Raw genomic sequence first — 57,671 nt, 5'->3', positions numbered from 1 at the left:
GCTCATCGAGTTGGAGAAGCAGGTACCAGGATTGCAATCGCTGGCCAGCGCCACTGTCAGCCCGGCATCCAGCACCCTGCGCGCATCGGGGAAGGGATGTCTGGTGGCGTATTCGACAATTGGCAGAAAGGTGACGACAGGAGACTTCTCGCCCGCAGCCTGCAGCACATCAATGTCATCATCGGTGAGATAGGTGGCATGATCAATGCTGGCGGCCCCACACTCCACGGCCACTCGAGCGCCCGGGCCCGGACCCAGCTGCGCAGCATGGACACGGCCGATGAGGCCGTGCTTCGAGCCCGCCGCAAGAACACAGCGGGTCTGATCGGCATCAAACGCACCGTCGGCCCGCGGCTCACAGAAGACGTCGACCCATTTCGCCAGCGGCGCGCAATGATCCATCATCTCGCCACACACCAGATCAACATAGTCATCCGCGCGTCCGGCATATTCCGATGGCACGACATGTGCGCCCAGGAACGTCACCTCCGGGGTGAATTCGTGCGCAATCTGCAGCATCCTGAGTTCATTCTCGATATCGAGCCCATAACCGCTCTTGATCTCGACCGTCGTCGTTCCCTGACACCTGGCCTCCTCGACCAGAAGAGCCGTATGACGCCTCAACTCTTCAGTGCTGGCCGAACGGGTGGCGGCAACGGTCTTCTGGATACCACCACCGGTGTACGGCTGGCCACACATTCGCGCCGCAAATTCAGAACTGCGTTCCCCGGCGAATACAACATGTGTATGGGAATCCACGAACCCCGGAATCAGGCACCGCCCCCGCAAGTCAATCCGATAATCCGCTGCGGGTAATCGGGCGCCACGACCGATCTCCTGGATGACTCCGTCGCTCACCACCACATGGGCATCCGGGATCACACCGAGGCGTCCCGTGCCCATTGTGAGATCATTGGTGACCAGTTGGCTGATTCCACAGATCAAGGTTGCGCTCATGGTTTCTCCGCCCGGACCTTCGAGCAGAGCTGGCACAACCGAACTGCCAGCTCGCGCCCCGAATCAGTATCGGGTCGGGCCACCGTGCGAGCCGCCACAATCACTTCGACAATGTCAGCCGCCGTTGCCGCACGAGGAATCTCCGAGAGCGCACATCCGGCGAGCCGGGGCGAATCCAGGGCGATGACAACCCAGTCGGCAAGCCTGCCGACTGCGATCTGCCCAGCATCCGGCCAGCCCAGGCTCTCCTGGCCCACCTGGGACAGGTCTGAGATGAGACCCGCAGCGCCCAGACCCTCGCGCCGCTGGCTGAGCAGGCGCACCAAGGCGTCCACCGCCTGTATCTCACCGAGCGCATCGGAACTGACGTTCTGGTCGGAACCAACCGCGAGTGGCACACCAGCTCGGACAAATGAGCGCAGCGGGGGTAATCCATCGGCCAGATCAGCCTCCGTGCTGGGGCACAACGCAACCCTTGCCCCCGCTTCGGCAAGGATCGCAATGTCGGACTCAGTGAGATGGGTGGCGTGCACGGCCGTGCTCAGCGGCGACCACACGCCACTCCTCGCAAGCAGCTGGGTCGGGGTGACACCCCAGACATCGGCACACTTCTCGTTTTCAGCCACCTGCTCCGAGAGGTGGACGTGCAATGGTGCACGATTCTCCACGGCCCAGCTCGTCACGATCTCCGCCTGCTCCGGGGAGACCGCACGCACCGAGTGGATCGCCGAACCGACACGCATCATCGAGGTGTCCGTCAACAAGGAGACGCGTTCGGCCCAGCCCTGGGCCGAGGAATCGCAGAATCTGCGCTGCCCGGAAATCGGCGGGGCGCCGAAACCGGATGAAAAATATGCAGTGTCGAGCAGGGTCAAGCGTATTCCCGCCGCTTCGGCGGCAGCCACGACTGCTTTTCCCATGGCATTCGGATCGGCGTATGGTGAACCGTCCGGCTGGTGATGCAGGTAGTGGAATTCCCCAACCGAGGTGTAGCCGCCACGCAGCATTTCCTGATAGCCGGCGAGCGCGAATTCATAATAGAGTTCCGGGGTCAAGCGATTGGCCACCCGGTACATCATCTCCCGCCAGGCCCAGAAGGACGAACCTGTGCCGCCCACGCCACGCAGCGCACGATGGAAGATGTGGCTGTGGGTATTGGCGAAGCCGGGCATCACCAGGCCCCGAATGACCTTGTCAGCTGCCTGGGGCTGGGCTCCCACGGACAAACTGGAAATCCTCTCGCCCTCGGTGACGACCCGGACCCTCGATGCCGGGCCCGAACTCAACCAGGCATTCTCCAACCAGTACGACATGGTCATCGCGCGCAATCCTCGAGATAACCGGAAAGCGCCAGCACCCCGAGGATGCAATCGCCGATTTCCGCCTGCTCGTGCGGGGTATGGGATGCGCCGTTGACGCTTCGGACGAAGAGCATCCCGGTAGGAACACCCGCATTCGCGAGGATTCCGGCGTCATGCCCGGCCGCGGTGGGCAGCCGAACCGGGGCCACGCCCACTTTCCGGCAGGCAGCAACGAGGCGATCAGCCGTCCCACCGTCGAATACTGTCGCTGGGGTCCTGGACTCCGGCTGCGGTTCATAGCTGCCCAATTGGGTCAGCACCGCATCGACGCCGTCATCGTGAGCGGCGCGCACGTCGAGCCACGCATCGGCGTGGGATGGGATCACGTTGACGCCATTCGGAGTGAGGAGGATCCGGCCAACCGTGGCAACCGCGCGGTGTTCTTCGGCTGCCCGTCGTGCATCCAGGACGAAATGGGCAAGGCCAATTGATGCATCGCGACGCATCGCAAGGGGCGTCGTGCCCGCATGATTCGCCTCCCCCGCGAACGTCACGTGCCACCTGCCGTGCGGCCAGATGCCGGTCGCGACACCCAGCGGAGCCCGGGCAGGCGCCAGCGCATAGCCCTGTTCGACGTGCAGCTCAACGTGTGCGGCAAGGCGTTCGAGGAGCTCGCGGTCCGGCCCATAGCCTTCGGGCACAACTCCTTGGGCGCCCAGCGCCTCGGCCACAGTCACCCCTGCGGAGTCGCGCAGACCCAGAACCTGATCTGCGGAATGCGCCCCGGTCAGCGTGCGCGAACCAAGACACGCCTTGCCGAAACGGGCCCCCTCCTCGTCGGAGAAGCAGACGACACCGATACTCCGGGTGGGACGAAAGCCTCTGCGGCGCAGCTCGGCGATGGCGAGCAGTGCACTGATCACACCCAGCGGGCCGTCGTAGGCACCCCCGTGCGGTACCGAGTCGAGATGCGAACCCGAGGTCACCGCACTGCGCGGTGGAATCCTCGAGGGTGAAGCAACGTCCTTCGGCAGCCACCAACCCCAGAGATTCCCCGCACTGTCCTGCTCCATCACGAGGCCGAGCGCCTCACAGCGCACGCGGAACCAGGAGCGGAGAGCAGCATCCTCATCGGTCCAGGCGAAGCGGTTGTATCCGGAATCCGGGTCAGAGGGGTCATGCCCGATGTCATCGATTTCCGCGAAACACCTCGTGATCTTGTCCCCGAGCTGTTCGTCCCCGCGCTGTTCGTCCCCGAGCTGTTCGTCCCCGAGCTGTTCGTCCCCGCGCACCGAAGCGTTCATCGCGCGAACACCCCGCTGGCAGATCGAACAGATTCACCAGGCCTTCGGAGGACAACTGAACTCATGCTTCAAGTTGACCGCCTCGTACGGCACCAACAGACCCCCTGCCAGGCGAAATTGTCCGAGATGTCAGACACGTTGCGTAGCCGTCACCTTGCCCGCTGGTCGTGGCATCCCGGCGAGATCTGGGCACCCGAGGGCCTGTAGCCGTCACCTCGCCCGCTGGTCATGGGCCCTGAACGCCGGGGACGCCACAGCCGCCGGTCCCGTCCACCCATTGCGAATGACACCGTCATGGAGCAGACCTTCGCCTCGCCACTACCGTTGACAGTCGTTGAACCATTGACGAACGGAGACGACTGGTGAGCACGCTTGAACCGCTGGACGCCATGACCGACCCCACACCACTCATGCGCTTCATGGGCATCGAGATAGGCGAGGTGAGCCCCCAGCGCGCCGAGGCGAGCATGTCGGTGGCGCCCAATACCCAGCCATTCGGGCGGCTGGCCGGCGGCGCCACCATCCTGTTGTGCGAGGAGACCGCCTCGCGCGCTGCTTCCCTGCATGCCCGCAGCCTGGGAAAGATCGCGCTCGGCCTGGAAGTGAACACCACCCACCACTGCGGGGCCACTGCCGGGCGTGTCACGGCACTCGCCGAGGCCATCCATCTGGGACGCACGATCGCCACCTACAATGTGACGGTCAGTGGCGAGGACGCTCACCTGGTGAGCACATCCCGGGTCACCTGCATCCTGGTGGATGCCCCCCGCGGGCTCCACCCCGAGCGCGGCTGAGCCGCACGGGCCACGCCGGAAGGCGGGGAGAGCTCCCGTTCCGGTTATCCTTCGACGCCATCCAGCAACTCGCGCACCGCGCGCACACCCTCGCTCGTCGAGCGCACCGCATCGAGCCTGTCGGCATTGCGGGCACCTCCGACCACCCGGAATGGCACACCGGCACGGGCCAGCGCATCCAGGTCGACCCCGACCAGCGGGGTCGAGCCGGCGGCCACCACGACCGTGTCGACCTCGATCCTGCGTGCCTGCCCGGCCACCTCGAGGTAGGCGAGGTGATCGCGCACCCTGATGAGCGTCGCCTCCTGGAGAAGCTGCGCGTTGGCCGCATGGAGATCCCCCAAGGGGATCCAGCGTGTCGTCGGACTGGTGCCTGCGGCGAAGTGCTTCGTGCCGCGGCGGATCAGCGTCATCGAGCTCGACCTGGCCAGCAGCGTCGCACCGACGTCGACGGCGACTCCGCCACCGCCGATGATGAGCACCCGGCCGAGGTCGGCGCCCTGGCCTCGTGGGTCGGCCGGTGCCAGCTCCAGGGCGGAGGCATAGTCGAGCACTCGCACGGATCCATCGACGTCGAGTTCGGGTTCACGAGCCTGCACGCCGGTCGCGACGAGCACTGCGTCGAAGTCCGCCAGCTGCTCGGTACCAGGCTCGATGCCGGTGAGCAAGGTAGCGCCCATGTGGCGTAGCCGGGCCACCCAGCTGCTGATCCCGTCGCCGTAGTCCTGTTTGGCATGCACCAAGGAGGCCAGCCTCAGTTGGCCCCCGAACTCATCGGACCTCTCGAAGAGGGTCACCTGGTGCCCTCGACTCGCCGCGTCGAAAGCGGCGCACAGCCCGGCCGGACCCGAGCCCACGACGGCAAGGCGTTTGGGTACCGCGACCCGACCGGCAGGCAGCTGCGTCTCGAAACCGGCTCGCGGATTGACCAGGCAGGAGATCGGCTTGCCGAACAGCGAACGGTCGATGCATGCCTCGTCACAGCCGATACAGGCGATCGCGGTGAACTGCGGTCCGCGCGCCACGTGCGGGTCGGCGAGGAAGGGGCGCGCGATGGCGATGGCAGTGAGCGAGGAGCTGTCGAGCGCCAGCTGGGCCTCTCGATAGTTGAGCACCCGGTTGCTGCCGATCACCGCAGTGCCGGGCACTGCCGTGGCCACCCGGTCGTCCACCCCGAGCCAGGCACCGTGCGGCACCGAGTACTGCACGGTAGGGGTGGTCGACTCGTGCCAGCCCACCCCGACACTGATCGCGTCGGCGCCCTCCTCCACCAGCAGCCGAGCCAGCTCATCGACCTGCTCGGGGGTGGTGGAGCCGGGCATCAGATCGTCCCCGGAAATGCGTACTGACAAGGGAAGACGCGTTGCAGCGCGGACGGCTGCGAGGACCTCGCAGGCAAATCGAAGACGGCGAGCGGGATCGCCACCCCACTCGTCATCGCGCCTGTTGGTGAGCGGCGAGCAGAATTCATTGATGAGATAGCCCTCGGACGCGGAGATCTCGACCGCGTCGTAGCCGAGGCGTTCGGCATGCCGGGCAGCAGCTGCGAATGCCTCGATGACCGCCGCGATGTCCTCCGCGTTCATCTCGCGGGGCATCACCCCGCGGGCCGAGCGCCAGGGCAGCGCCGTGGGAGCGATCGGCGGATCCGTGGGGCCCCCCGGGCCGCGCGAGTAGCGCCCGGCATGGAACAGCTGGACCGCGATGAGACCACCGGCCTCGTGAACGCAGCGCACCGACTCGGCCAGCGGCTCGTCGACCTCGGGGGAGCTGAAATCGATGTCGTCCGCGACGGAACGGCCCCGCGATTCCACGGCATAGCCACCGGTGATGATGAGACCTGCGCCGCCCTCGACCCGCTCACGGTAGAAGGCCCCCAACCGAGCCCCTTCGCGTTCGAAGCCGGTGTGCATGCTGCCCATGAGCAGCCTGCTGGGCACCCGCAACGAGCCGAACTGCCAGGGCACCGCCACCGGATCCGGGTCGATGGGCTCCGCGCCCTCGCGCGCCGAACGCAGCCCGAGAGCGGGCGCGACGCCCCTCATCTCTGCGTGTCGTAGGACGGCCGCTCCACCGCGTCACGCAGCGGCGAGCTCGTGTCCGACCAGTAGGGCGGTGCGACGACGGTCAGTCCGCCGTCCACATGGATCACCTGACCAGAGATATAGCCGGCATCCTGCGAGAGCAGGAAGTCGACTGCCGCCGCCATGTCCTCGGCCTTGCCAGGACGCCTCAGCGGGATCTTCTCGATCACGCTCTCCATCGGTGCCATGCCCGGTACGCGGTGGTAGAAGAAGTCGAGCGAGTCGGTGTCGATGAGGCCGCCGTTCACGGCATTCACCGTGACGCCCCTCGGCCCGTATTCGGTGGCCATGTAGCGCACCAGGGCCTCGTCGGCTGCCTTCGCGGCACCGAGCAGCGCATAGGTGGGGAAGGCGCGGCTGGAGCCGTAGCTGGTCACAACGACGATCCGGCCCCCGTCGGGCATGAGGCGCACGGCTCGCTGCGTCCCCAGGATGAAGGGACGCACGTTCATGTCGAAGCTGCGCTCGATGTGGTGCGGCTTGATGGCGTCAATCGCCTTGAAGGCACTCGCCGCCGCATTCGAGACGAAGGCATCGATCCGCGGGTAGTGCTCGGTGACGCTGTCGAACAGCGCCTCGACACCCTCGACGGTCTCGATATCGGCCTGCACGGTGAGGCCATCGGAACCAGCCGCCCTGACCTCCTCGAGGGTCTGCTCCGCGAGTTCGGCGTTGGCCTTGTAGTTCACGACCACCTCGACACCGCGCCGTGCCAGCCGCAGGGCAAGCACCTTGCCGATTCCGCGCGAGCTGCCCGTGATGACGGCCACCCTGGGTGCATTCATTGGCTTTGCTCTCCTGTCCGATCTGGATTGCTCATGTCTGTCCATGCCTACCAGTTCACCTGTGGCGGTCTCGAGGGCACCTGGGCCCGGCGTCATTCGTACTGCGCGGTGCCATCCAGCACGGCACGGGCGACGATGAGCGACTGCACCTCGTTGCTGCCCTCCTCGAAGCGCTGGGCGCGGGCGTCGCGGTAGACCCGCTCGATGGTGGAGCGCTTGAGATATCCGCGCCCGCCGAAGACCTGCAGCGCGTTGTCGGTGACCTGCGAGAGCATGTCGACAGCAACGATCTTGGATGCGCTGGACAGCGCCCCGGCATCCGGGCGGCCCTCCTCGAAGCCCTTCCCGGCCACCAGGACGAGCTCGCGGGCGGCCTTGATGGAGGCGTAGTTGCGGGCCAGCATGAACTGGATCGCCTGGCGCTTGGCGAGCGGCTTGCCGAAGGTGACCCTTTCCTTGGCGAAATCGACGGCCAGCTGCTGGGCACGCTCGGCCAGGCCCACGCAGCTCATTGCCACCGAGATCCGGCTCGGCAGCAGGAAACCGCCGAGCGCGACCTCCAGACCCTGTCCCTCCTCGCCGACCAGGGCGCTGACCGGGACCGGAGTGTCGTGGAAGTGCAAGATGGCGTGGTCGGTTCCGGCGATGCCCATGGTGCGGGAATCGTCGATCACCTCGGCACCGGGCAGCCCCGTGTTCGGCACGAGCAGCGCGACGGTGCCGTCATGGCCCGTGGTGCCCTCCAGACGGGCGGCGAGCAGCCAGTAGTCGCAGCTCACCCCGAAGGTGATGAGATGCTTCTCGCCGTTGAGCAGATAGTGGTCGCCTTCGCGACGCACAGTGGTGCGGATGTCCGCCCCGGTGCCCGAGTCGGCCTCGGTGAGAGTGAAGGCGATCCGCTTGCGTCCCTGCACGGTGGGGATGACGATCTCCTCGCGCTGCTGGGCGGTGGCGTACTTGTCGATGGCACGCCAGATGCCGTTGTTCACGTGCACCAGCATCCGGATGGAGGCGTGCAGGCGGCTGAACAGCTCCATGAGAAGCAGGAAGCGGGAGAAACCCACCCCCCGCCCGCCGAGTCTCTCCGGTGCTGCCAGCGAGAGATAGCCGCGCTGGCGCAGTTCGTCCACGAGCGCAGGCGCGACAGCGCCCTCCTTCTCGATCTGCTCGGACCATTCCTCGCCCGGCCCGGCGACCCAGGCGGCCACCTCGTCCTTCAGCTTCGCGAATGTCGCGTCGTCCATCCCGTTCACTTCTTCCCTTGGACGCTCAGGTGCTTGGCACGCTCCCTGAGCACGTTCTTCTGGATCTTTCCCACGATGTTGCGCGGCAGCGCGTCGGTGTATTCCAGCCGCTCGGGCCAGTAGTACTTCGACAGGCCGCGCTCCCCCAGATAGTGCTGCATCTGCTCGAAGCCGAGCCTCTCGTCACCGGCCGGCACGACGAACGCGCAGGCCCGCTCTCCCAGGCGCGGGTCGGGCATGGCGACAACAGCCGCGTCGGCGATCAACGGATGCTGGAAGAGCAGGTTCTCGATCTCGACGACGGGGATCTTCTCGCCCCCGCGGTTGATGACGTCCTTGACGCGGCCCGTGATGTGCAAGAAGCCGTGCTCATCGAGGGTGGCCAGGTCTCCGGTGCGGAACCAGCCGTCCTCGGTGAAGACTTCAGCGGTGAGCTCGGGACGCTCGAGATAGCCGATGAACAGGGTCGGCGAGTGGATCTCGAAGTTGCCCTCCTGCCCGGGGGGCAGCACGGTGCCATGGTCGTCGCGGATCCGCAGCTCGATACCGGGAAGTGCGCGCCCGTCGGAGCCCCAGGCCTCCTGGGGAGCATCCTGCGGAGTGGACAGCGCACCGAGACACGATTCTGTGGTCCCGAAGGCGCCGAGCACCGCGGCGTGCAGCACATCGGTGGCCTCATGGGCGAGCGCGCGAGGCACCGCGGCGCCGGTGGCGACGAAGATCCGCAGCGATTCGGGTGCCGGCGCGCCTGCCTTCACCTGGGCCACTGTGTCGGCCAGGAAGGGGGTGGCTGCCTGGACGAAGGAGGCACCGGCCTGGCCGAATGCCTGGTCGAGGGCGATCCGCGCGTCCCAGATGGGCTGGACGACCGCCGCGACGCGCAGCTGCCAGGCAAGCAGCAGTCCGTAGAGGAAGCCGGTCTGGTGGGCCATCGGGGTGGGCACGTAGATGCGATCGCCGGCATTCATCCCCAGGTGCTCGATCTCCATCGACACCGCGGTGGACAAGGCGCGGTGGGCGTGCAGCACGCCCTTGGGCTCCCCTGTGGTGCCCGAGGTGAACAGCAGCTGACAGGGGTCGTCGGGGGAGGGGGTGCGCGCGAGGATGTCCTCCACATGCGGATGCTGGCTGCCGATCGCCTCCCGGTAGTAGCGCCAGGTCCAGTGCCGGGTACGGGTGTCCGTCATCGCCTCTGCCGGCACGGGCGGGGTGGTGATGGTCACCGGACGCTCGTCGCGGGCCGTGGCGCGGACCACGATGACCTGCTCGATCTTCAGCTTTGCGCCTGGTTCCTTGGCGGCATCGATGAGGTCTTGGGGATTGTCCTGATGGCGGAAGGCATCGGGGATGAAGATCACCCGGGCGGCGGAACGGGTGAGGATTTTCGCGATCTCGTGGGGCCCGAAGACCGGCATGATCGGCGTGACCAGCGCACCGATCTGCATGATGCCGAGTGTCACCGCAACGAACTCCACCCAGTTGGGCAACTGCAGGGCGACTGCCTCGCCGCGCTGCACGCCCAGCTCGAGCAGCAGAGCGGACACCTTGTCGGCCTGGGATTGCAGCTGCGACCAGCTCGTGACGACCGGCTGCTCGCCACCCACCTCGATGACGCCCGCATCATGGGGACGCGAGCCTGCCAGCTCGCGAACGGCCCTGCTGAGCACCAGGTGGGGTTGGGGGGCGGCGCTGGTGAGGTGCTCGGACTGCCCGGCGGGCAGCTCACGGGGCGTGGCTGCCTTCGCACGATCCTCCGAGCCGACCGCACTGTCCATGTCAGCGGCATCGGTCGCCGAGTTGGGGATCACCGACATCGACAGACCTATCCCGTTCATCTGCTCCAGGAACTCCGGATAGGAGATCCGGTAGGCGCGCGGATAGGTGAGGGTCGACGAGCCCTCCGCACGGGTGGCTGCGACGGCCAGCGACATGAGCACCCGGTGGTCATTGAAGGAGGACAGCTCCGCACCGTGCAGGCTCGCCGGGCCGTTGATGAGCAGCTCGTCCTCGTGCTGCACCAGCTGACCTCCCAGGCGGTTGATCTGGAGCATCGCGGCCACCCGGTCGCATTCCTTGAGCCGGATGTGGCCCACCTCGCTCAGCCGGCTCTCGCCGTCCGCGAAGGTGGCCATCGTGGACAACACGGGCAGCAGGTCGGGGACATTGCGGCAGTTGACGTCGATGGGCTTGAGGGCTGCGCCGTCGCTGCGCACTCTCAGGAAGCCGGTCTGCTCGTCGCGGTTCATGGCCACGCCCATCTGAGCGGCGATATCGAGGAACTCGGCCTCGGGGTGATCGGCCTGTGCGGCGACGACGGCGCGCTGTCCGCGGAAGAGCACGTCGCTGGGGTGCAGCGCCGCGACGGCCACCCCGAAGGCCGCGGCGCCGATATCGGCGGGCACCGTGTACTCGGCGGCATGGCCGGTCTGACCAGCGGGGATGAAGAAGTTCTGGTACTCCTCGTCGGGTTCCACGACGAATCCCCAGTGCCGCATCATGCGCACTGTGAGGTCGACATAGGTGCGCTCGTTGAGCGGGCCGTCGACGATGTGCACCGTGGTGTCCCTCGTCGCGAAGGGAGCAAGAATGAGCAGGCCGCTGACCCACTGGGAGAGGGTGCCCTTGATGGAGACCTCGCCACCGGTCGGTGCGCCAGGCTGGACGGTCACCGGGATGCACCAGTCATCGCGTACCGATCTCAGGTCGACGCCCATGTCCAGCAGCGCCTGGAGCAGCGCACGGATCGGACGGCGCTGAACGTACTTCATGCCGGTGACGGTCACCGGGGTGGCGGCCAAGCTGACCAGGCCTGCGAGGAAGTACAAGGTGGTGCCCGACGAGCCGATGTCGATGACACCCGCGTCTGGCCCGCCGGCGACGGAGCCGCTGGCCACGAAGTGCCCGCCCACACCGTGCACGATGTACTCGTCTCCACCGACGTCGACCTGCACGCCCAGATGGCGCAATGCGTCGATGGTCCAGCCCACCTGCCGGGTTCGTGAACGTCCCGTGATCCGGCTCACCCCCGGGGCGAGCGCTGCCAACATGAGTGCCCTGTGCACGTGATACTTCGAGACTGGCACATCAAGTGCCCCGGTCAACTTTCCTGTACTCCGGTCCACCTTCAAGCGCATGCCTACGTCACCAGCTTCTCACCATCGACCCTTGGGCCAGCGACCGGCCAGGGACGAACTCCTGCGCAGCCGCCCGACAGCACCCACGTTGACTCTCCCGTAGGTTACGCTTCCGTAGCCCTTGCTCGTCAACCTGAGTCCTGTTGTCCTGACAGCATCGAGCCGGTGCTTCCCCCGATATTCCCCGCAATGACATGTGGAATTCATCTCACCGACAGGAGAATGGCGTGGGGGCCAGCCTCACACCGATAGGCTTCCCACGCCGCCGGTCGCCCGCTATTCGTGTCTTTGCCGCCACATAGGCGACCGGCGACCCCTGCTGGTGACGATGCGACTGCTGGTGCAGGCGAAGAGACTTCGAGTCGGCGGACTTTCCCGCGACTTCCTTTCTTCGCCTCGTCCACCGCTGACCGCACCCTGGTGGCCTGACAGCTGGCTCACCAGGTCCGCCCTGAATCCCTGGCTACAGTGGCGACAGTTTCCGGTGCGTCGGCTGGAGCACGACCGGCACCGGGTGGCCAACGGGGAGCGTGAGCGAATTGCCGCACAGACGATGCTGGATCGTGGCGCTCGTCCTTGTCACAGCCCTGTGTGTGGGTGCTGTCTCGATCCTCGTCACGAGGCACACACTGGACGGCACCGGCGGCACACAGCACGCCAGCGCGAGCCCAGCCGACACGAGCCCAGCGCCCTGGCAGGCCTCGGGCACCCTGCTCGCAGTACCCGGCACCACCGGGCCCACCGGTCTCACACTGGCGTGGACCGCTCCACAGGTGTCCTGGCCAATCGCCGGTTACCGCCTCCAGCGCGACGGTCACGACATCGGGGAAAGCGGGCAGGACCACACAGCAGCGCAATCGGCTCTGGCTGCTTTCCGGGCAGATCCGGACAACAGCGCGGCCTACACCACAGCGACGCGCTATGTCACCGTTACCGGGCTGGCTCCCCTCACCACCCACAGCTTCTCGGTTGAGGCACTGGACGAGCACGGGCAGAGCCACCCCTTTGGCAAGGAACTGACCATCACGACAGCTGCTGCGTCCTCCATCACCGATGTGCTGTCAATGGGGGCCACAGGTGACGGCACGCACGATGACACCGCAGCGATCCAACGGGCCATCGACGCGAGCCCAGCCGGTGGCACCGTCCTGCTGCCTGCTGGCAAGACTTTTCTCAGCGGTCCTCTTCAACTGAAGAGCCAGCTCACCCTCGACGTGGAAGGCACCCTGCTCGGCAGCACCGTGGCCACGGACTATCGCAGCCCTGACTCCGCCCAGCCGAAACCCCTGATCAGCGCGGGATCCGATGCAGAGGAGGTCAGGGACATCCGGATCATCGGCGGCGGCACCATCAACGGCCAGGGCTGGAAGACCGTGGCACAACAGCAGTTCGCCAAGGGCAATGACTCCACCGTGGTCTCCACCGGGCTGCTCGCCGCAGCCCAGGATGCCTATGCGCGCAGTGCGCTGAATGCCAGTGCAAGCAAGGCCTATCAATGGCGCTCGAGCCTGATCTCGGTTCGCCACACCACGGGCCTGTATGTGGGCGGCGGGCTGAGCCTGGTCAATCCGTCCATGCACGTTCTCACCGTCAACGATTCTCACACTGTCACCCTTGACGGGCTCACCGTTGACTCCTACGACACCAACAATGGCGACGGTATCGACTTCGCGAACAGCCAGGGTCTGGACGTGCTGGACAGCATCTTCGACACCGGCGACGACTCCGTCGACCTCAATGCCGGGTATGGCACCGAGGGCGAGAAGGAACAACCTGTGTCGGATGTGTGGGTCTTCGACAACTATTTCCGCCACGGGCACGCCGCGTTGGCGCTCGGGAGCGGCACTGCCGCCGGCATTTCGCAGGTGCTGGCCGAAGACAATGTCGTCAATGGCTCCGCGAGCGGATTACGCGTGAAGTCATCGGCGGGAAATGGCGGGGGTGTCCATGACATCATCTTCCGCAACAGCGCTCTGTCGGACATCACCGAGGAACAGGGGGAGCCATTCGTCGTCACCGGCCGCTATCCACAATCGCAGGCCGCCAGCACAGCAAATGCCACTGATGGACCGCTCTTCCACGACATTTCCGTGTCCGGATGCACGATCGACACGACGAGCGGCCCCGGAATAGCGATCACCGGGCTCGCGTCGGCTCCGCCGACCCGGATCAACTTCAGCAGCCTGCGGTTCACCCATGCCAAGCCGGCCCAGATCTCCGGACTGCAGAACAGCAGCTTCACCGATGTGACATCCGATCTGGGAGCCGGTTTCTTCGCCCAGCTCACCGATGACTCGGGACTGGTGTTCACCCGTACGCCGCGATGAAGCCCTGACCCAGCGTCACCATGTCTAGTGTCACCACGTCTTAGGACACCATGTCACCGGGCTTTGGGTCACCGGGCTTTGGGTCACCGGGCGAGTTGGCCGAAGCGCTCGCAGCTGCGCTGTGAACGCAGAAAAATGCTGACCGCTGACCAGCTCAGCGCGATTCCCTGAACTCCACATGGCGGCGGACTACGGGATCGTACTTTCGCAATACGAGGCGCTCAGGGTTGTTGCGGCGGTTCTTGCGCGTCACATAGGTATAGCCGGTTCCGGCGCTGGACCGCAGTTTGACCAGGGGACGAAGGTCCTTGCCCGACGAGGCCATCAGATCTTCGCTCCGGCCCGCACCATCTCCTGGATGACGGCGTCGATTCCCCGATGGTCAATGGTGCGCATCGCGCGGGGTGTCAGCCGCAGACTCACCCGACGGCCGAGACTCGGCACCCAATAGCTCTTGTCCTGCACATTCACGTCGAAGCGCCGGCGGGTCCGCCGGTGTGAGTGCGAGACGTTGTTCCCGAACCCGGGGCGTGCCCCGGTGACCTGACAGGTGCGTGCCATCATTCCTCCTATGTATAATGAGACTCATTCTCACATAAGATAGCAGGTGTCATGCAAGCACTCATCCATCCCGACTACCACCAGGTTGTCTTCCGCGACCGCGCGGCCGGCCTGATCTTCCGCACCGGATCCACACTCACCTCGGAGAAGACGATCGACTTCGACGGCGGCGTCTACCCACTGATCGACGTGCAGATCTCATCGGCCAGCCACCCCTTCTGGACGGGCCGGGACAAGATCGTCGACACCGAGGGGCGCATCGAGCGTTTCAACCGCCGGTACGGCACCGGCCGCTTCCAGAAGACGGACACAGCGGCCAAGAGCACGCCGGCCACGCAGGCAGACATGCAACTCACAGATGTACGTGCCAGCAATCAAGAAAACGAAGGAGACCACCGATGAAGGTCCGCAACTCACTGCGCTCGCTGAAGAACCAGCCGGGCTCCCAGATCGTCCACCGGCGCGGCCGGGTGTATGTGATCAACAAGAAGAACCCCCGGCTCAAGGCGCGCCAGGGATGAGGGATGACGAATCGGGTGGCCGGGCAACGAAAGTCGTCCTGGTCAGCGGGCTGACCGAGACATCAATGGCCACCACCACCACTGTCATGCAGTGGTATGTGCCTGGCCTGGCGGTCGTGCGCCATCATTTCGATCCCCGGCGAGAAACGCTCACCAGAACAGTCTGCGACGAACACGAGGTGCTCGAGCGAGTCGAGCTGGACATGACCGATGCCTGTCTGGACTGCACGGTGCGAGCCGATCTCATCGCGACGCTCGAGCGGTTGAGCACTCAACACACGTACGAGGCGGTGATCGCCCAGTTGCCGGCGACGGTCGAGGCCATGCAGGTCTGCCGGGCGCTCCATGCGAATCCGGGCAGGGCACCCCATGTGCGGCTGGCCGCATCGGTCGTGGCGCTGGAGGGCAGCACTGCCTGCGACGATCTGGTGGGGCCTGACTACCTTGACGAGCGCGAGCTGCCGGTGCGCGAGGACGACCTGCGCGGTGTCGCAGAGACCGCCTCGGCGATGGTGGAGTGCGCCGATGCCGTGGTCTGCCCCGATGCCGGGAGTCGCGAGCGGGCGCTGATCCGGACTCTCGGACGCCCGGGTATTGCGTTGGCAGGATCGGTCGGCGAACTCGATCTGGCGGGCCTGCTGGCTGGGGTCCACGACCACCGGAGCTGTGAGCAGTGGAATGCGGTGGTGCGCCGCGGCCCGTTGCCCCGCCACCACCACGCTCAGCCCTGGGTCCTCGACCTGGCCTCTGCGCGACCCTTCCACCCTGATCGCCTCCACGCGGCGATCAGGGTTCTCGGCGCCGGGGCACGGCGCGCACGCGGCTGCTTCTGGCTGCCCAGCCGACCCACCCAGACCTGCCAGTGGGACGGCGCCGGGGGCCAGCTGTCGATCGGGCAGGCCGGCTCGTGGGGCAACACCCGCCCGTTGACCAGAATCGTCGTCGTCGGCATCGACGAGGGGCGCGACGAACTCGAGGAGGCCTTTCGGGCCTGCCTGCTCACCGATGACGAGATCGCCGAGCGCGGCCAGTACTGGGAGCGGTGCGACGATGGCTTCACGCCCTGGCTCGGCCCCCTCGGGGCCGGAAGAGCCGGCTGAATGTCCAAGCTGTGCGCACTGTGGCGATAGAATCTTGCGGCGGTGCGCACAGGGGGCCGGGTATGACGGAACAGGGCAGGCGGCGGGCAGCAACCCGTGAGCGGCTCATCGCTGCTGCCTTCACGCTGATCAGCGAGCACTCGCTGACCTCGGTCTCGGTGGAGTCGGTGTGTGAGCTCGCGGGCTTCACCCGTGGCGCGTTCTACTCGAACTTCGGCTCCATGGACGATCTCCTCGTGGCCCTTTTCGAGAAGCGCGCCGACGACTTGCTCACGGCCGGCGGGCCAATGGTCAAGCGCGACCCCGAGGCGTCCACCCAGAAGCAGCTCATGAGTGGAGTCGCCGATCACCTTCTCATCATTCCGACCGATCGCGAGTGGTTTCTGCTGGTGCGCGAGATCGCTGCCCGCTCCCTGAGACTCCCCGAGGCCAGGCGCCCCTACATCGCGTTTCACGCCCGGCTGCACGAGCAGACCGTCAGCATCCTGGATGAGGAAATCCACGAGCTGGGATTGCGGGCAACTGTCGATCTCGGCTCCCTGGCGACCAGCATCGTCGCGATCATCAACGGGTGGCTGGAACAGATCTATCTCAACGACGTCGACCGCGACATCGCCATGCGAACCTGTGCGGCGACGGTCGCGGCGCTGCTCATCGGGGCAACGGGCCCCGCGGAGCCCACCACCCCGGGTCGTCCAGCGTCCACGACCGACTGACGTCTTCGCCGGGGCACGCTGCCTGTTGTGCCCGCGGATGGCAAGTGCATACACTGCGTATCGAATACACTATGTATCCAATACGATGTGTATCGAATACAGTGTGCATCTCACTGCCATGTCGTCGGAATGCCGTGTATCGCTTCCGGTACGGCTCCTCGCGAGGAGAAACCCATGCCTGTCTCCACATCCTTGAATACTCTGCGCCCAAACCCTGACAAGCCAGCCGCCCAGGCGCGAACAAGCCCGGGCGAAGCCCCGAAGAAGCGGGCTGGCAAGGAGCTCGTCATCGACGATCTCGCGATGCTCCAGAAGAAGAAGACGGTCTACGGGCCAATCTCCTTCACGGCGAACCCAGGCAGTCTGCTGGTCATCGACGGCCCGGTCGGGAGCGGACGCACCTGCGTGCTCCTCACGATCGGCGGGCGGATGAAGCCGAGCACCGGAACGGGGAGAGTCGCCGGCTTTGACCTGCGCACCCAGATGAAACAGATCCGCCGGCAGGTGGCCCTTGGGCCGTTCCCGCAGCTCAACGAGCTGGACCAGGCCCTGAGTGTCCAACAACACGTCGCTGAACAGTTGTTGCTGCACCGGTTCGGCTTCTCGATTGGGAGCGCGCGCGTCGCTGCGGCGATCGACGCCATGAACTCGCAGCTCGATGCAGCTGAGCCCCTCGCCCGCCGCGCCCACGCGATCGTCATCGGAACACCGATTCCGGGCGACGCCGACCTGCTGCCACGGCTGCAAGGCAGTGAGCGCATCGCTGATCTGACGCCCCTGGAGCGCTTCACATTGAGCACACTGCTCGCCCTGATGGACGGTCCCGAGTTGTTGCTCGTCGACGATGTCGACCAGCTGCGCGCCGTGGACGACCGGGCGCGAGCCTGGGGTCTGCTGACGGCACTTCGCGCCACACACCCGGGGCAGCCACTGACCATCGTCGCGAGCTGCGAACACGATGGGCTCGACCCCGACGTGATCGAGGACCTCGCTGACATCGCCGGACGCGAACTGCTCATCTACGACCTGCCCGGACGCCGGCTCGCGGCACGAACCAGCTCCTCCACCTCGTCCACCACTCGCTGATCGGACACCACCATGCGCTACTTCCTCACCTCGTTCGAACTCGCCCGCTTCCGGCACTCCAGGCTCACACGGCTGGCCATCCTCATCGTTCTCGTGCTGCCGACGATCTACGCGCTCGCCTATCTCTCGGCGAACTGGGACCCGGTGGGCAATCTGCACCGGGTGCCGGCAGCGATCGTCAACGAGGACGTGTCCGCCACCAGCATCCAGAACGGCCAGAGTTCCACCATCGATGCCGGGGCCGATCTCACCCGGGAGCTCACCACGGCCGCTGCCAAGAGCTTCAACTGGACCTCGACCAGCCGCAGTGCCGCCGACGCCGGACTGACAAGCGGGAAGTACGCGGCAGAGTTGGTGATCCCCAGCGATTTCTCGTCGACCCTGGCAACAGTGGGAACCAGCGATCCCCACCAGGCCCAGCTCACCGTGCGCACCAATGACGCGACGAATTTCATCACCGGAAGTGTGGCGACCCAGCTGGCCGCCAGCATCCAGTCAAGTCTGTCTCGCTCGCTGAGCACGCGCTTTCTCAACCAGGTCTTCCTGAACTTCGGCGATCTGCACACCCAGTTGGGGCAGGCGGCATCGGGCGCGAACAGCCTTGGCGCGGGTGCCGGTCAGGCCCTGTCCGGGGCGGACCAGCTCACCTCGGGTGCCGCAGCGCTCTCCTCGGGCGCTACCACCGCCCGCTCGGGCGCTGCAGACCTGTCACAGGGCGCGAGCACGCTGTCCAGTGGTGCCGCCAGCCTCAACTCGGGAGTCGACAGCTATACGAAGGGGGCCGACCAGGCGGCGGTGGGCGCGGGACAACTCACCGCGGGGATCACCAGTTACACCCGCGGTGTCGACCAGCTGGCAGCGAAGGGCGCGCAGTTGCAGGGAGCCGCTGGTTCGCTGAGCCAGGGCAGCCAGTCGCTGTCGGCAGGCGTCACTGAGCTCTCGCAGGGTCTGGGCTCGGCGCAGGCGGCTGCCGACGCCCACTCCGAACAACTGGTCCCCGGCGCAGCGGCCCTGTCGCAGGGACTGTCGGCCCTCGACGTCTCGCTCAACTCCCAGCATGCGCGTGATCAGCTGAACCAGCTCGTCACGGGTTCGGGTGACCTGGCCGGCGCAGTGACGAAGTACACCCAGGGCGTCGATGAGCTCGCCGCCGAATGTGCCGCCGAGCACACCGCAGCCGATGCCCTGTGCCAGCAGTTGAGCAGGCTCAGTACCCAGGAGAACGGCCCGCTCGCCTCCTCGGCGACAGCGCTGGCAGCGGGCACCTCCGCCCTGTCGAGCTCGACGGCACAGCTGTCCGGCAGCGTTGCCCAGCTCGATGCCGGTGGCAAGAAGCTGCTTGCCGGCAGCCAGCAGGCAGCAGCCGGTGCGCAGAAACTTGCCGACCCCACCACCGGGGCTCCAGCCCTGGCCAAGGGGGCGTCCCAGCTGGCCGCCAGCATCGGTGGCACCACGGATTCCGCATCGAAGCAGGGCAGCTCCCCCACCGTGCTCGGCGTGCTGAACGATCTGTCGGCGTCCTCGCAGAGCCTGCGCGACGGTTCGGGCACGCTGACAAGGGGGCTGTCCACACTGTCGGCCTCCTCCGACTCGCTGCGCTCGGGGGCTGGCCGGGTGGCATCCGGTTCGGGCCAGCTCGCCAGCGCCGCGTCCGCGCTGAGCACCGGTGTCGATTCGCTGGCAGAGGGGGCCGAGAAGCTCTCCACCGGCGCCGGAAGCCTGGCGAGCGGGCTGGGCACGGTGGACAACGGCATCAAGGAATTGGCCTCGAAACTCACCGGCGGTGCGAATTCCGTGCCGGCCGCCGATGCCTCCCAGAGCATGACCCGAGCCACCGCCACTGCCGACCAGGTGAACGCCACCGCGACACGGGACAACGCGGTGGCTGGTTACGGGGCCGGACTCGCGCCGTACTTCCTGTGCATCGGGCTGTGGGTCGGCGGCATGGTCTGCTACATGCTGATCCGCCCGATTTCCCCGCGAGGCATGGTGTCCACCGCCCCGTCGTGGCGGTCGGCAGTGGCGGGATGGTTCCCCGGCGTGTTTGCCGGAACGATCGGCGCGCTGGTCCTGTGGACGTTCATGCACTTCGTCCTGGGGCTCCATGCGGCACATCCATGGGGAGCCGTACTGTTCACTGCATTGGTCGGAGTTGTCTTTGCCTCGATCCACCAGGCACTCGTCGCCATGTTCCACGCCCCCGGAAGGCTGTTCGCCCTCATCCTGCTCGTCCTGCAGCTGAGCGCGGCCGGGGCCACCTACCCGATCCAGACCGCCGGACCGTTCTTCGAGGGGCTGCACACCATCTTACCCATGACCTATGCGGTGGCCGGCCTCCGAAGGCTCATCGCTGGCGGACCGAGCGGCATGGTCTGGGTGGATGTGCTGGTCCTGGCCGGTTTCGGTGCACTGTGCCTGTGGCTCACGTTGCGGGCCTGCCACAGCCAGCGGGTCTGGACGCTTTCGAGGCTGCACACTGCGCTGGAGATGTGACGCTCGTGGCGTGGGCCGATGCCGGACCTGATCCCGGTCCCGCCGTCGCGGCACCGGACCGGCGCGAGCCCGGTTGCGGGAAGGCGGGCGTGCTTTTTGTGACCCACGGTGGCCCATTCCCGGCGCCAAGTACTCGTGGGGGCAGACTTCGGTCAGAATGAGTTCGCCGCCGGCGCCAGCCATGCGGCAAGACTCAACCCTGGGGGATGCTGAACCCCTCCAGCAGGCCGGTGTAGCGCTTGGGAAGCGGATGCGCATACTCCCCCCGCGCGCACCCGCCCACCCCGATGCGCACCATCGTCTCCACCAGGCCCACAGCCGCGCCGACCCCGTCGATCACCGGGGCGTGCACCTCGGCGGTGACCCGAGCCGCCATCTCGGCCATCCCCGCGCAGCCGAGCACGATCGCCTCCACGCCCTCATGGGTCAGCGCCTCCTTGGCCAGATCGGCCACCATGGCCGCGGCGGAATCGACCGCGAGAACCGGCACCTCGCAGGCCAGCACCTCCACACAACGATCGCCGAAACCATAGCCGCGCGCCAGATCCCAGGCCCGCCCCGCGGTGCGCGAGAGCGTCGTGACCACGGCAAAGCCCCGAGCCGCAAGCGCCGCAACGTGCATCCCCGCTTGGGCGATACCGATCACCGGCCGTCCCTGCGCCAGCTCACGTGCGGCGTCCATCCCCGGATCGCCGAAGCAGGCCAGCACGAAACCGTCCGCGCCCTCCTCGACGCCGCGTGCCACCTCGGTGAGCACACCCGGCACCGCCAGCGCCTCGTCGTAGTGGCCCTCGATGCTGGCCGGCCCCATCGTGGGGGTGACGGCCTCGATGACGACATCGGGGGCAGCGGCAGCCTGCGCCGAGGTCTTGATCGTCTGTGTCATCGATTCGGAAGTATTGGGGTTGATGACCCTGATGCGCATGCAGATGTCCTTTAGATCGAGTGCTCGTGAAATCGAGTGTCCTTGAGATCGAGGAATGACTGGGCTCCGCACAATCGCCAGTCGCTCACTGGTGACGGCCCGGGAACCCGCTCATCCGACACCACCTCATCCGGTAACGCCATATCCGAGGCCCAGCTGCCCGTACTGGGGGCAGCGCCTGGGTGCCCGCAGGGCTCAGCGATCGGGGACGGCGACACACCGAGATGGCAGCACAACTTTGGCGGCACAGCGCAGGTGCCCGGCACCCCGAGCTCGGGTGCCGGACGCCTGCGCGCTCAGACCAGGGCAGGCAGATCCGCGCGATACTTCTCGCGGTCACCCTTCGAGACCGCGAAGTACACCAGTGCACCGAGCCCGGCGCCGATGAACCACGAGAAGTTGGCGATCTCCTTGAAGGGGGCGGCCGGGATCATGACGATCGCCAGCGCCACCAGGCCCCCGGCCACCGTCGCGGCGACGGCCTTGGGGTTGACGCCCTTGCGATAGAAGTAGCGCCCGCTCGGCTTGACCGTGTAGAGATCGTCGACCACCACGTGCTGGTGACGGATGAGGTAGTAGTCGCAGACCAGGATGCCGAACAGCGGGCCGGTGAAGCTGGCCAGCACGTCGAGCGTGTAGTGGATCACCTCGGGGCTGGAGTACAGATTCCACGGCGTGATGAGCACCGAGCCCACGGCAGCCACCATGCCGCCTGCCCGCCAGGAGATCTTCTGCGGTGCGACGTGCGAGAAGTCGAAGGCCGGGCTGATGAAGTTGGCCACGATGTTGATGCCGACGGTCGCGATCGCGAAGGTGAGGGCGCCCAGCACCACGGCAAAGGTGTTGTCGATACGTCCCACCGTCTCCACCGGATCGGTGATGAGCTGGCCGTACACCGGCAGGGTTGCCGCAGCGCAGATCACGGTGAGGACCGAGAAGAAGGTGAAGTTCACCGGCAGGCCCCAGAAGTTGCCCCTCTTGACGTCCTTCATCGTCCGTCCGTAGCGCGAGATGTCCCCGAAGTTGAGCAGCGGGCCCGAGAAATAGCTCACGACGATCGAAGTGGCAATCACCATCTCCCACAGCGCCTTGCCGCCGGAATACTTGACCGAGCCGAGCGTGAGGTTGATGTTGCTGGCACCGGCCTTGCTCACCAGGTAGATCGTCAACGCGATCATCACGACGTAGACCGCCGGACCCGCCCAGCCGATGAATTTGCGAATGCTGTTCATGCCGTGCCAGAAGACGAATGCCTGCGCCACCCACAGCACCAGATAGGCGACCCATCCCACCGTGGACAGCCCGACGAATCCGTGCTGGCTCTTGTCGGCATAGGGGGCCAGGCCCGGCCACAGCTTCACGGCGACGATGACGAGAGCATTGGACGCCAGGTAGGTCTGCACCCCGTACCAGGCCACTGCGATGAGCCCTCGGAGCACTGCGGGGATGTTGGCGCCCCGCACGCCGAAGGGTGCCCGGGAGATGACCGGGAACGGGGTGCCGGCCTGCTGGCTGGGCTTGGCCACCAGATTGGCGAGCGCCATGACGATGACGATGCCGACGATCAGGCAGACGAAGACCTGCCAGCTGGCCAGGCCGAAGGCGAACAGGCTGCCAGCAGTGACGTATCCGCCGACCGAGTGAACATCCGACATCCAGAAGGCGAAGACGTTGTACCAGGTCCAGCGCTTCTTGACCAAGGGGGCCAGGTCGTCGTTGTACAGGCTGAGGTGATAGTCGGGCCCGACATGCACGTCCGACTGGGCCGTCGTGGCCGACGAGACGGAGCGGTCTTCGGGCTGGAGTGTGGTCTGCATCGCCACGGGGGACCTCCAAGTTGAGCTGAATGAAACGTTCGTTCCACGAAAACTAGAATGCCAAACAGATGTTTCAATCTCGTGTCACACGGTGGGCAGCATTGTTTCATCCTTGTTTCGATCTGCTGTGAGTCTCACGGCTGAATACGAGTACGTAGTCGTCCCTCGGAGCTGAAACGCAGATTCCACAAAACCGTGCTACTTTCCACTCCGGCGTCAACCCTGACGTCACCGATTCGTCGGAGGCACGCATGCCAGAACCATCCTCTTTCACCATCTCCGCCGCTCATGCCGTCAGCCCCACAGGCGTTGGCCCGCTCACCGTCACCGTGACGAACGGCACCATCGCCACTGTCACCAGCGCCGAGACACCGGACGCAGACATCCGGGTCGATCCGGGAGATGTGCTGCTGCCCGGCGGCGTCGACACGCACGTTCATCTCAATGAGCCCGGACGCACCGAATGGGAGGGCTTTGCCTCGGGAACCGCCGCTGCGGCAGCAGGTGGGGTGACGACCGTCCTGGACATGCCGCTCAACTCGATCCCCTCCACCACCTCGCCCGAGGCCCTGGCCACGAAGCGCTCGGCCGCAGCCGGCAAGCTGTCGGTCGACCTCGGCTACTGGGGCGGGGCCGTCCCGCAGAACCTCGGGCATCTCGAACAGCTGTGGGACGAGGGCGTCTTCGGCTTCAAGTGCTTCACACTGCCCAGCGGCGTCGATGAGTTCGAGCCCCTCGATGCCGGCCAGCTGCATCGCGCAATGACCGAGATCGCCTCCTTCCACGGCCTGCTCATCGTCCATGCCGAGGACGAGAAGACCATCGAGGCGGCTCCCGCCCGCCATTCCCGGGCCTACGCCGATTTCCTGAACAGCCGGCCAGCCGAGGCGGAGTTGCGGGCGATCGAACTGGTCATTGCCACGATGCGTGAGACCGGCTGCCGTACCCACCTGCTGCACCTGTCCAGCGCAAGAGGCCTGGAGCTGGTGGCTGCGGCCCGCGCGGAGGGCCTTCCGCTCAGCGTGGAGACCTGCCCGCACTATCTGTGCTTGTCGGCCGAGACGATTCCTGACGGCGCACCGGAGTTCAAGTGCTGTCCGCCGATCCGTGACGCCGGGAACCAGGAGGCGCTGTGGCAGGGTCTGCTCGACGGGCTCATCGACATCGTCGTGACGGACCACTCTCCCTCGACTCGGGCCCGCAAGTTCGCCGGCGACGGCGATCTGCAACTGGCCTGGGGCGGGATCGCCGGCGTCCAGGTGGGCTACACCGCCATGCTGGACGCCGCCACCCGCCGCGGAATCGGGCTGGAACGGGTGGCCCGGTGGATGTCGCAGGGTCCTGCCGAACTCATGTCCGTCCCGAACAAGGGTGGTCTGGTGGTCGGGCACGACGCCGATCTGGCGATCTGGTCACCACGCACACCGCTCACCGTCGATGCTGCCGCGCTGCGTCACCGCAATCCGATCTCGGCCTGGCACGGCTACCAGTCCATCGGCTCGATCACCGACGTATGGCTGCGCGGAAACCACCTGGACGGCACGAAGCCGATCGGGCACGAGCTCTTCCGCTCCTGAATCCTCAGCCGGCTCACCCACCCGCTCGCAGCTCTCGTCCCTCATCCAATCCGAAGCGGCTCGCAGGCCCCACCCCCGGAACGAACGTTTCAGGTATGTGACACGTTTCAGGTGTGTGACACTGTGCCCGCCCAGTTGCGTGGTGTCTGAGCAGGTCGCAGACTGGTGTGAGTGGAACGATCGTTTCATACATGGCGTTCTGTGTTCAGGGGCACGGTTCCCGGGACGTGAATCGGCGTGCGCCGGCCGCTCCACCACGGCGCGAGGGTGATAGCCCTGCCAGCCGCGCACGGCAGGTTCTCCGCACACCAGGACTCGCCCCGACACAACTAGGAGTTCGAAACCACGATGGACCAACTCAATCCACCCACCCGGCTGCTCATGGGACCCGGCCCGATCAACGCCGACCCGCGCGTCACCCGCGCAATGTCCTCGGCCCTGGTCGGCCAGTTCGATCCCTGGATGACCGCCACCATGAACGAGACGATGGATCTCTACCGGACCGTCTTCGGGACGAAGAACTGGGCCACCTTCGTCGTCGACGGCACCTCCCGGGCCGCCATCGAGGCGGCCCTCGTCTCGATCGTCGAACCCGGCCAGAAGGTTCTCATCGCAGTGATGGGCCGCTTCGGCCTCCTGCTCAAGGAGATCGCCGAGCGGGTAGGCGCCGAAGTCGTCACCATCGAACGGCCGTGGGGAACGGTCTTCACCGACGCCGAGATCGAGGAGGCGATCCGCGCCCACCAGCCAGCGGTCTTCGCGACCGTTCAGGGGGACACCGCCACCACGATGAATCAGCCCCTGGCAGGTATCGGCGCGATCTGCCGCAAGCATGGCGTCCTGAGCTATGTGGATGCCACCGCGTCCATCGTCGGCAACACCCTGCTCACCGACGAGTGGGATCTGGACGTGGTGAGCTGCGGCCTGCAAAAATGCCTCGGCGGACCCTCCGGTTCAGCACCGATCACGATCTCCGAGCGGGCCCGCGAGGTGATCGAGGCCCGCGCGCACGTCGAGGCAGGCCTCTCGGACGGCACCGCCGGCCAGGGCGTGCGCATTGCCTCCAACTACTTCGATCTCGGCATGCTCATGGACTACTGGGGGCCCACGCGTCTCAACCATCACACCGAATCCGCCACCATGCTCTATGGCGCCCGGGAGTGCGCCCGGCTCGTCGCCGAGGAGGGCGTGGCGCAGGCTGTCGCCCGCCACGCGCTGCACGGGGCAGCGATGGCCGCCGGGCTGAAGGGCCTGGGCCTGGAACTGTTCGGCGACCAGGCGCACCGGATGAACAATGTCATCGGCGTGAAGATCCCCGAGGGGCTGCCCGGCGACGAGCTGCGCGCTGCGCTGCTCGAGGACTTCGGGATCGAGATCGGCACCTCCTTCGGCCCGCTGGCGGGGGTCGTATGGCGAGTGGGCGTGATGGGCTACAACGCCCGGCGCGACGCGGTGCTGGCCACTCTGGCAGGCCTCGAGGCCGAGCTGCGGCGCTTCGGCGTCCGGGTACCCGCCGGCGGTGGCGTCGATGCTGCCCTCGATCACTACCGGGACAATGCCCGATGAGCGCGCACAGCACGACCGGCACGATGAGCGAGATGTCCGCTGTGCGGCGCGACGACCAGGCACGCCTCATCATGGCGCGCTGCGACGAGCTGGCGAGCCATTCCTCGATGGACGGAGGTATCGAGCGGGTCTATCTCAGTCCCGAGCACGCCCAGGTCGACGCGCTGGCTGCCCAGTGGATGGCCGAGGCTGGGCTGGCGACCTGGCGCGACGCCTCGGGTTCGCGTGTGGGGCGCCTTGAGGGCGACAGGCCTGGCCTGCCGGCGCTCATCCTCGGCTCGCACCTGGACACCGTCCCCGACGCCGGCCGGTACGACGGCATTCTCGGTGTCCTGCTGGAGATCGAGGTGGCCCGGCGTATCGGGGCGAGCGGCGCCCGGCTGCCGTTTGCGCTGGAGACCTATGCCTTCCACGAGGAGGAGGGTGTGCGCTTCGGCGCCACCCTGCTGTGCTCGCGGGCCCTGGCCGGCACGTGGAATGACGACCTGTGGCAGTTGCACGACGCCCAGGGCGTGAGCCTGCGGCAGGCTTTCAGCGATTTCGGGCTGTGCCCCGAGCGGATCGGCGAGGCCGCGAAGAAGCCCGCCGAGGTCATCGGCTATCTGGAAGCCCATATCGAGCAGGGCCCGGCCCTGGAGGCGGCCGGCCTGCCGCTCGGCGTGGTCACCTCCATCGCGGGAGCCCGGCGCTTCGAGATCACCATCACCGGCGAAGCCCGCCATGCCGGTGGCACCCCCTATCCGCGGCGCAGGGATGCCCTGGTCGGCGCGGCCGAAGCCGTCGCGGCCGTCGAGCGGATCGGTCAGCAGCAGGACGTCATCGCCACCGTCGGGCAGTTACGCGTCGAACCTGGCGCGGTCAATATCGTGCCTGGCGAAGCGGTGTTCAGCCTCGACCTGCGGGCCGAGACAGATGAGGCCCGCGACAGGGCCTGGGATCTCATCCACGAGGAGTTCGAGGCGATCTGCCGGCGCCGTGGACTGACCCTGGACATCAATCAGATCCACCAGGCCCACGGAGTGGGCTGCGCACCGGCACTCATGGACGCCATCGGCGCCGGCATCACCCAGGCCACCGCAGCCACCGAACCGCCGATGCGCATGTGGTCGCGCGCTGGACACGACGCCATGGCAGTCGCTGATCTGTGCGAGGTCGCCATGCTCTTCGTGCGCTGCCATGACGGCATCAGCCATGCCCCCGACGAATCGGTGCTCACCGAGGATGTCGCTGTGGCCCTCGACGCCTATGAAGCAGCCATCTGGCAGGTGGCCGAGCATTACCGCAGGCGGCAGGGCGCCTGAACCGTCCTGGGCGCCGTCCGGCAAGACTGGTCACCGCCCATTCGCACAGGACAGCCGCACGCACCGAAAAGGGGGAGCCGGATGGGGCGCAGGGAGCTGGAGACCGACATCGCAAGCGGGTCCGCACCGCCACCGGATCGCGCGCTGAGCACGGTCGATCCGATCGAAGCCCGGATCGCCGGGGTGTACGCGGAGCTGACGAGTCAGGAGCGCCGGGCCGCCGAGACGATCCTGGAGCACCTGGACGATCTGGCGTCCTACTCCTCCGCCGAGCTGTCGGAGCTCAGCGGCGTCTCGCGGCCCACGCTGAGCAGGCTGTACCGGCGCCTGGGATATGAGTCGTTCGCCCAGATGCGCAGCGAGGCCCGCCGGGACCGGGGCATCCCGCTGGGCGTCAACAACGGGATCGACGCCTCGCTCGCCCAGGAGACCCGCAATCTCACCCAGCTCGCCCGGCTGGCGGACGGGCGGCTGCAGGCGAGCGTCCGCAGCATGATGGGGGCTGCCTCGCTGGTCATCATCGGGGAGCGGAACTCCTATCCGGTGGCACTGCACCTTCGCCAGCAGCTCGTCCAGCTGCGGCGCGGCAGCTATCTGCTGCCGCTGCCCGGGCAGACCTTCGGCGAGGACCTGGTGGGAGTGGGGCCCGGGGACACGGTGGTGCTGGTCGGCCTGCGGCGGCGCACCTCGGGGTTCGGGCGGCTGTTGCGCTACTGCGTGGCGCTGCGCGCCGATGTGGTGCTCATCGCCGACAACTCCGCGCGCCACTACGAGCAGGACGTCACGCACTTCCTGCCCTGTTCGCTCGACTCCTCGGGCCCGTTCAGCTCCTATGCCTCGGCCATGGCCCTGGTGGCGATGATCGCCAACGAGGCGAGCGCCATCGTCGGCGCCCAGGGACAGCGCCGCGTGGGACTCATCGCCGCGAGCTATCAGGACCTGGACGAGATCGAGAACAGCTGAACGACGCCGGTCCCCGAGGCCGATCGGGATCAGGCCAGGTCTGCGAACAACTCGACGGCCGGACGACGCGGACCGGTGAAGAAGGGGATCTCGTTGCGCACATGGCGGCGGGCGCCGGTGGCGCGAAGATGGCGGATGAGGTCGACGATGCGGACCAGCTCGTCGGATTCCAGGGCCAGCAGCCATTCGTTGTCGCCCAGGCCGAAGGCCGCAAGGGTGTTCGCCTGCACGTCCTTGAAAGCTTGAGCTGCGCGTCCGTGTTCGCCCAGCAGGGTGCGCCGTTCTCCCTCGCCTAGCAGGTACCAGTCGTAGCTTCGGTCGAAGGGGTAGACGCACAGATAGCGCAGCGGTGGCAGGCCCGCCGCGAAGGAGGGCATGTGGGAGGCGTTGAACTCGGCCTGGCGGTGCACGCCCAGCGCCGACCAGACCGCCCCCAGGTGCCTGCCGATCGTGCTCCTGCGGACCGCCCGGTAGGCCTCCTGGAGAGTCTCGGAGCTGTGCGCCGTCCACCAGACCAGGACGTCCGCGTCGGCGCGAAGTCCGGACAGGTCATACCAGCCGCGCGTCGTGAGGTCGTCGATCCCGGCCAGGCGCGTCTCGAGTCCACCGACGGCGTCGGCCCGCTCGGCCCGGTCGGCAGGCAGCGCAGACGTCGCCTTGAAGACGCTGTACATCGCGTAGTGGATGGTTCCTGCGTCCGGTGCGGCCTGGCTGTTCTGGGCTGTCGCGTGGGTGCTGGGCTGACTGCTCATCAGTGGATCCTCGATTCGCGTCACGGTGACTGGTGCTTCGTCCCCGAGGCTATCGGACAAGCTGAGGAGACCCTAAGTCGCGAAGTCCCGGGATCCGGCGACGCGAACCATTCACGCCGCCGGACGCACCGCTTCCAGCGCCGGGATCACCGTGGCGCCCTTCTCCGGCTCGAGCCACACCCGCACCCCCTCGCCAAGCCCGAGAGCGTGGGCGAGGGTGCGGGTGAGCCGCACGGCGATCTCGGGCGCATCCTGGCTGTCGGACTGTGGGCGCACACCGATTCGGACCTCGAAGCCGATCCGCTGCCAGTGCACGATCACTCCGGCAACTCCCCCCGGCACCGGTTCGGTGTGCACGGCGATGTCGTGGGGACGGATGAGATGGTGGTCCAGGGTGGTGACCTCACCGAGGAAGCTCATGACGAAACGACTTGCCGGCTCGTCGTAGAGCTCCACCGGCGGACCCGACTGCTCGATCCTGCCGGCGTTCATGACCACCACATTGTCGGCGACCTCGAGGGCCTCCTCCTGGTCGTGGGTCACGAAGACCGTCGTCACCTTCACCTCCTCGTGCAGCCGGCGCAGCCAGTCGCGCAGTTCCTTGCGCACCTTGGCGTCCAGCGCCCCGAAGGGCTCGTCGAGCAAGAGCAGCTTCGGCTCGATCGCCAGCGCCCTGGCCAGAGCCATCCGCTGGCGCTGTCCTCCTGACAGCTGGGAGGGCAGCCGGTCGGCGAATTGCTCGAGATGGACCAGCCGCAACAGTTCGTCGACCTTCTTGTCCACATCGCGCTTGCGCCAGTGCCTGATCGACAATCCGAAGCCCACATTCTTCGCGACCGTCAGGTGCTTGAAAGCGGCGTAGTGCTGAAAGACGAACCCGATGTTGCGCTTCTGCGCCGGGATGCCGGTGGCGTCCACCCCCTCGATGGCGACCGTCCCGCTGTCGGCGGCCTCGAGCCCGGCGATGATGCGCAGCAAGGTGGTCTTCCCTCCGCCGGAGGGACCGAGCAGGGCGGTGATGTTGTCGCTGGGAATGTCGAGATGGACATCGGTGAGCGCTGCGAAGTCGCCGAATGACTTGTTGACTCCCACGATCTCGATACTCATGACAGTTTCTCCTTGGGACGAAGAAGCGCGACGACGGTGATGCAGAGCACCGCCGCGAGCGTGAGCAGCAGTGAGACGGTGTAGGCGGTCTGCTGCTGGAAATCCTGGTAGGTGTCCTGCACGACGAGGGTGGCCGTCTGGGTCTGCAGGGAGATATTGCCGGAGACCACCTTGACCGCTCCGAACTCGCCCAGCGAACGAGCCAGGGTGAGCACGACCCCGTAGACGACCGCCCATTTGATCCCGGGCAGCGTGACGCGCCAGAAGGTCTGCCAGCCGCTGGCGCCCAGGCTGCGGGCGGCAACCTCCTGGTCGTCGCCGATCTCGGTGAGCACCGGGACGACCTCGCGGATCACCAGCGGCAGCGCCACGAAGGTGGTGGCCAGCACGATGCCAGGCGTGGCGAAGATGATCTGGTAGCCGATGCCATAGAGGAAACGCCCGACCGGTGTGCCCTTGGCGTAGACCAGCATGAGCGCCAGCCCGACGACAACCGGTGACACCGACAGCGGCAGATCGAGCAGGACCGACAGCAGCCGCTTGCCGCGGAACTCGTATCGGACGAGCAACAGCGAGATGCCGACTCCGAAGACCAGGTTGAACAGTACGGACCAGAAGGTGGCGATCCCGGTGAGGCGCAGACCGAGCAGCACTTCGGGGCTGGACAGCGAGCTCACAACCGCCTGCCAACCGGGCGACAGCGTCCGCTGCGCGACGAGGAAGACCGGCCACAGCACCAGCAGACCGACATAGCAGATGACGAACAGCCGGAGGACCCACCGGACGGGCTTGGGCTCACGAATCACGGCGGGCCACCGTTCTGCGCAGGACGTCCAGCGCCACGATCACGGCGGCTGCGATCACCAGCATGCCGGTCGCCAGCGCCGCGGCCGAGGCCAGATCGCCATTCTCGATATGGGTCAGCACCCGCACGCTGACCACCTCGGTCCGGTTAGGCAGATTGCCGCTGAGCAGCACCATGGAGCCGTATTCGCTGATCCCCCGGGCAAACGACAGCGCCGCCCCCGAGGTGATCGCGGGTGCCAGGGATGGCAGGACGATCCGGCCGAAGGTCGCGAACGGACCGGCACCCAGACAGGCAGCGGCCTCTTCCACATCGACGTCCAGCTCTTCGAGCACCGGCTGGACGGCCCGGACAACGAAGGGCAGCGTGACGAAGGCGATGGCGAGCGCCACCGCCCAACGGGTGTTCGCGATGTTGATGCCGAGCGGGGAATTGTTGCCGTACAGCGACAGCAGCACCAGCCCGGCGACGATGGTCGGCAGCGCGAAGGGGATGTCGATGACCACATTGAGCAGGGAGCGTCCCCAGAACCGGTCCCGGACGAGGACCCAGGCGATGATCGTGCCGCTGACGACGTTGATGGCTGTCACAGCCAGCGAGACGACGACGGTGAGCCCGATGGCGTTGAGGGTCTGCGCATTCGTCAGCGCCGCGAGGAACTGCCCGGCGCCCCCGGCGGCTGCCGTCCCCACCACGACCGCCAGCGGAATGAGCACCAGCAGGCTGAACCACAGCACCGCCACGCCGAGCCCCACTCTCGAACCCGTCCCGAGACGGCGCCGGGATTCCACATAGGGCTTGCCCGTTTTGCGCTTCGCCGCTTCGACGGGAGGATCCAGCTCGGCGACGGCCGTCATGACTTGCCCGCCTGCGAGAGAAGCTGCGTGACAATCCCGTTGTCCCCGAAGAACTTCGTGTTCACCGCCGACCATCCGCCAAAATCCTTGCCGATGGTGAACAGATGATCAGGCGCCGGGAAGGGATCGGAGGCGTCGTTCACGCCCTTGATGCCGCTTGGGGGTGTACCGATGAGCGGGCGGAAGCCGTACTGCGCATAGATCTGCTGGGCCGGCGCGGACAGCACATAGTCCAGCCACGGCTTGGCCTTGGCCGTGGCATTCACCGTGACCGCACCGGGATTCTCGATGAGCAGGGTGTCCTTGGGGACGAGATAGTCGAAGACCCCATTCTGCTGCTGGCGCGCGTAGATCGCCTCCGTCTCGTAGGACAACAGCACATTGCCAGTCCCACCGGTGAAAGCCGTCGTGGCATCGCGCCCGCTGCCCGGCAGGGCGACAGTGTTCTTGAGCACCTGAAAGAGGAAGGCCTTCGCATCGGCATCACTTCCGCCCAGGGACGCGATGTGCGCCCAGACGGCGAGGATGTTCCAGCGCGCCGAGCCCGAGGAACTCGGATTGGGGGTGACGACCTTGACTCCCGGCTTGGTGAGATCCGCCCACCCGGTGATGCCCAGCGGGTTGCCCGGGCGCACGGCGATCGCCACCACCGTGGTCGTGACGATCCCCTTGTAGGTGCCGCCGTCCCAGTCCTTGGCGACAAGGCCTTTGTCGACCAGGCGGCTGACATCGGAGCCGACGGACAGGTGCACATAGTCCGCCGCCTGGCCGTTGGCGACATTGCGGCTCTGGTCGCCGGAGGCGCCGTAGGAGGTCTGGAAGCTCACCCCGTTCCCGTCCGAGGTCTTTGTCCACGCGGCAGAGACCGCCGCATTGGCCGCGGATGGCGTCGAGTAGCCGACAAGCTTGATGGTGCTCGCCGACGCGGCGGCGCCCGAGGCGTCCTTGGGAACATTGGAGCAGGCAGCCAGGCCCACCGCGGGCAGCAGGGCGGCAGTGGTGGTCAGCAGTGAACGCCGGGTGATCATGGATCGATGTCCTTCGTGCGAAGTGGGATAAGGGCGAGATGGATGTGCGCTGCCGTGTCAACGGCCGCACGGAGGACTCCCGAAAAGAATCGCAACTCATGGGAAACACATCAGAGTTGTCTGGTCGTTCCGGGGCCCGCACGGGCAGCAACCGGAGGTGAGGAGCAGAGGGTGACCGAAAGGTCAGCAACCCACCGGGCACAGACAACAACAACACACACGGAGCAAGGCGCTGGCCTGGTCTCGCGTCGTCGTCATGACGCACACCATAAACCAGATCACGACACCGTGCGGCAGCGCCCTCCAGATAGCGGATGTCCCGTGCACCGGCGAGCGATGCCCTGCGCCCAACGGGCAACGGATGTCCTGCGCTCCGGATGTACCGGGGGTGACATGGACGGATCGGGTGATCTGGCTCTGCTAGCCTGACGCCGTGTTCACCCGATCGACCGTGCCCGCCCCGTGGTGGTGCCTCGCGTCCATCGGTGTGTGTTGTCCGCTGGCTTGATCCTGCGATCAGCAGCTTTTCTCCATCTGATGCGCGGGGCCCCAGTGCCTGGCGGCGGTGTTGTCCGGCTCTGGCTTGTGGCCCCAAGACCCGGAAGTCTGACAATGACACCCGTCACTCCAGTCGGCACGGTGGCCCACAGCGGCCACCCACCGTCCTCCGAATCCTCCCGCTCGGGCTTGCCCGGCCACCACCTCGGTCGTGCCCGGCGCCAGGAGATGGTCGAAGGGCTGGCGCTGGTGGCGCCGAGTCTGCTGGGAATCGCCGTCTTCCTCGTCGTACCCATAGCGGTCGTCATCTGGCTGAGCGTCAACAGCTGGGATCTCATCGGTCCCATGCGCTTCGTCGGGCTGCGCAACTGGTTTGCGGTGCTGTCCGACCCCACCTTCGGGCACTCCTTGTGGATCACCCTCGTCTTCGTCGTGCTGGTCGTCCCCGTGCAGGTCGCGCTCGGTCTGGCGATGGCCCTGCTGCTGACCCGCGGCCTGCCAGGCTCCGGGGTCTTCCGGGTCCTGTACGTGATCCCGTGGATGTGCGCACCGCTTGCGCTCGGCGTGGTCTGGCAGTGGATCTTCGCGCCCAGCGGCGGTGCACTCAACGCCCTCACCGGAGCGCAGACCGATTGGCTGAATTCGCCGGTGCTGGCTCTGCCCATCGTAGCGCTCGTCACCATCTGGTCCCAGGTCGGATACACCACCTTGTTCTTCATGGCCGGGCTGGCAGGCATCCCGGTGAGCGTTCTGGAAGCCGCGCAGATCGATGGCGCCTCGTCCTGGCAGTCGTTGTGGCGGATCAGGATTCCGCTGCTCGGCCCGACGCTCTATTTCGTCGCCCTGACGGGAGCGATCTCCGCCTTTCAGGCCTTCGACCAGATCTATGCGCTGACCCCCAGCGGCGGCCCCGGCTCGCGCACGAACGTCATGGCGCTGCGGATCTACCAGGAGGCCTTCCAGGGTGGCTTCAACCTGGGGCACGCCTCGGTGATGGCACTCGTCCTGTTCGTCATCATCGTCGCGGTCACCCTGGTGCAGCACCGGTTCATCGCAGGAAGGATCACCTATGACCTCTCCTGAGAAATCCGCTCCCAGGTGGACGCCGGGGACGGCGGTCGTCGACCCGGCCCCCAGGCACGGGCATCGACGCACACCGAGCCGGGTGCTCGCCGATACGGCGGTCTATGTCATCCTGCTCGGCGCAGCGGCGCTGACACTCGCGCCCTTCGTCCTGAGCTTCCTCACCGCCTTCAAAACACCGGCCCAGTTCGCCTCCGAGCCGGCACTGTCGCTGCCCCACCCCGTCACGCTCGACAATTTCCGCACCCTGCTGGGTGCACAGGGTTTCATCGCGCCCCTGGTCGTGACGATCCAGATGGTCGCGGTGATCCTGGTCGGTCAGCTGAGTTTCTCGATCATGGCGGCCTTTGCCTTTGCCCGGTTGCGATTTCCCGGCCGCGAACTGCTGTTCTGGGTCTATCTCTCCACGATGATGGTGCCCCAGGTGGTTACCGTCATTCCGCTGTACACGATGTTCGTGCAGGCCGGAATGCGCAACACCTTCTGGTCACTGGTGCTGCCCTTCGTGTTCGGCTCGCCCTATGCCGTTTTCCTGCTCCGTGAGTATTTCCGCGGAATTCCCCAGGAGCTTGTCGATGCCGCGCGGATCGACGGCGTGTCGACCTGGCAGATTCTGTGGCGAATCGTCGTACCGCTGGCCCGCCCAATCATCGCCACCTTGACAATCATCACCGTGGTCTCCAACTGGAATGCCTTCCTGTGGCCACTGATCATCACGACCGGCCCCACCTGGCAGACCCTCACCGTCGCCACTGCCGGATTGCAAAGTCAGTACAACGGGAATTGGACGCTCGTCATGGCTGCCACGACGTTGTCGATGGCTCCGCTGCTCGTGCTGTTCGCGGTGTTCCAGCGCCACATCGTCAATTCAATCTCGCTGACCAGCTTCCGCTGACCTTCGAAGTACTCATATCCACCACAATTCAGGAGAAGACATGCCATCGATTTCACCCTCGCCGCTCGGCTCCGTCCGCGTCGGCCGCCGCACCCTGCTCGGTGCCGCGGCAGGCATCGGAGCACTGGCGCTGGCCGGCTGCTCGCCGGCAGCCCAGTCGAATTCCGGCTCGACGGGGGGTGCCGCGACGGTCACCGTGCGGCTGTGGGACCAGCAGGTCCAGGCGGCCTATGAAACCGGTTTTGCGGCGTTCACCGCGAAGAATCCCGGTATCAAGGTCACCACGACCCTGGTACCCTGGGCCAATTACTTCACCAAATTGCAGGCCGATGTGGGAGGCGGAAACGCCGACGACATCTGGCTGATGAACGGCGCTTATATTCAGACTTACATCACGAACAAGTCGATCATCCCCATCGGCGATGATTTCAGCTCCCAGAAATCGGGCTGGATCCAGCCCGCGATCGACCAGTACACGAGCAACGGCAACCTGTGGGGCGTCCCCCAGCTCACCGACGGCGGAATCGCGATCTATTACAACAAATCACTGCTCGATGCGGCTGGGGTGAGCGTCGCCCAGATCCGGGATCTCAGCTGGGTTCCCGGTGGCGGAAGCGGTGACACCTTCCTTCCCATCGTGCAGAAACTCACCCTCGACGCCAATGGCAAGCGCGGTAACGAGCCCGGATTCGACGGCACGAAGCCGCAGATCTGGGGATATTCGGCAGCCCAGGACCTGCAGGGTATCTACTACAACTTCCTCGGCTCGAACGGAGGATCGTTCCAGGCCGCCGATGATACTTTCAACTTTAATTCGCCCCAGGGCGTCGAAGCCTTCCAGTACATCGTTGACCTGATCAACAAATATCAGGTATCCCCTGCCGCCGGGAACACCAATGCCAATGGCGACTTCACCCGCGACCAGTTCCTGCAAGGAAAGATCGCCCTTTTCCAGTCAGGCGTGTACAACCTCAAGGACGTCTTCGATGGGGCGAAGTTCGAGTGGGGTCTGGTGCCGATTCCGGCCGGCCCGGCCGGACGGATCTCGGTGGTCAACAACACCGTCGTCGTCGGCAACGCGAAATCGAAGAACAGCGCCGCCACCCTCAAGGTGCTTCAATGGCTCGGCTCGGTCGAGGGCGCGAGCTTCGTCGGCAAGGCCGGCGCCGCACTGCCCGCAGTGAGCGGGGCCCAGGACGCCTTCAAACAGTTCTGGGCGGCGAAGAAGGTCGACCCCAGCCAGTTCGCCAGACAAGGTGCCCAGAAGTCCATCGGCGCACCCACCGGCTCGCACTACGGTGCAGCGGCCAGTGCATGGAAGCCCTACTTCGACGCGATGTTCCTCGGCCGCACACCTGTGGCGACCGCCCTGAGCCAGGCACAGGACGCCGCGAACAAGGCACTGCAGGACTGACCGATGCGCTCCTGCACACCGGTGGCTGGCCGCCCACAAAGCCCGCCGGCACGCCCGGGCACGCTCCCCGTGTCACGGCTTGCCTCCTGCTGCGAGCGGGCGGTCCTGGCTTTGCTATGGTGTCGACATGTCGTTCGGCCAGCGCCCCAGCCCCACCGTGGGTCTGCTCGCTGTCGCCCTGTGTTGTCGCGCTCACTGATCGCGCGCCCGCACCCAGATCACATCACTGTCCCGCCGGGCTCGTGCGCCGTCACGCGCCGCGTGTCCGGAGCGCATGAGCCACTATCGAGAGCTCACCGATGACAAGCACAAGCCACAGGCGTTCCGAGGGCCAATGGGCCGTCGACGGCCATGCGCCGCTCAACTCGAATGAAGTGGTCAAGGCCGAGGAGAACGGCCTCCACGTCAGGCAACGCGTCATCAATGACTATGCCGCGCGCGGGTTCCGCTCGATTCCGCCCGACGACCTCAATGGCCGGCTGCGCTGGTGGGGCATCTATACCCAGCGCCGCCAGGGCGTGCCGGGCGGGCGCACCGGCTCCGTCTCGCCCGAGGACCTCAACGACTCGCACTTCATGATGAGGGTGCGGATCGACGGGCTTGGCCTCACCGTGCGGCAGCTGCGGGTGCTCGGGGATATCTCCACCAAGTTCGCGCGTGGCACGGCCGACATCACCGACCGGCAGAATCTGCAGTTCCACTGGATCGAGATCGAATCGGTTCCCGAGATCTGGCGACGCCTGGAGGCCGTCGGGCTGAGCACCGTGCACGCCTGCGGTGACACCCCGCGCGGCTTCCTGTGCTCCCCGGTCGCCGGGGTGGCCGCCGACGAGATCATCGATCCGCGTCCGGTGATCAGGCAGATCAAGCAGCGCTACATCGGGCGCGAGGAGATCTCCAATCTGCCGCGCAAGTTCAAGACGGCGATCACCGGCAGCCCCACTCTCGATGTGCTGCACGAGATCAACGACATCTCCCTAGTGGGCGTGCGCCATCCTGAGCTCGGACCCGGCTACGACCTGTGGGTTGCCGGGGCGCTGTCCGTGACGCCACGGCTCGGTGAACGGCTGGGAGCCTTCGTCACCGAGGAGCAGGCGCCGGATGTCTGGTATGCGGTGATCCGATTGTTCCGCGAGTACGGCTACCGGCGACTGCGGTCGAAGGCCCGCCTGAAGTTCCTGCTCGCCGACTGGGGCCCGCAGCGCTTCCGTCAGGTGCTCGAGGACGAGTTCCTCGGCTACCGGCTTCCCGACGGGCCGGCACCCGCCCAGCCCACCGGCCCCTCAGACCACATCGGCGTCCACGAGCAGAAGGACGGGCGTCGCTATGTCGGCTTCGCGCCCACCGTCGGCAGGCTGTCAGGAGCGCTGCTCGCAGACATCGCCACCGCGGCGCAGGCGGCAGGCTCGGATCGGGTGGCGTTCACGCCCCAGCAGAAGGTCATCGTGCTGGACGTGGGCGAGACGAAGGTCGCCAGGCTGCTCGCCACCATGGAGAGGCTGGGCCTGACGGCCAATCCGAGCCCCTTCCGCCGCTCGACGCTGGCCTGCACGGGCCTGGAGTTCTGCAAGTTCGCGTTCGTGGAGACCAAAGGCCTGGCAGCCCGCACGATCTTTGAGCTGGACCGCCGGCTCGCCGACGTGCAGCTCCCTGCGCCCATCAGTCTCAACATCAACGGCTGCCCGAACTCCTGCGCGAGGATCCAGCTCGCCGACATCGGTCTCAAGGGCCAGCTGCAGCAGAACGCCGAGGGCACCCAGGAGTTCATCTTCCAGGTGCATCTGGGCGGCGGCCTCGAGTCCGCCCAGCGCGGACAGGCCGGCCTGGGGCGCACACTGCGCGGACTCAAGATCGGCGTCGCGGAGCTTCCCGACTATGTGGAGCGGGTGAGCCGGCGCTTCGTCGCCGAGCGGGAGCCCGACGAGAGTTTTGCCAAGTGGGTCCAGCGAGCACCGGAAGAGAGCCTGAGATGAGTGAATCGCACATCGAGCTGAGCACACCGGCCACGGGCAGCCACGGGCCGGGGCGAAGGCGCTCGGCGTCCGAGCTGAAGGCAATCGCCGAACAGGCCGGTACCGAATTGGCCGAGGCCGCCCCTGAGCAGCTGGCGGCCTGGGCGCACGAGGTGTTCGGCGAGGCCCTCGTCGTGGCCTGCTCGATGGCCGGCGACACCGTGCTGCCCCATCTGGTCTCGCGTTTCGCGCCCGGCGTCGATGTTCTCTTCCTCGACACCGGCTACCACTTCGCCGAGACGATCGGCACCCGTGACGCCTTGGCAGCGGTGATCGACGCGCACATCATCGACGTGCTGCCCCGGCAGAGCGTCGCGCAGCAGGATGCCCAGTACGGCGAGAGGCTCTATTCCCGCGATCCCACGCTGTGTTGCGCCTTGCGCAAGGTCGAGCCGATCAACCGGGAACTGGCCGGCTACGAGGCCTGGGTGACCGGCATCCGGCGCGAGGACAACGCATTGCGTGCCCACGCGGGGCTCGTCGAGTGGGACCAGACGCACGAGATGGTCAAGATCAACCCACTGGCCGCCTGGAGCTTCGACGACCTCACCGACTACGCCTCGAGGCACCACGTGCCGATCAACCTGCTGCTCGCCGAAGGCTATCCCTCCATCGGCTGCGAACCCTGCACCCGCCCGGTGGCACCCGGCGAGGATCCCCGATCGGGACGCTGGGCCGGCGTGGCCAAGACAGAATGCGGGATCCACCTATGAACGCACCGCTGAGCGCGCCTCCCCTGAGCCATCTTGGCGCACTCGAGGGCGAGGCCATCCACATCATCCGTGAGGCGGTCGGCGAGCTGGAACGCCCTGTACTGCTGTTCAGCGGCGGCAAGGATTCCGTCGTCATGCTGCACCTGGCCTCCAAGGCCTTCTGGCCGGGGAAGGTGCCTTTCCCCCTGCTGCACGTGGACACCGGGCACAATTTCCCCGAGGTGCTCGCCTACCGCGACGCCGTGGTCGCGAAGCTCGGGCTGCGCCTGGTGGTCGCCAGGGTGCAGGACTACATCGACGACGGCCGTCTCCAGGAGCGACCCGACGGCACGCGCAATCCCCTGCAGACCCAGCCGCTGCTCGATGCGATCGCCGAGAACCGGTTCGACGCGGTCTTCGGCGGCGGACGCCGCGACGAGGAGAAGGCCCGCGCCAAGGAGCGGGTGGTGAGCCTGCGCGACGAGTTCGGTCAATGGGATCCGCGCAATCAGCGTCCCGAGTTGTGGAACCTGTACAACCCGCGCCACCGCGCCGGGGAGCACGTCCGGATCTTCCCGCTGTCGAACTGGACAGAACTCGATGTCTGGCAGTACATCGCCTCCGAGCACATCGAACTGCCAAGCCTGTACTTCGCCCATGACCGCGAGGTCTTCGAGCGCAACGGGATGCTGCTGCCGGTCTCGCCGGTGACCGCTCCCCGGGCCGGTGAGCAGGTCAGCGTGCGGCGCGTGCGCTATCGCACCATCGGCGACATGTCGTGCACCGGAGCAGTCGAATCCGAGGCGTCGACGATCGACGAGGTGCTCGTCGAAGTGGCCACCACGAGAATCACCGAGCGCGGCGCCACCCGGGCCGACGACAAGCTGTCCGAGGCCGCCATGGAAGATCGCAAGAAGGAGGGCTACTTCTGATGAGCACCACCACGACCGCGCCGGCGCCGGGCGCCAGCGAGCACGATCACCTCACCGCAACGAGCCCGGCCCCACAGCCGCGGGTGCTGCTGCGCCTGGCGACCGCGGGCTCCGTGGACGACGGCAAGTCCACCCTTGTCGGACGGCTCCTGCACGACTCGAAGTCGATCCTGGCGGATCAGCTGGCCGATGTCGCACGGGTGAGCGAGGCGCGCGGCCTGGAGCATGTCGACCTGGCCCTGCTCACCGACGGGCTGCGGGCCGAACGGGAGCAGGGCATCACCATCGACGTCGCCTACCGCTATTTCGCCACCGCCAAGCGCAGCTACATCCTTGCCGACTGCCCCGGGCACGTTCAGTACACCCGCAATACCGTGACGGGTTCGTCCACAGCCGATGTGCTCGTGCTCCTCATCGACGCCCGGCACGGCGTGCTGGAGCAGACTCGCCGTCATCTCGCGGTGGCTGCGCTGCTGCGCGTCCCGCAGGTGGTCGTTGCCGTCAACAAGATCGACCTGGTCGGCTATGACCGGACCGTCTACGAGAAGGTCGCCGCCGAGGTCCGCGCGGTGAGCGCCGGGCTGGGCATCGAGGACATCACGACAATTCCCACAGCGGCCCTCACGGGCGACAATATCGTGCATACCTCGGACACCATGTCCTGGTACCACGGCCCGAGCCTGCTGCAGTTGCTCGACGGCATGCTGCCCAGCACGGACCCCGTCGAGGGCTTCCGCTTCCCAGTCCAGCTGGTGCTGCGCCCGCAGTCGAGCGCACTCGACCCCCGCCAGATCGAGTACCGCGGCTACGCCGGTCAGCTCACTGCGGGACAGGTCCATGTCGGCGACGAGGTGGTGGTGCTGCCCTCAGGGCTGAGCTCCCGGATCGCCGGCATCGACCTGGCCGGCCGTCAACTCGACAGTGCAGTGGCGGGACAGTCGGTGGCGCTGCGCCTCACCGATGACATCGATGCTCCCCGTGGCTCCCTCATCTCGTCTGCCGCGGACGCTCCCCGACCCGTGACGACTCTCGACGCGATGGTCTGCTGGGTGGCCGAGCAGCCTTTGCAGGTGGGCTCGCGCGTCCTGCTCAAGCACGGCTCGACGACGGTGAAAGCCGTCGTGGACCAGATCAAGGGCAGGCTGGATCTCGCGACGATGAGCCCGGCACCTGCCCAAGCCCTGGCACTCAACGACATCGGCCGGATCTCGGTGCGGCTGGCCGGCCCGGTGATGGCCGAGAGCTACCTCGAGACCCGCCACGGCGGGGCGTTCGTGCTCGTGGATCCGCAGTCGGGCTGGACCCTGGCAGCAGGCATGGTGCGCGGCCACGAGGCCTTCGGCGATTCCTTCACGCCACCCGACGACTGGCAGATCTGAGCTGGGCCGCCCAGCCACTCAGGCGCGGCCGGGTCCTGGCCGCCGCGCTCAGCCTCGGGCGCCGGAGGCCACGTCGTGTTCCGGCGCCTCCTGCGCCTCGAGCTCATTGAGCTGGGCGACACGCCGGGCGTGACGCCCACCGGCAAACGTCGCACCGAGCCAGGCATCCACGATGGCCTCGGCAAGCCCGGTCCCGATCACACGCCCGCCCAACGCCAGGGCGTTCGCCTCGTTGTGGGAGCGGGCCATGCTCGCGGAGTAGACATCGGAGACGATGGCGCAGCGCACGCCACGCACCTTGTTGGCGGCAATCCCGATGCCGATGCCGGTTCCGCACACCAAGATCGCCAGATCGGCGTCGCCACTGGCAACCTTGCGTGCCGCCGCCGCACCGTAGATCGGGTAGTCAGTGCGCTGCGGAGAGTGAGTGCCCACGTCGAGGACCTCATGCCCCAGGCTGCGCACGTACTCAACCAGGTGCTCTTTCAGTTCGAACCCGGCATGGTCACTACCCAGGACAATACGCATGGTCTTCCTCCCACGGTCTGCGACATTGTGAGCCGCACCCAATTGTTGCGCGCGCATCGTCGTGCACGCGAGTCGGCGCCCCGGTGCTGCCCGCTCAGCAGGCACCCCGGCGTCACGAATGGTGGACGGGCGGCTAACCGGCGGCCTGCGGCGCATCCCAGACCGCCAGCCAGCGCCACAGCGGCACGCGGCGCACATCGACCCCGGGCAGCGCCCGCTCGAGCAGCGCACGGGTGTCCGCCCAGCCCAACTCGGGCTTCGCGGTAAGGGTGTCGGCTTCGACGTAGTGGGCTCTCTGCCGCCACCAGGCGTTGAGGACCACATCGCGCAGCTCGGTGACCAGATGATCGGGGCGCCACGAGCGACGCGCCAATCCGAGCACCACGATACGTCCCCCGGGGCGCAGCACTCGGCGCATCTCCGCCAGCGCCAGACGGGCATTCATATGATGCAGTGCAGCAACGCAGACCACGGCATCGAAGCTGCCGGCCGGGTAGGGCAGCTGCTGACCATCGGCCAGCACGAAGTGCGTGCCGGGGCCGTCCTTCGGGAGCGCCGGGGCGTCGATGTCGATGCCGAGAACCTCGTGGCGCGCCGTGCCTTCCGGGGAGCTCTGGGCTGGCTGAGCGCCGTCGATCTCCCGGTCGGTGGCGTCCACCTGCCCGGTGGCCAGGAAACGAGCCAGGCTTCCGTCGCCGCAGCCGACGTCGAGCACGAGATGACGGCCATCGAGCAGTTCGGCGATCCGCGGGTAGTAGTGACTGTTGTGATTCCACTGAGCCGCGAAGGGGTGCCTGCTCGCCGACGGTGAGCTGCTCATCGCCCGATCACCCCAGCCCCACCCCGACCAGCCGCCCGATCCCGTAGGTGACGGCCATCGCCACGAAGCCCCCGAGCACATTGCGGATCGTTGCCGCCGCCGAGGGCGAGCGTCCGAGCCGAGAACTCACGATTCCGGTGAGCGCCAGAGCAATTCCGACCGCGACGACAGTGGCCACATACCGCAGCGTGCCGGGTACGAAGAGAATGAACATCAGCGGGACCAGGGCGCCGACCGAAAAACTCACCATGCTCGCCCCCGCGGCCTGCCAGGGGTTGGCGATCTCGTCCATGTCGATGCCCAGTTCGACCTCGGCGTGCGCCGCCAGCGCGTCGTGGGCCGTGAGTTCCACCGCCACCCGGTGGGCCAGCTCGTGCGACAAGCCCTTCTGCTCATAGAGCCCGGTCAGCTCGGCAAGCTCGCCGCCCGGGTCGGTGGCCAGCTCGGTGCTCTCCTTGCGCAGCATGGCGCGTTCGGAGTCGCGCTGGGTGCTCACCGATACATATTCCCCGGCCGCCATGCTCAGGGCGCCCGACACCAGCCCGGCAACCCCGGCCACCAGAATGCTCGAGCGCGCAGTGGTGGCACCCGCGACGCCCATGACGAGACCGGCAACCGAGACGATCCCGTCGTTGGCACCCAGCACACCGGCCCGCAACCAGTTGAGCTTGGTCGCCGTGGTGCGCTGGGCGTCCTCGACCTGCTGCCATTGGGCGACGCTCATGCCGAGCGCCTTCTTCTGTTCCTCAGGTGTCACCGTTCCCCCTACCGCGCTCCGCCGTCAGGTGGTGATCCACTGGCCGTGGCATCCGCCTGCGGTGGCGCATTGAGCCACGACATGTCCTCTCGTGCGCGGGCACCCGACGGGGCACGTGCCTGCGCACAGGACCATCGTACCACGTAGCATGCTGAGCAGGACTGTGGACAAGCATTTCGGGGGCTGCGATGGCGACGACGACACGACTGGCACGGCAAATCCGGACGCCCGAACCGAGCTGGACCCGGCACACCGGAGTCGTGATCGTCGGGGCCGGCGCTGCCGGCCTGAGCGTCGCGGCCCGCCTGCTCGGCTCCCAGCTGCCAGCAGTACTGGTGAGCCGCCAGACCCTGGCAGCCTCGGCCACCTCCTGGTCGCTGTCCCAGGGAACCCGATGGCGCACTGCCGAGGACATCGATGCCTGGGTGGCGCAGACCGGGGGGCTGGCCGATCGGGCAGCCGCGCAGGCCCTGCTGAGCAGAGCTCCCGAGGTCTTCGCGCAACTCGACAGCTGGGCAGACAGCTTCGACACCCGCCACGCCGACCCCCGCCAGCCGGCCGGCACCCAGCTTCAGCGCACCTTGTCAGCCGTGGTGCGCACGGGGGCCGCAGCACCAGCAAGCAACCTGCGGATCGACACCGACCGCAGAGCGGTGGACGTGCTCACCGATGGCGGCGGCCACGTCGCGGGACTGCGGGTGCTGGGACGCGACGGGCTGATCGGTGACTACCTGGCGCCAGTCGTCGTGCTGGCCAGCGGCGGCGCTGGCCAGCTGTGGTCCGCGACCACCGCGCCGCGTTCGGCAACCGGGGACGGGCTGGCCATGGCGCTGCGCGCCGGTGCGGCGCTGCGCGACCTGGAGTTCACCCATTTCGCGCCCACCGCCCTGGCCGCCTCGGCACGCGTCCACCTGCCCGGGGAGCCGCTCGTGGAACTCGGCGCCGCCCTGCGACGTGCTGGGGCACGGATCGTGGACGACCAGGGCCGTCCGGTGCTGGACGAGCTCGGCCCGCTGGATTCCGTGGCCGAACCGGTCCTGGCGATGGCCATCCACGATGCGCGCAGTGCCCGCGGCGGCTCGGGGCTGTTCCTCGATGCGCGCGGTATCGGGGCTCAGAGTTGGGGCCTGTACCCCTACCTGGCCACCGCCCGCGCCTGCCGTGAGCAGGGGGTTGACCCGGTCTCCGCGCCCCTGCCGATCCGGCCCGCAGCGCAGTCACTGGTGGGGGGCATCGCCGCCGATGCCGACGGGGAAACCGAGGTGCCCGGCCTGTTCGCCGCCGGCGAGGTGTCCTGCACCGGGGCGCTGGGGGCCGGTGGCGCTGCCGACGCCCAGATCGCCTGGGCTCTGGTCTCCGGCATCTCGGTGGGCTCGAAGCTGAGCGGCGCACCCCTGCCGTCATGTGGTGCCCCGGTGGCCCGAGAGTCCGAGGGCTGCTCGCCGGCCAGCACCCTTCCGGGCATCCGCACGGCCTCCGAGGGGGCGCTGGGGCTGAGTCGCGAGCACGAGCGTTTGCGCAAGGCGTCCGACTTCTTGGCCCGGCTGCCCGGCGACGACGACTTCGGCGAGCTCGGCCTCACCGCCACCAATCTGCGCGCGGTCGGCGCAGCGATGGCCGCCGCCGCCATCGCGCGCCCCGAAACCAGGGGATGGCACCGCCGTATCGACCATCCCCAGAGCAGTCCGAAGTGGGAGCGGACGATCCGGGTGGCCTGCGATGCCTCGGGCACGCTGCACGTGACGAGCAGTCCGGTGGCGAGCTGAACCGGCTCACATGCCGTCTGGGGAGCTGCCGTCCCGATCCTCGTCAGTGGCGTGGGTGGCCTCGGTGCGTTTGAGGGCGCGGTAGGCGCGCCCGTCGGCCAGGGCGCTTCGTCCATCGGGAATCGAGAAGGCGACCGCAACCACCCCCAGCGTGATGATGCCGGCCACCACGAGCAAGGACTCGACGCTGAATCGATCGGCGAGCGGTCCGAAGACCAGCATGCCCACGGGCATCCCGAGCGCGAAGACGATCGAGATGAAGCTGAACACCCGGCCCATGTACTCGGGGGCGATCTTCTCCTGGAGCAGGGTCATGGCCGGGGTCGAGAAGAACGGCACCGCCGCCCCGGTGCAGAACATGAAAACGTAGAAGGGCCACAGATTCGTGGACAGTCCCAGCGCGATGGACAGCAGTCCGAAGCAGATGCAGGCGACGAGGATCATGTGCTCTCGGGAGCGGCGGGTGAACCAGGCCGAGATCGCGCCGCCAGCCAGCATCATCCCTGCCGAGAAGGTGATCTCCAGCACAGTGAGCATCCACACCTCGTCACCGAAGCTGCGGGTGACCATGAGCGGGGTGAGGAACGACGGTGCCCCGGTGAGCACGAAGATGATCGCGTACACCGTCATCACCCAGCGCACGACCCGGTTGCCGAAGGCGTAGCGCACTCCCTGTGTCAGATCGGCCAGATAGGAGCTCGCCCCCGCAGTCGGGCTGCGCAGCGTGGGGACCGGGATGAATGCGAGGATCGCGATCCCGATGGCGGCGGTGACGACGTCGACGAAGAAGGTCGGCACGATGCCGCCGGCCGCGAAGACCGCCCCCGCGGCGGCGGGGGCCAGCAGCGCCATGGCGGACTGGATCGTCGTATTGATGCCGTTGATGCGCAGCAGATGCGCCTGGGGCACGAGCTGCGGGATCACCGCCGAGACTGCCGGTGTCTGGAAGCCGGCTCCCACCGAGCGCACTGCGACGGCGGCATAGATGAGCCACAGGTCGGTATGTCCGGCGTTCATCACGAGCGCCAGAACCAGCGTCGTGAGCGCGATCGTTGCGTCGGAGCAGATGATGAGCACCTTGCGGTTGACGCGGTCGGCCAGGGTGCCACCGAACAGCGAGACCAGCGCCTGGGGCACGAAGGCGAACACGGAGTAGGCCATCATGACGGTGCCGGACTTCGTCTCGAGCGTGAGATACCACATGACGGCGTACTGCACGAGCATCGACCCGAACAGCGACACGCTCTGGCCGGTCAGGAACAGCGCTATGCGCCGCTTCCACACAGGATCGGTGCCCGGGACCGCGGCGGCAGGCTGGGGAGCCTGGGATGGTGTGGGGTTCTCGAGCGGGGGGTTCTCCACTCGACCCAATCTAGCGACCGCCACCGACACGATTCGATGAGCCGGCAGTGCCGGGGCAAGGGCCTGGTCAGCCGAGCAGCCAGTCCACCTCGTTGACGAGGAAGCGCGCTCTGCTCGGCGAGCTGTAGGAGCGGGCGTTGTGCCCCATCCCGTCGTAGATGACATTGTCGCCGTTCAGCCAGCCCATCACCTCCCAGTGCTCCGAGAGCTCGTGGCGCACCAGGGGGACGCTGGTGGGGTGCACCTCGAGCCCGCTGTAGCGCTCGTCGTAACAGCTCACCGGGACGCAGCCGGCCCAGATCGGGTGCCCGACGGTTTCGGGACAGGGCTCGAAGGTGGCGACACTGCGCTTGGGATGCCATGAGCTGCCGCGGATCCACTGGCCTCCCAGCAGCGCGGGCCACTCGGGCCAGTCGGGGAAGGCGTTGCTCGCGGTGTGCAGGCCCAGCACCCGGCCCCCCTCGCGGATCCAGGCGCCGAACTCGGCTTGGGCTGCGCTCCACCGCGCGTCCGGTGCGAGGTTCACCTCGGGATTGCCCCCGAGATTCACCACCACGAGATCCACATGCCGCAGCCCGGTGAGCGCCGCGGGCTCGTCGAGTTGTACGTCGACGCCATGTCCCTGCGCGGCGAGGATCTCGCTCACCGCGGCGGATGTCTCCTCGAAGGGATGCCAGGGATCGGCGTATCGGTCGTGACCGGTCACCACGCGGATGTGGGCCATCTCGTTGTCCTTCCCCTTGTTTCCCCGAGCCGAGGCCGTCGCCCACCAGTCAAGCACGTCCGTGCCGCCGGGTACCGGCTGGTACTGGCCGGCACCACCGGCTAGTGCATCGCCGGCTGCGGAACGGCAGCACCGACCTCGGGATCGAGGGGCGAATCGGTGTCGAAATCGCAGCTCCATTCGGCCAGCCCATCACCGCCGGCGTTCTTGAAAGCCGTCGCGATCATCAGCTTGATGCGGTTGAGCTGGTTTACCTCGGAGGCACCGGGATCGTAGTCGATCGAGGTGATGTTTGCCTGGGGATACTGCGCCCGCAGTTCCTTGAACATGCCGCGTCCTACGACATGATTGGGCAGGCAGGCGAATGGTTGCGCGCAGATGACGTTGGGGCAGCCGTTCTCGATGAGGTGGATCATCTCGGCCACGAGCAGCCAGCCCTCTCCCGCCTGGGTGCCCAGCGAAATCACCTGCTGGGCCTTCTGCGCCATCGTCTCGATGCCCTCGGGCACCTCGAACTTGCCGTGGGACGAGGCGAGCGCCTTGTTGGCGGTCTTCTGGAAACGCTCGATGTACCACAGCGCCAGCTTCTTGACATGCCGTGAGTTCTTGCCGATCCCGAAGTTCTCCCAGCGCCAGTCCCCGGTGGCGAGGCTCTGCAGGAAGAAGCCCAGCAACCCGGGCAGCGCAGCCTCGCATCCCTCGCGCTCGATGACGTCGATGACATTGTTGTTGGCATCGGGCTGGAATTTCACCAGGATCTCACCGACCACCCCCACGCGGGGCTTGCGCGGGATGTCGAGGAGTGGCAGCGCATCGAACTCCTCGACCAGATGGCTGCACAGCCAGCCGAAACTGAGCCTGCGCCCCTCGATCGCCGAGTGCGCGGGATTGGCCAGGTACTCGGTGATCAGCGCATTCCAACGCTGGTAGAGGGCCGTGGCCGAGCCCTGCTCGCGTTCATAGGGACGGACCCGCAGCAGCACCTCCTGGAGCATGTCCATGAGCACGAGCCCCTGGATCGCCCCGTGCACAAGCCCCGGCGTGAGGGTGAATCCTGGATTGGACTCCAGGCCCTGCGCCGACATCGCGAGCACGGGCACCTGCGAGAATCCGGCCGAGGCCAGCCCGCGGCGCAGCATGCCGACATAGTTGGTGGCCCGGCACATGCCCCCGGTCTGGGTGATGCCCACCACGGAGTGCTCGGGATCGGCACCTCCGCTCACGAACTTGTTGACCAACTGCCCGATCACCATGATCGCGGGGAAACAGGCATCGTTGTTCACATACTTCAGCCCGCACTCCAGGTCCTCGCGCTCGGCATGCTCGAGCACCTCCATCCGGTAGCCGAATCGCCCGAACAGCGGGGCGATCGCCTTGAAGTGCAGGGGCGCCATCTGCGGCACGTAGATGGTGTGGGTGGCGCGCATCTGCTTCGTGAAGGGGGGCGTGACGCTGGCCGGTACCGCAATGGGCTCGCAGGTGTCGATCTCGCTCGACGCAGGGCGCTCGGCGGCAGCCGCCTGGAGCGAGCGCAGCCGGATCTTCGCAGCCCCCAGATTGGAGATCTCGTCGATCTTGAGCACCGTGTACACATCACCGCCCTGCTCCAGGATGTCCTGCACCTGGTCGGTGGTCACCGCGTCGAGGCCGCAGCCGAACGAGTTGAGCTGGACGAGACTGAGATCGGGCATGGCACGCACCTGCCCGGCCGCCTCGTAGAGCCGGGTGTGATAGGCCCACTGGTCACGGACCCGCAGCGGACGCTGGAAGCCGGTGTGGCGCAGCTCCGAGGTGAGGGCGTCCTCGCTGAGCACCACCATGCCGAGCTGGTTGATGGTCTCGGGGATCCCGTGGTTCACCTCGGGGTCGATGTGATAGGGGCGCCCGGCCAGCACGATGCCGCGCATCTTGTTCTCGCGCATGTACTGCAGGGCCCGGTCGCCCTCGGCCTTCACATCGGCATGCACCTGGTCGAGTTCCTCGAAGCCGGCCGCCACGGCGCTCTTCGCCTCGGCAAGGCTGACATTCCAGTCGGCGAAGATCTCCACCAGCCGGCGAGCCAGCGTGTCCGGGTCGTCCAGGCTCACGAAGGGATCGAGGAAGCGCACCCCAGGGGCACGCAGCCGCTCCACGTTCTTCGCAAGCACCTGGGGGTAGAACGCCACGATGGGGCAGTTGAAGCAGTTGTCGGCCTCGGCGATCTGGCGCTGCTCATAGCTGACGCAGGGCATGAAGATCGTCGTGATGCCGTGGTCGAGCAGCCATTCGACGTGCCCATGGGCAAGCTTGGCCGGGTAGCAGACGTTCTCGGAGGCGATCGACTCCATGCCCGACTCGAACAGCTCGTGATTCGAGCGTCCCGACAGCATCACCTTGAAGCCGAGCGAGGTGAGCACGGTGAACCACAGCGGGTAGTCCTCGTACATGCCCAGCGCCCGCGGGATCCCGATCGGCCCGCGGACCGCCCGGTCGTCGGTGAGCCGTCGGTAGCCGAAGTAGCGCTTGTACTTGTAGTCGTAGAGATTCGGCACGGCCGACTTCGCGGGCCGGGCCTGCAAGGAGGCCCCCCTCTCGCACCGATTGCCCGAGACCTGGCGCGACCCGTCGTCGAATGCGGTGATGGTGAGCTTGCAGTGGTTCTGGCACAGCTTGCAGATGCGCTGGGCGCTCGTGACGGCGAACTCGTCGAGACGCCGGTGCATGAGCGCCGAAACCGCCCCGGGCTGGGCATGTGCCTTCGCGATGAGCGCCGCGCCGTAGGCTCCCATGTGGCCGGCGATGCTGGGTCGGGTCACCTGGATACCAGTGAGCAGCTCGAAGGCGCGCAGCACGGAATCGTTGAGGAAGGTACCGCCCTGGACGACCACGTGGTCGCCGAGTTCACCGGCGTCGCGCAGCTTCATCACCTTGTAGAGGGCATTGCGCACCACGGAATAGGACAGTCCGGCCGAGATGTCGCCGATGCCGGCGCCCTCCTTCTGGGCCTGCTTGACCGAGGAATTCATGAAGACCGTGCAGCGGCTGCCCAGATCGACCGGTGCGGTGGACTCGGCGCCCACCTGGGCAAAATGGCGCACATCGGTGCCCATCGTCTCGGCGAAGGTCTGCAGGAAGGATCCGCAGCCGGCCGAGCATGCCTCGTTGACCGCGATGGAGTCGACGACGCCGTTGCGGATCTTGAGGAACTTCATGTCCTGGCCGCCGATGTCGACGACGCTCGTGACCTCGGGGCACAGCACCTGGGCGGCCCGGAAGTGCGCCATCGTCTCGATCTCGCCCTCGTCGGCGTGCAGCGCGGTCTTCACCAGTTCCTCGCCGTAGCCGGTGACGCAGGTCCGCGCGATGGTGGCACCGGGGGGCAGGGCGCCGAGCACGCTGCGGGCGATCCCGACCGCCGCCGCCACCGGGTCGCCCTGGTTGGAGTCGTAGCTGGAATGCACGATACGGCCCTGCTCGTCGAGCAGTACCGACTTGATGGTGGTCGACCCGGCGTCGATCCCGAGATAGAGCCCGCCGCTCGCCTCGCAGATGTCAGCATGCGGTACCGGGCTCGCCGCGTGGCGGGCATCGAACTCGGCACGCTCGCCGGCGTCCATGAACAAGGGCCGCATCGTCTTGGACGCCACCGCGATCTTGTTGGCGCTGTCGAGTTCGGCCGCCAGGTGGGGCAGCGAGAGGGCAGGGCCACCGGCCAGGAAGGCGGCGCCGATGGCGACATAGAGCTGGGCGTCCGCTGGGGTGACGTAGTCCTGCACGCGGTCGCCGAGCACCCGGCGGAAGGCCTCGCGCAATTGCGGGAGGAAGTGCAGGGGCCCGCCCAGGAAGATCACCCGGCCGCGGATCGGGCGCCCACAGGCCAGTCCGGCGACCGTCTGGGTGGCAACGGCCTGGAAGACGCTCGCGGCAATATCGCAATGGGCTGCACCCTGGTTGAGCAGGGGCTGCACGTCGGTCTTCGCGAACACGCCACAGCGGCTCGCAATGGGATAGAGGTTCTCGTAGCGAGAGGCCAGTTCGTCGAGCCCGGACGCATCGGTGTGCAGGAGGGAGGCCATCTGATCGATGAAGGCGCCGGTGCCCCCGGCGCACGAGCCGTTCATCCGCTGTTCGGGCGTGGGGTGCAGGTAGGTGATCTTGGCGTCCTCGCCGCCCAGTTCGATGACGACGTCGACATCGGGATTGAGGCGCTCGATCGCAGCGGTGGCAGCGATGACTTCCTGGTGGAAGTCAATGCCCATGAGCTGAGCGACTCCCAGGCCCCCCGAGCCGGTCATCGCGACGCGGAAGACACCATCGGGGAAGCGATCCCGGATGTCGAGCAGGAGTCTTTTCATCTCGCCGCGGACATCGGCGTTGTGACGCCGGTAATCGCTGAGCAGGATCTCCTCGCCGCGCATGACGACGGCCTTCACCGTGGTCGAGCCGACGTCCAGGCCCAAGCGCAAGTCATCATCGGTCATCGCGTTGACCACCTCACCGTTTGGAGGGTCGTGCATCCAAAAGTAGAATGCTCGTTCTGTTTGTCATCGTAGCTGTCCGGCCAGACGCCACGACAGGGGGGTGGAATTGCGCCGGAATTCCACCCCACCACCCCCTTCGGTGCCACACTCGCACAGTGCCGTCACTTCTCCAGGTCTCTTCCGAGGCCAATGTCTCGCTGTTCTGGGTGCTGCTGGCGGCGGTCCTCGCGCCTGTCATCACCCGCCTCACACGCAAGCTGATCCCCCAGGTCGTGTGCCTGCTCGGCCTCGGAGTGCTCATCGGCCCGTCGATGCTGGGACTCGGGGACCCCCACGGGCTCGAGATGCTCAAGCAACTCGGCCTGGGCCTGCTCTTCCTTTCCGCGGGCTACGAGATCGATCCGGGCGAGTTGCAGGGACGCCAGTTCCGCAAGGCCACCATCACCTGGTCCGTGAGCCTGGCGCTGGCCATCGGGCTCGCGCTCATCGTGCTGCGCGACCAGCCGTGGCTGAGCGCCGTGGCCCTGGCCATCGCCCTGAGTTCGACGGCTCTGGGCACGCTGCTGCCCATTCTGCGCGAGAACGGCCTGCTCGACTCCGCCCTGGGCCGCGCCGTGCTCGCCCATGGCACGGTCGGGGAACTCGGCCCGGTTGCCGCCATGGCGCTGGTGCTGTCCGGCAACGGACCGTGGATCGGCGGGCTGCTGCTCATCGGCTTCGGGCTGTTGACGGTCTTCCTGGCCTGGTTCACCCGCCGCCATGCCCGACGAGTGGCCGAACGCATGGTCACCGCTGCCGTGGCGCGCGAGCAACCCGACATCGAACGCTTCCGCGAGTGGTTCGTCCACACCGGGCAGCATCAGCTCACCCAGGGGCTGCTCCGCCTCATCATGCTGCTCCTCACCGGGTTGATGGCTCTGGCATCGCTCTTCGACATCGACGTAGCGCTGGGAGCGTTCATGGCCGGCCTGTGCCTGCGGCTCATCGTCGGGAAGGACACCGAACCGCTCGACAGGCGGATCGGTGTGCTCGCCAACAGCTTCTTCATCCCGGTCTTCTTCGTCACGAGCGGAATGGCGATCGACCTGGCCGAGGTGGGGGCGCATCTGTGGATCATGTTCGCAGCGCTGGGCATCGTGCTGCTCACCAGGGGACTGCCCGTCTGGCTGGCCGAGCGATTCACCGACACCGGGTCTGGTCTCACAACCTCCTCGCAGCGCCTCCAGCTGGCCCTGTACGCCTCCGCCGGGCTGCCCATCATCGTGGCCGTCACCGAAATCGCCATCGGCCAGCAGATCATGAGCCAGGCGCTGGGCTCGTGCCTCGTCGCAGCCGGCGCGCTCAGCGTGCTGATCTTCCCCTTGGTGGCCAAACGTCTGGGCCAGCCCACGGCACGTCAGCGCAAGGCGAGCGGCTGAGAGGGCCGCCGCACCGGCGGCCAACCTCAACCTCGATGTCAGGACATATGTACTTTCGACTATCCTGACCGCAACATCGAGGGAGGGGGCCATGTCGTTGCGCGTCCTCACCATCTGCACGGGCAATATCTGCCGGTCCCCCGCCGCAGCCGCCCTCCTGGGCGCGAGTTTCCCGGGCACCCTCGAGATCTCGAGTGCGGGGATCCGCGCCGTCGAAGGCGCCGACATCGACCCGCAGATCCGCGAGCTGCTGGCCGGCCAAGAGCTGTTCCCTGCGCTCCACCGGGCACACACTGTCACTGTGTCGGAGCTGTCCGGCGCCGATCTGATCCTCACCATGACCGCCGGGCAACGCGGCATGGTCCTCGAGCTCGTTCCTCGGGCGCTGCACAGAACGTTCACGCTCAAGGAGTTCGCGCGGATCAGTGCCGACATCGTCACGGACCACACGGTCGCATGGGCTCCTCGCGCCGACGAGGAGTCGCGGCTGACCCGAATGATCGAGTGCGCATCCCGGTTCCGCGGCCGCTCGAGCCGTCAGGGCAGCGACGATGTGGACGACCCCTATCTCGGCACGCCCAAGGACTATGCCCAGGCCTTCCACGAGATCCGCGAGGCGATCGAGACCATCCACGCCGCCGTGCGCAGCTGATCCCAGCCGCGGGCTCGGACCGGGGAACTCACTGCCCGGACATCGCAGTGGCCCGACTGGGGACGGTTCCGCTTCTCCGGTGCGCTTCCACCTGAACGCGCGAGGCCGACTCCGGTCCCGCCGGGCGATGTGAGGAGCCGTAGCCGTAACCATAACCATCGTGATGGTCGTCCAGCCTGTTCACCACGACACCGAGCACCTTTGCGTCAACCTGCCGCAGTGATTCCAGAGCGGTCGACATCTCGGGGCGCCTCAATTTGTTGGCGCAGGCCACGAAGAGCACCCCGCTCGTGAAGCGGGTGAGCACCACGGTGTCGGTGACGGGCAGCACCGGCGGAGTGTCGATGATGACGATGTCGTAGGCATCGGCCATTTCCTTGATCAATCCGGCCATCTGGTCGGAGCCCAGCAACTCGCTGGGATTGGGGGCGCGATGTCCCAGCGGCAGCACATCAAGAGTGGTGTCCAGCCATGGCTGGACAACCTCCTCGAGACGGGCGCTGCCCACGAGGACAGTCGTCAACCCGACGTGCGACTCGATGCCCATGGTGCGAGCCACCGACGGGTTGCGCAGATCGGCGTCCACCAGCAGCACCCGCACACCGGTGGCCGCGAGCGCCACCGCGGTGGCCACGGAGGTGGTCGTCTTGCCCTCACCCGGTATGGCCGAGGTGAACTGGAAGACGCAGCCCCGAGCGGTGGCGGTGGCGAACTGCAGATTGGTCCGCAACCGGCGGACCGCCTCGGCCCACGGCGTGGTGGTGTCCGCGTTCCCGATGAGGCCGGCCCGGTCGTCGGCGCCGGCCGAGGGCAACGAGCCGATGAGCGGCACACCGAAGCGCTCCACATCACCCCGCGTTCGCACCCGGGTGTCGACGCTCTCCACGAGAAACGCCAGAGCAATGCCCAGCACGCTGCCGATGAGCACACCGAGCGCGATGTTCCGCAGCGGTTGAGGGCTCGACGGCGCGATCGGAAGGTTCGGTGCCGCGATGGTGCTCACCTTGATGAAGGCCGTTCCGTCGGCGCGGACCGGCGAGAGGCCCTCGACGACGGTGACCAGCTGATTCGACAGCTCCCCGGCGATGAGCTGGGCGGACTGGGGCGACGCAGCCTCGACACTGAGATCCATGACAACGGTGTTCGCACCGACTGTCGCCGTGATGCGCTGAGCCAGCTTGGCGGGGGTGACACCCAGGTCGAGCTTGTCGATCACCGGTTGCAGGACGCTGCGCGAGGTGGCCACCTGAGCGAAGGACTTCATCTGCTGCTGGGTGAATGACGAACCCTCGTTGATGTCCGCATTGGACTGGGCACCAGTGGTGGCAAAGAAGAGCTGCGTCTGGGAGGTGTACTTCCTCGGCATGAGGACCGTCGCAAGAACCGAGACCCCGACAGCAACGACGAGACCCAGCACCGCCCACCGCCACCGCTTGCGCAGCACCTCTATGCAGTCATGCAGGTCCATCGAGAGCCTCTCCTGGATGGATGGTGAGTTGTCGGCAGCGTATCAGCGCCCTTGCAGGGCGCGACGCGGCCCCAGGCCCGAGGCCGAGGTGCGCGAGTGGGTCACCATGCCAGCAGGAATCATGCCAGCAGGAATGCGGCGTCAATCCATCAATAGGCCCCCGAGGGTCGCAGGACAACGCGGATGGTCTTGAGGATGATCATGATGTCGCCAATGAGCGACCAGTTCTCGACATACCTCAGGTCGAGGCGAATGCTCTCCTTGAGCGAGAGCTCGGAGCGTCCGTTGATCTGCCACAACCCCGTGATCCCGGGCTTGATGAGCAGCCTGCGGTAGTGCACACGGGTGTACTCGGACACCTCTCGAGCCACCTGGGGACGGGGCCCTACGACGCTCATCCCGCCACGCAGCACGGACCAGAACTGCGGGAGCTCGTCGATCGAGTACTTGCGCAGGATCTTCCCGATACCCGTGATCCGGGGATCGTCCTCCATCTTGAACAGCAGGGCATGCCCGCCCTGCGCCTCGATCAGCTTGTCGATCTTGGCTTCTGCGTCGACGACCATGGTGCGGAACTTGTGCACGATGATCGGCTGGCCCCGCAGGCCGATGCGCTGCTGGCGGAAGAAGACCGGGCCACCGTCATCCATCTTGATGAGGATCGCCACGACGACGAAGACCGGCGAGAGCGCCACCAGGGCGAGGCCCGAGAAGACGATGTCGAAGGCGCGCTTGAGCCACAGCCGCCAGCCGCTGAAGCGCGGCAGGTCGACATGCATGAGGGCCAATCCCTCGACATCGCTGACCCGCAGCCGGGGCCCGGCGATATCGATGAGCCTCGGCAGGAAGAGCAGGTCGATCGGGCTGCTCTCCAGATGCCAGGCGAGATTGCGAAGCTCCGAGCGGCTCAGCCCGTCGCCGACGATGATCGCCTCGTAGCAACCGCTCGACGCGACAGCGACGAGTTCGGACTTCTCGTGAAGAACAATGTCACGACCCCAGCCTGCCGAGGCTTTGCCATCCCCGACCACGCAGGCACCTTGGGGCGCATATCCCGCCTCGCGGTGACGATTAAGCGAGTGGAGAATATCGGTGATCTGCGAGGCCGATCCCACCAGCAGTGTGGGGACCAGTGCCTGGCCGGCCACTCGGCGATTCACGATGACCTGACGAACCAGCCATCGGAAAACCAGGAGCAGGACAACTCCCAGCGGAAGCGCAGTGACGAAAAGGCTGCGGGAGATCGAGGCCCGCAAGACGTACGAGGCGATTGCCCAGATACCGAAAAGTCCTAGGCTTGCCGTGACGACGCGGCGGTATTCCTCCAGGCCCGCTCCGAGATGGCGCACAGAGCGCGATCCGGCAAGGCCGAGCGCAACGGTCCAGCCAAGGACGGTGAGCACGCCGAGGAACCAGTAGGGAACGGATCCGAAACCCGACAGCGCAAAGGAATCGTCGACCCTGAAGCTGAACGAGAGGATGACCGCAGCGCTGACCGTCAGTGCATCGCCGATCTTGAGTCCCCACGCCACTATTCCGCGCCAGCCGGCTCGTGCATTCGCGAGCGGACGAGCGGGCGACCAGGGGAATGATGCTTCGGCAGGGATTTCCGGCTCTTCCCAGATGAGGGTGTAGGCGACGCAGCAGCCGTGGTGGGAGGGCGCGGCGCGTCGGTGCCCGGATAGTGGCCGAGGCCTTCCGAGGAT

45 protein-coding genes and 1 pseudogene (1 of these 46 running past the window's edge) are annotated in these 57,671 nt (G+C 66.8%); 22 read left to right on the top strand and 24 right to left on the bottom strand.

Going from position 1 to position 57,671, the window contains the following annotated elements:
• The 3 genes in view from hutI to BMX93_RS07840 are tightly spaced (each overlapping or abutting the next) and all read right to left on the bottom strand, a layout consistent with a single transcriptional unit that may run on beyond the window.
• Positions 1–957 carry the 5' portion of an imidazolonepropionase gene (hutI, locus tag BMX93_RS07850; protein ID WP_091969805.1) on the bottom strand. Its footprint begins 261 nt before the window's first position, so 957 of the gene's 1,218 nt are visible here — the first part of the coding sequence; the start codon lies at positions 955–957; the stop codon falls past the left edge of the window.
• Entirely contained in the window at positions 954–2,276 is a 1,323-nt protein-coding gene (locus BMX93_RS07845) for a formimidoylglutamate deiminase (protein ID WP_091969803.1), read from the bottom strand. Before BMX93_RS07845 ends, hutI begins: the two co-directional genes overlap by 4 nt.
• A complete protein-coding gene (locus tag BMX93_RS07840) occupies positions 2,273–3,562 on the bottom strand; it encodes an allantoate amidohydrolase (RefSeq protein WP_091969801.1) in 1,290 nt (429 codons plus the stop codon). The genes BMX93_RS07845 and BMX93_RS07840 overlap by 4 nt, the downstream gene beginning before the upstream one ends.
• Positions 3,563–3,924: 362 nt before the next feature.
• Here BMX93_RS07840 and BMX93_RS07835 point away from each other — a divergent pair, with 362 nt between their 5' ends.
• Positions 3,925–4,356: a PaaI family thioesterase gene (locus BMX93_RS07835; protein WP_218139273.1), complete on the top strand. Its 432-nt coding sequence runs from the start codon at positions 3,925–3,927 to the stop codon at positions 4,354–4,356.
• A gap of 44 nt (positions 4,357–4,400) precedes the next feature.
• Here the strand turns inward: BMX93_RS07835 and BMX93_RS07830 are convergent, their stop codons facing one another.
• From BMX93_RS07830 to aroA, 4 genes are all read right to left on the bottom strand, one after another.
• Positions 4,401–6,401: an FAD-dependent oxidoreductase gene (locus BMX93_RS07830; protein WP_091969798.1), complete on the bottom strand. Its 2,001-nt coding sequence runs from the start codon at positions 6,399–6,401 to the stop codon at positions 4,401–4,403.
• Complete coding sequence (locus BMX93_RS07825) at positions 6,398–7,225, bottom strand: SDR family oxidoreductase (protein ID WP_091969796.1); 828 nt, start codon at positions 7,223–7,225, stop codon at positions 6,398–6,400. Before BMX93_RS07825 ends, BMX93_RS07830 begins: the two co-directional genes overlap by 4 nt.
• A 92-nt stretch (positions 7,226–7,317) precedes the next feature.
• A complete protein-coding gene (locus BMX93_RS07820) occupies positions 7,318–8,469 on the bottom strand; it encodes an acyl-CoA dehydrogenase family protein (protein ID WP_091969794.1) in 1,152 nt (383 codons plus the stop codon).
• A gap of 5 nt (positions 8,470–8,474) precedes the next feature.
• A complete protein-coding gene (gene aroA, locus BMX93_RS07815; protein ID WP_091969792.1) occupies positions 8,475–11,603 on the bottom strand; it encodes a 3-phosphoshikimate 1-carboxyvinyltransferase in 3,129 nt (1,042 codons plus the stop codon).
• A 563-nt stretch (positions 11,604–12,166) separates the two neighbouring features.
• On the opposite strand from aroA, the gene BMX93_RS07810 reads away from it, so the two are divergent.
• Complete coding sequence (locus BMX93_RS07810; protein ID WP_091969790.1) at positions 12,167–13,930, top strand: glycosyl hydrolase family 28 protein; 1,764 nt, start codon at positions 12,167–12,169, stop codon at positions 13,928–13,930.
• A gap of 154 nt (positions 13,931–14,084) precedes the next feature.
• Here the strand turns inward: BMX93_RS07810 and rpmG are convergent, their stop codons facing one another.
• The gene (gene rpmG / locus BMX93_RS07805) at positions 14,085–14,255 is read right to left on the bottom strand and encodes a 50S ribosomal protein L33 (RefSeq protein ID WP_091969788.1); all 171 of its coding nucleotides are present in this window, start codon (positions 14,253–14,255) and stop codon (positions 14,085–14,087) included.
• Entirely contained in the window at positions 14,255–14,491 is a 237-nt protein-coding gene (gene rpmB, locus BMX93_RS07800) for a 50S ribosomal protein L28 (protein ID WP_091969844.1), read from the bottom strand. The genes rpmG and rpmB overlap by 1 nt, the downstream gene beginning before the upstream one ends.
• 51 nt (positions 14,492–14,542) lie before the next feature.
• Between rpmB and BMX93_RS07795 the strand changes: the two are divergent.
• From BMX93_RS07795 to BMX93_RS07770, 6 genes and pseudogenes are all read left to right on the top strand, one after another.
• Positions 14,543–14,776, top strand: a pseudogene (locus BMX93_RS07795) (type B 50S ribosomal protein L31); the annotation flags it as partial.
• Between the two features lie 113 nt (positions 14,777–14,889).
• Positions 14,890–15,012: a type B 50S ribosomal protein L36 gene (gene ykgO / locus BMX93_RS07790; RefSeq protein WP_091969784.1), complete on the top strand. Its 123-nt coding sequence runs from the start codon at positions 14,890–14,892 to the stop codon at positions 15,010–15,012.
• Positions 15,009–16,112 carry a CobW family GTP-binding protein gene (locus tag BMX93_RS07785; RefSeq protein WP_091969782.1) on the top strand — a complete coding sequence of 368 codons (1,104 nt, stop codon included), beginning with the start codon at positions 15,009–15,011 and terminating at the stop codon, positions 16,110–16,112. The genes ykgO and BMX93_RS07785 overlap by 4 nt, the downstream gene beginning before the upstream one ends.
• Positions 16,113–16,174: 62 nt before the next feature.
• Complete coding sequence (locus BMX93_RS07780; protein WP_091969780.1) at positions 16,175–16,828, top strand: TetR/AcrR family transcriptional regulator; 654 nt, start codon at positions 16,175–16,177, stop codon at positions 16,826–16,828.
• Between the two features lie 174 nt (positions 16,829–17,002).
• Complete coding sequence (locus tag BMX93_RS07775) at positions 17,003–17,914, top strand: ATP-binding cassette domain-containing protein (RefSeq protein ID WP_177170131.1); 912 nt, start codon at positions 17,003–17,005, stop codon at positions 17,912–17,914.
• A gap of 12 nt (positions 17,915–17,926) precedes the next feature.
• Positions 17,927–20,407, top strand: a complete 2,481-nt coding sequence (locus BMX93_RS07770; RefSeq protein WP_091969777.1) for a YhgE/Pip domain-containing protein — start codon at positions 17,927–17,929, stop codon at positions 20,405–20,407.
• 193 nt (positions 20,408–20,600) lie between these two features.
• Here the strand turns inward: BMX93_RS07770 and BMX93_RS07765 are convergent, their stop codons facing one another.
• Both BMX93_RS07765 and BMX93_RS07760 read right to left on the bottom strand, forming a co-directional pair.
• Positions 20,601–21,332: an aspartate/glutamate racemase family protein gene (locus BMX93_RS07765; protein ID WP_091969775.1), complete on the bottom strand. Its 732-nt coding sequence runs from the start codon at positions 21,330–21,332 to the stop codon at positions 20,601–20,603.
• Between the two features lie 296 nt (positions 21,333–21,628).
• Positions 21,629–23,149 (bottom strand): NCS1 family nucleobase:cation symporter-1, encoded by a 1,521-nt coding sequence (locus tag BMX93_RS07760; RefSeq protein ID WP_091969842.1) that lies wholly within the window; start codon positions 23,147–23,149, stop codon positions 21,629–21,631.
• A 251-nt stretch (positions 23,150–23,400) separates the two neighbouring features.
• Here BMX93_RS07760 and allB point away from each other — a divergent pair, with 251 nt between their 5' ends.
• From allB to BMX93_RS07740, 4 genes are all read left to right on the top strand, one after another.
• Complete coding sequence (allB, locus tag BMX93_RS07755; protein WP_091969773.1) at positions 23,401–24,726, top strand: allantoinase AllB; 1,326 nt, start codon at positions 23,401–23,403, stop codon at positions 24,724–24,726.
• Positions 24,727–25,074: 348 nt separating this feature from the next.
• Positions 25,075–26,292 (top strand): pyridoxal-phosphate-dependent aminotransferase family protein, encoded by a 1,218-nt coding sequence (locus BMX93_RS07750; protein ID WP_245725791.1) that lies wholly within the window; start codon positions 25,075–25,077, stop codon positions 26,290–26,292.
• Positions 26,289–27,593 (top strand): allantoate amidohydrolase, encoded by a 1,305-nt coding sequence (locus BMX93_RS07745; protein ID WP_218139271.1) that lies wholly within the window; start codon positions 26,289–26,291, stop codon positions 27,591–27,593. The genes BMX93_RS07750 and BMX93_RS07745 overlap by 4 nt, the downstream gene beginning before the upstream one ends.
• Before the next feature lie 81 nt (positions 27,594–27,674).
• Positions 27,675–28,556 (top strand): MurR/RpiR family transcriptional regulator, encoded by an 882-nt coding sequence (locus tag BMX93_RS07740; protein ID WP_091969771.1) that lies wholly within the window; start codon positions 27,675–27,677, stop codon positions 28,554–28,556.
• 29 nt (positions 28,557–28,585) lie between these two features.
• Here BMX93_RS07740 and hemQ read toward each other — a convergent pair whose 3' ends face one another.
• The 5 genes from hemQ to BMX93_RS07715 all read right to left on the bottom strand — a co-directional run bounded on the left by hemQ (position 28,586) and on the right by BMX93_RS07715 (position 33,105).
• Positions 28,586–29,308, bottom strand: a complete 723-nt coding sequence (gene hemQ / locus BMX93_RS07735) for a hydrogen peroxide-dependent heme synthase (RefSeq protein WP_091969769.1) — start codon at positions 29,306–29,308, stop codon at positions 28,586–28,588.
• 111 nt (positions 29,309–29,419) lie between these two features.
• Positions 29,420–30,415 carry a sulfate/molybdate ABC transporter ATP-binding protein gene (locus tag BMX93_RS07730; protein WP_091969767.1) on the bottom strand — a complete coding sequence of 332 codons (996 nt, stop codon included), beginning with the start codon at positions 30,413–30,415 and terminating at the stop codon, positions 29,420–29,422.
• Positions 30,412–31,221 (bottom strand): sulfate ABC transporter permease, encoded by an 810-nt coding sequence (locus BMX93_RS07725; protein ID WP_218139270.1) that lies wholly within the window; start codon positions 31,219–31,221, stop codon positions 30,412–30,414. The genes BMX93_RS07730 and BMX93_RS07725 overlap by 4 nt, the downstream gene beginning before the upstream one ends.
• On the bottom strand, positions 31,211–32,077 hold the full coding sequence (cysT, locus tag BMX93_RS07720) for a sulfate ABC transporter permease subunit CysT (protein WP_091969765.1): 867 nt from the start codon (positions 32,075–32,077) through the stop codon (positions 31,211–31,213). Before cysT ends, BMX93_RS07725 begins: the two co-directional genes overlap by 11 nt.
• A complete protein-coding gene (locus BMX93_RS07715) occupies positions 32,074–33,105 on the bottom strand; it encodes a sulfate ABC transporter substrate-binding protein (protein WP_091969764.1) in 1,032 nt (343 codons plus the stop codon). The genes cysT and BMX93_RS07715 overlap by 4 nt, the downstream gene beginning before the upstream one ends.
• Positions 33,106–33,717: 612 nt before the next feature.
• On the opposite strand from BMX93_RS07715, the gene BMX93_RS07710 reads away from it, so the two are divergent.
• From BMX93_RS07710 to BMX93_RS07680, 7 genes are all read left to right on the top strand, one after another.
• Positions 33,718–34,686, top strand: coding sequence for a carbohydrate ABC transporter permease (locus tag BMX93_RS07710; RefSeq protein WP_177170130.1), 969 nt, complete (start codon positions 33,718–33,720; stop codon positions 34,684–34,686).
• Positions 34,673–35,581 carry a carbohydrate ABC transporter permease gene (locus tag BMX93_RS07705; protein WP_091969761.1) on the top strand — a complete coding sequence of 303 codons (909 nt, stop codon included), beginning with the start codon at positions 34,673–34,675 and terminating at the stop codon, positions 35,579–35,581. The genes BMX93_RS07710 and BMX93_RS07705 overlap by 14 nt, the downstream gene beginning before the upstream one ends.
• A gap of 40 nt (positions 35,582–35,621) precedes the next feature.
• The gene (locus BMX93_RS07700; protein ID WP_091969759.1) at positions 35,622–36,995 is read left to right on the top strand and encodes an ABC transporter substrate-binding protein; all 1,374 of its coding nucleotides are present in this window, start codon (positions 35,622–35,624) and stop codon (positions 36,993–36,995) included.
• Positions 36,996–37,294: 299 nt separating this feature from the next.
• Positions 37,295–38,968: a nitrite/sulfite reductase gene (locus tag BMX93_RS07695; protein WP_091969758.1), complete on the top strand. Its 1,674-nt coding sequence runs from the start codon at positions 37,295–37,297 to the stop codon at positions 38,966–38,968.
• Positions 38,965–39,720 carry a phosphoadenylyl-sulfate reductase gene (locus BMX93_RS07690; RefSeq protein ID WP_091969756.1) on the top strand — a complete coding sequence of 252 codons (756 nt, stop codon included), beginning with the start codon at positions 38,965–38,967 and terminating at the stop codon, positions 39,718–39,720. The genes BMX93_RS07695 and BMX93_RS07690 overlap by 4 nt, the downstream gene beginning before the upstream one ends.
• Positions 39,717–40,631: a sulfate adenylyltransferase subunit CysD gene (cysD, locus tag BMX93_RS07685; RefSeq protein ID WP_245725790.1), complete on the top strand. Its 915-nt coding sequence runs from the start codon at positions 39,717–39,719 to the stop codon at positions 40,629–40,631. The genes BMX93_RS07690 and cysD overlap by 4 nt, the downstream gene beginning before the upstream one ends.
• Complete coding sequence (locus BMX93_RS07680; RefSeq protein ID WP_091969753.1) at positions 40,631–42,010, top strand: sulfate adenylyltransferase subunit 1; 1,380 nt, start codon at positions 40,631–40,633, stop codon at positions 42,008–42,010. The genes cysD and BMX93_RS07680 overlap by 1 nt, the downstream gene beginning before the upstream one ends.
• Positions 42,011–42,058: 48 nt before the next feature.
• On the opposite strand, the gene rpiB is transcribed toward BMX93_RS07680, so the two are convergent.
• From rpiB to BMX93_RS07665, 3 genes are all read right to left on the bottom strand, one after another.
• A complete protein-coding gene (rpiB, locus tag BMX93_RS07675; RefSeq protein WP_091969751.1) occupies positions 42,059–42,538 on the bottom strand; it encodes a ribose 5-phosphate isomerase B in 480 nt (159 codons plus the stop codon).
• A gap of 133 nt (positions 42,539–42,671) precedes the next feature.
• Positions 42,672–43,358 (bottom strand): class I SAM-dependent methyltransferase, encoded by a 687-nt coding sequence (locus BMX93_RS07670; protein ID WP_177170129.1) that lies wholly within the window; start codon positions 43,356–43,358, stop codon positions 42,672–42,674.
• A 7-nt stretch (positions 43,359–43,365) separates the two neighbouring features.
• Positions 43,366–44,115, bottom strand: coding sequence for a VIT1/CCC1 transporter family protein (locus tag BMX93_RS07665; protein ID WP_245725789.1), 750 nt, complete (start codon positions 44,113–44,115; stop codon positions 43,366–43,368).
• Between the two features lie 188 nt (positions 44,116–44,303).
• On the opposite strand from BMX93_RS07665, the gene BMX93_RS07660 reads away from it, so the two are divergent.
• Positions 44,304–45,881, top strand: coding sequence for an FAD-binding protein (locus tag BMX93_RS07660; RefSeq protein WP_091969746.1), 1,578 nt, complete (start codon positions 44,304–44,306; stop codon positions 45,879–45,881).
• 6 nt (positions 45,882–45,887) lie between these two features.
• On the opposite strand, the gene BMX93_RS07655 is transcribed toward BMX93_RS07660, so the two are convergent.
• From BMX93_RS07655 to BMX93_RS07645, 3 genes are all read right to left on the bottom strand, one after another.
• A complete protein-coding gene (locus BMX93_RS07655; RefSeq protein ID WP_218139269.1) occupies positions 45,888–47,243 on the bottom strand; it encodes an MFS transporter in 1,356 nt (451 codons plus the stop codon).
• 67 nt (positions 47,244–47,310) lie between these two features.
• Positions 47,311–47,967, bottom strand: a complete 657-nt coding sequence (locus tag BMX93_RS07650; protein ID WP_091969743.1) for a ThuA domain-containing protein — start codon at positions 47,965–47,967, stop codon at positions 47,311–47,313.
• Between the two features lie 101 nt (positions 47,968–48,068).
• Positions 48,069–52,427, bottom strand: a complete 4,359-nt coding sequence (locus BMX93_RS07645) for an acyl-CoA dehydratase activase-related protein (protein WP_091969834.1) — start codon at positions 52,425–52,427, stop codon at positions 48,069–48,071.
• Between the two features lie 155 nt (positions 52,428–52,582).
• On the opposite strand from BMX93_RS07645, the gene BMX93_RS07640 reads away from it, so the two are divergent.
• Together BMX93_RS07640 and BMX93_RS07635 are read left to right on the top strand one after the other, a co-directional pair.
• Positions 52,583–53,845: a cation:proton antiporter gene (locus BMX93_RS07640; RefSeq protein ID WP_177170128.1), complete on the top strand. Its 1,263-nt coding sequence runs from the start codon at positions 52,583–52,585 to the stop codon at positions 53,843–53,845.
• Positions 53,846–53,936: 91 nt separating this feature from the next.
• Positions 53,937–54,497 carry an arsenate reductase/protein-tyrosine-phosphatase family protein gene (locus BMX93_RS07635; RefSeq protein ID WP_091969741.1) on the top strand — a complete coding sequence of 187 codons (561 nt, stop codon included), beginning with the start codon at positions 53,937–53,939 and terminating at the stop codon, positions 54,495–54,497.
• A 28-nt stretch (positions 54,498–54,525) separates the two neighbouring features.
• Here BMX93_RS07635 and BMX93_RS07630 read toward each other — a convergent pair whose 3' ends face one another.
• Both BMX93_RS07630 and BMX93_RS07625 read right to left on the bottom strand, forming a co-directional pair.
• Positions 54,526–55,965, bottom strand: coding sequence for a tyrosine-protein kinase domain-containing protein (locus tag BMX93_RS07630; RefSeq protein WP_091969739.1), 1,440 nt, complete (start codon positions 55,963–55,965; stop codon positions 54,526–54,528).
• 149 nt (positions 55,966–56,114) lie between these two features.
• Positions 56,115–57,671: sugar transferase (locus BMX93_RS07625; protein ID WP_218139268.1), on the bottom strand; the 1,557-nt coding region annotated here is incomplete at its 5' end.

Origin of the sequence: Propionibacterium cyclohexanicum (assembly GCF_900111365.1) — a bacterium.
Taxonomy (GTDB): domain Bacteria; phylum Actinomycetota; class Actinomycetes; order Propionibacteriales; family Propionibacteriaceae; genus Propionibacterium; species Propionibacterium cyclohexanicum.
The sequence above is the reverse complement of the archived record's forward strand: the minus strand, read 5'-3'. Positions and strand labels throughout refer to the sequence as shown.

Excerpts from the sequence above, each read along its gene's own strand:
- BMX93_RS07845 (WP_091969803.1), bottom strand. The coding sequence starts at position 2,276 with ATGACCATGTCGTACTGGTTGGAGAATGCCTGGTTGAGTTCGGGCCCG.
- BMX93_RS07840 (WP_091969801.1), bottom strand. The coding sequence starts at position 3,562 with ATGAACGCTTCGGTGCGCGGGGACGAACAGCTCGGGGACGAACAGCTC.
- BMX93_RS07830 (WP_091969798.1), bottom strand. The coding sequence starts at position 6,401 with ATGAGGGGCGTCGCGCCCGCTCTCGGGCTGCGTTCGGCGCGCGAGGGC.
- BMX93_RS07825 (WP_091969796.1), bottom strand. The coding sequence starts at position 7,225 with ATGAATGCACCCAGGGTGGCCGTCATCACGGGCAGCTCGCGCGGAATC.
- BMX93_RS07820 (WP_091969794.1), bottom strand. The coding sequence starts at position 8,469 with ATGGACGACGCGACATTCGCGAAGCTGAAGGACGAGGTGGCCGCCTGG.
- aroA (WP_091969792.1), bottom strand. The coding sequence starts at position 11,603 with ATGCGCTTGAAGGTGGACCGGAGTACAGGAAAGTTGACCGGGGCACTT.
- rpmG (WP_091969788.1), bottom strand. The coding sequence starts at position 14,255 with ATGGCCTCGTCGGGCAAGGACCTTCGTCCCCTGGTCAAACTGCGGTCC.
- rpmB (WP_091969844.1), bottom strand. The coding sequence starts at position 14,491 with ATGGCACGCACCTGTCAGGTCACCGGGGCACGCCCCGGGTTCGGGAAC.
- ykgO (WP_091969784.1), top strand. The coding sequence starts at position 14,890 with ATGAAGGTCCGCAACTCACTGCGCTCGCTGAAGAACCAGCCGGGCTCC.
- BMX93_RS07785 (WP_091969782.1), top strand. The coding sequence starts at position 15,009 with ATGAGGGATGACGAATCGGGTGGCCGGGCAACGAAAGTCGTCCTGGTC.
- BMX93_RS07780 (WP_091969780.1), top strand. The coding sequence starts at position 16,175 with ATGACGGAACAGGGCAGGCGGCGGGCAGCAACCCGTGAGCGGCTCATC.
- BMX93_RS07775 (WP_177170131.1), top strand. The coding sequence starts at position 17,003 with ATGCCTGTCTCCACATCCTTGAATACTCTGCGCCCAAACCCTGACAAG.
- BMX93_RS07770 (WP_091969777.1), top strand. The coding sequence starts at position 17,927 with ATGCGCTACTTCCTCACCTCGTTCGAACTCGCCCGCTTCCGGCACTCC.
- BMX93_RS07765 (WP_091969775.1), bottom strand. The coding sequence starts at position 21,332 with ATGCGCATCAGGGTCATCAACCCCAATACTTCCGAATCGATGACACAG.
- BMX93_RS07760 (WP_091969842.1), bottom strand. The coding sequence starts at position 23,149 with ATGCAGACCACACTCCAGCCCGAAGACCGCTCCGTCTCGTCGGCCACG.
- allB (WP_091969773.1), top strand. The coding sequence starts at position 23,401 with ATGCCAGAACCATCCTCTTTCACCATCTCCGCCGCTCATGCCGTCAGC.
- BMX93_RS07750 (WP_245725791.1), top strand. The coding sequence starts at position 25,075 with ATGGACCAACTCAATCCACCCACCCGGCTGCTCATGGGACCCGGCCCG.
- BMX93_RS07745 (WP_218139271.1), top strand. The coding sequence starts at position 26,289 with ATGAGCGCGCACAGCACGACCGGCACGATGAGCGAGATGTCCGCTGTG.
- BMX93_RS07740 (WP_091969771.1), top strand. The coding sequence starts at position 27,675 with ATGGGGCGCAGGGAGCTGGAGACCGACATCGCAAGCGGGTCCGCACCG.
- hemQ (WP_091969769.1), bottom strand. The coding sequence starts at position 29,308 with ATGAGCAGTCAGCCCAGCACCCACGCGACAGCCCAGAACAGCCAGGCC.
- BMX93_RS07730 (WP_091969767.1), bottom strand. The coding sequence starts at position 30,415 with ATGAGTATCGAGATCGTGGGAGTCAACAAGTCATTCGGCGACTTCGCA.
- cysT (WP_091969765.1), bottom strand. The coding sequence starts at position 32,077 with ATGACGGCCGTCGCCGAGCTGGATCCTCCCGTCGAAGCGGCGAAGCGC.
- BMX93_RS07715 (WP_091969764.1), bottom strand. The coding sequence starts at position 33,105 with ATGATCACCCGGCGTTCACTGCTGACCACCACTGCCGCCCTGCTGCCC.
- BMX93_RS07710 (WP_177170130.1), top strand. The coding sequence starts at position 33,718 with ATGACACCCGTCACTCCAGTCGGCACGGTGGCCCACAGCGGCCACCCA.
- BMX93_RS07705 (WP_091969761.1), top strand. The coding sequence starts at position 34,673 with ATGACCTCTCCTGAGAAATCCGCTCCCAGGTGGACGCCGGGGACGGCG.
- BMX93_RS07700 (WP_091969759.1), top strand. The coding sequence starts at position 35,622 with ATGCCATCGATTTCACCCTCGCCGCTCGGCTCCGTCCGCGTCGGCCGC.
- BMX93_RS07695 (WP_091969758.1), top strand. The coding sequence starts at position 37,295 with ATGACAAGCACAAGCCACAGGCGTTCCGAGGGCCAATGGGCCGTCGAC.
- BMX93_RS07690 (WP_091969756.1), top strand. The coding sequence starts at position 38,965 with ATGAGTGAATCGCACATCGAGCTGAGCACACCGGCCACGGGCAGCCAC.
- cysD (WP_245725790.1), top strand. The coding sequence starts at position 39,717 with ATGAACGCACCGCTGAGCGCGCCTCCCCTGAGCCATCTTGGCGCACTC.
- BMX93_RS07680 (WP_091969753.1), top strand. The coding sequence starts at position 40,631 with ATGAGCACCACCACGACCGCGCCGGCGCCGGGCGCCAGCGAGCACGAT.
- rpiB (WP_091969751.1), bottom strand. The coding sequence starts at position 42,538 with ATGCGTATTGTCCTGGGTAGTGACCATGCCGGGTTCGAACTGAAAGAG.
- BMX93_RS07670 (WP_177170129.1), bottom strand. The coding sequence starts at position 43,358 with ATGAGCAGCTCACCGTCGGCGAGCAGGCACCCCTTCGCGGCTCAGTGG.
- BMX93_RS07660 (WP_091969746.1), top strand. The coding sequence starts at position 44,304 with ATGGCGACGACGACACGACTGGCACGGCAAATCCGGACGCCCGAACCG.
- BMX93_RS07650 (WP_091969743.1), bottom strand. The coding sequence starts at position 47,967 with ATGGCCCACATCCGCGTGGTGACCGGTCACGACCGATACGCCGATCCC.
- BMX93_RS07645 (WP_091969834.1), bottom strand. The coding sequence starts at position 52,427 with ATGACCGATGATGACTTGCGCTTGGGCCTGGACGTCGGCTCGACCACG.
- BMX93_RS07635 (WP_091969741.1), top strand. The coding sequence starts at position 53,937 with ATGTCGTTGCGCGTCCTCACCATCTGCACGGGCAATATCTGCCGGTCC.
- BMX93_RS07630 (WP_091969739.1), bottom strand. The coding sequence starts at position 55,965 with ATGGACCTGCATGACTGCATAGAGGTGCTGCGCAAGCGGTGGCGGTGG.